Below are 57,671 nucleotides of genomic sequence, written 5' to 3' on the forward strand. Positions count from 1 at the left end.
GCTCAGGAGTACGGTGAGTTGGTTCTGGCGACATACACGGGCAATAGTCTTCAGTTCACCAATCGCGCGAAGCCTACGCCTGTCGATGGAGGGACCTTCGACCGTTTCAATCTGTACGGCCATGGCGACGTCGAGGTGATGGGCCCGCTCACGACGCCTGTGCTTGAAATTGAACGAGGTGTTCGTGTCACTTTCCATGGCGAGGTGACGGGATCCATGGAATCGATTCGCGTGCTCGGAGGGAGCCAGGTCACCCTGCGCCAGCCCTGGGCATTCTTGCCCGGTGTCTCAGTGGAACTCGCGGGAGTGCTTTCGGTTGCGGGGGGTGCACCTCTCCACCTGTCGAGCTTGAGCTTGACTCAGAACGCAAGTGCCCTGAAGCAGGTCCGAAGCACGGATGGCCTGCCACAGCCGCTGGAGGTGTTCGTCAACGGCCATGTGGATCTGGTTACGGGCTCAAGTATTGACGTGACCGGATTGGGTTATTTGGGCGGCTGGCAAGAAGGGAATGAATCGCGTACGGGACTTACGTACGGGAACCAGTCGACCGGCGTGGAGTCGGCTGGTGGTAGTCACGGCGGATACGGCAGGACGGAGCAGCACCTGACTGAAGTCGCTCCTGTAGCGACTTATGGGGATTACAAACTGCCGTCGACCTTTGGCACTGGAGGTTCGGGCGGCCCAGCGAACCCCAGTGGCACTCCGCCTCTCGGTGGCAACGGTGGAGGTGCTTTGCATTTGAAGGCCAACTCCATTCGCGTAAATGGCCTGCTCCTCGCCAATGCGAGTCCGGGGACCGGTGCACTCGCCTCGGGGGGCGCGGGAGGAAGCATTCTCCTGGAGACCGGGGCACTCACCGGGACAGGCCGGATTGAGGCGCGCGCGGCGAGCAATTATGGAGGAGGAGGCCGCGTGGCCATCTATTACGACATGTCGACATCGACATTCTCCTTGAACAACGTTCACGCGCCAGGCTCGAATAACGGGGGGGCAGGGACAATCTATCTCAAGGCCCTTCAGGCGGCACATGGCGATATCGTCTTCGACAATGGAGGCACGTCATTCGACCCGCTGCGTTCGAAGCCGACAGAACTGTTCGCAACGCCTGCAGGAGAACAGACGTTCCGAAACTTCACCGTCAAGGGCAGGGCTGTGGTCTTTACGCCTGATGCGTTGGAAGTCACCGGAACGCTGACGGTTGAATCAACCTCTCGACTTCAGTCCCAGAACATCATCAGGCCATGATTCAATCTTTCACCAAGCGGGGCGCTTCGGCGCCCAATCGGTCCCGGTGTTCCCGGTGGATATCTGTGCTTTTTCTGACACTCGTGCCCGTTCACGGGTGCCGAGACGCAGATGTGGTCGCCCAGGTTGGAAGGACTGAACTTCGGCGCGCGGATGTTCAAGAGTTCGCGTCGAGGAGGGCCGGTGAAATTACCGCCGATGCGCAGCTCGACGAGCTGATTGACCAGGCTCGCCTCTCGGAGCGAGCTGTCGCCCTGGGACTGGATGCGCGCGAAGAGACGCGCGCTCGGCTCGCCGCGGCTCGTCGTGAAGTCCTGATGCAAGCGCTCCTTCAAGAGGAACTCAAGAGCGTTACAAGCGAAGCGGACTTGCTCGAGCGTTATGAGTCCTCAAAGTCATCGCTTGCGCGCAGGCAGATTCATGTGCGGCAGGTCGTCATCCGGTTGCCACCTGGGGACGGGCAGCCCGAACGTCGCCAGGCGGGTGACCGTGCGAACATGATCTATGCCCGCCTCATGGGAGGAGAACCTTTCGAAGTGGTTGCTCGTGAGGCAAGCCAGGATGACGTCTCCGCGGCGCAAGGCGGAGACCTGGGCATCGTGAGGGAAGGCCAGGTTCACCCCGCCTTCTTCGAGGCGGCAGCGGCCTTGAAAAAGGGCGAGCTGAGCAAGCCATTCGAAACGCCTTACGGCATTCATGTGGTCCAGGCGCTGGAGCACATGCAAAGCGTGTTGCCGACCTTCAACGAAGTCAGGGGCCGTCTGGCGGCAGAGGCTCGGCGTGAGGCGGAAAGCCGTTTGATGAAGGAGCTGGAAGCCAGCATTCCCGTCAAGCGCTTCCCCGACGCATTGTCGGCACCTGCGACGAACGCTCCGAAGACGGGAGATGTGACGCGATGATTTCCTCGCGATACCTCGTTGGGACTCCGGCTTCGCCCTATGGGCATCGAGCAACAGTGTTGCGAAGCCTGTTCCTGGGTCTGTGTCTGTCTTGGGGCTCCGGATGTAGTGAGAAACCAGCCCCCGTCGAGGAAACGCTGACAGAAGCGCCGACTCAGGCTCCTGCCGTTCAGCCGGACCACCAGTTCGTTCCGGCCAAGCAGCGAACCAAGGAGCTCGGGGAGCGGTGTGCCTCGGGTGGAGAATCCGAATGTCTCTCCCGGCTGTGTCTGCGGGCGGGGCCTCGGCTCGATGCGGACTATTTCTGCAGCCAGCAATGCAGCAGTGAGAACGACTGCCCGAAGACCTGGGGTTGTATCCAGATTCATCCTTCCGCCGGAGGGCAGGTGTGCGTCCCGCCCAAGGGCTGGACGGGCGCCGTCGCGGAGCCTCGATGAAGCCGTACATGCGTCCTTCTGTTTCGTTCCTGGGCATGGTGTTCCTCCTGTTGCCCGCGGGCGCCGTCGCCCAGAGCCTGTGCCTGCCCGGCAGTGACTGCTGCGGCTCCGAACCCCGGTCACAGACGGTGACGGAGCCCTCGGCGGGCCGCGGAAACGGGCAGGAGTCGCCTGCGGCGTTTTCGCGGGTCTACACCTCGCTTCCCGGACCTGAGGCCGGGGGCGTGCCCCGCGTCTATCAGGCGGTGGACTCGTGCGCGGTGGCCGGCGCATGCAGCCCGGGGAGCGTGCGCCATGAATGGGCGTGCGCGACCGAGACGTCGCCGGCCTACGAGCGCGCCGCCAAGAACAAGCGGGATGCCTGGGAGGTCTACGTCCATACCCCGCCTGCGACAGGCACTGGCGCCTCCGCCATGACGCTGGAGAAGACGTCGGTCCTTCGCGGCGCCCAGGACATGACGGGCACCGGCGCCCTGAGTGAGGACTTCTTCACCTACAGCTACGGGCCTGGTGGACAGCAGCAACTGGCGTCCATCGAGAAGGCGAGCCTCTTGGGGGGCGCCGGTGAGCGAGCCCGGACGTTTCACCGCTACAACGCCTCGGGCCGCCGGGTGGCCACCATTCAGTCGGGGTGGACCTGGGACATGGATCGCAGCACCATGGCCTGGACTTCGCCCAAGCGATTCATCGGGACGTTCTACTTCGTCCAGCGCACGGGAGATGCCACTCCGGACCCGCTGGGCCGCGTCCTCGAGGTCCATGGTCCTTGCTGGGTGGAGAGCGAGGCCGCCACGGATTGCCCCGCGGCCAGCGCCGCTCCGCTCACGCAGTACTTCTACTGGGCCGACTCCGAGACGACCAGCTTCCGCAAGAACCGGCTGATGCGTGAATCGCGGTTCCCCGCGGGTGCCGCCAGCACGCCGCTCGTCACGCAGTTCAATGCCTACGACGTTGCCGGGAACGTCACGGAGCGTGTTGACGCGAGCGGCGTGACGACCGTGATGGCATGGGAGGGCCCCCGCCTGACGTCTCAGGCCGTGCGGACTCCAGGGCAGGTCGACGTAGTGACCCGCTTCGGGCACGACGCCGGGCGTCTTTCATGGGTTCAGCATCCCGAAGGCAACTACGAGGTGTTCTGCTACCGGACGGGGACGCCCTCCGGTGCGTGCAGTGGCGGTACCTCCACGGAATTGCTCCAATGGAAGGCCCGTGCGGCGGACATGGCCGGTGCCTCGTGGTCGGAGAAGGTCACGTTCACCTACTGGCCCGACGGCTCCCTCAAGGAAGAGCGGTTCCTGGAGGCCCCCGGTGTCGCCCGGCGTGTCCGTTCGTTCGCCGCGGACGCCCATCTCCGGCCGACCCATGAAAGGTGGGGCGTCGGCCCTGGCAGCTATACCCGTGCACGCTCCTTTGATGGCGCGGACAACCTGACCGGTGTTGGCCACGCCTTCAATGCCCCCCCAGCCTGGTGTGCCGTGGCGCCCAACGGGCACCCTGCATCGCCGGCGTGTGCCGCGCTGACCTACGACCGGGCCAATCGACTCGAGCGCATGGACGAGTTTCCCTCGGAGGGGCAAGGGCAACGGACGCTGCTGCGCTACGACACCCATGGCAACATCCAGTCACTCAAGGCCGGGTGCCTTGGCGGAGACACTTTCGAGACGTGCACGCAGCCCGCGAGCGCATTTACGTACGACGACTTCGGGAACCTGGTGGGGGCGACGGCATCACACCTGAAGGGCCCCGTGCGCTATGCCTTCGATGCGTTCGGCAACAAGGCCGTGGAGTTGGGTCCGCTCGCGGAGCGGCCACTCCTCTATACATACGATCATCTCTCTCGGCTCGTGATGACCCAAGCCCAGTATGTCGGCTTGGATTCGCCATTCACGCACTACCAATTGGGTTACGACAACGAAGGAACACCTCCACCCGGCTGTGAGACACAACTCAATAGCCTGGGACGACTGCGCTACAGCGAAGACTCGTTCGGCCGCACGTGGTATCAATACGACACACTGGGTCGGGTGATTCGTGAAATGCGAGTCCGGGCCAACGCGACCGGTTGCGGGCAGGGGATCGACCTCAACCCAGACACGCACTACCGCTACACGCCGAACGGCAACCTCGCGTCCATCACGTACCCGCACGGTCGAGTGGTAACGTACGTGTATGGGGGCGGCGCAAGAACCGACCGCATCTCGGCCGTGGATGTCACAAGCCACGACGGCACGGAGTGGCACACCCAGCGAATCATCAGTAGCGTCCTGTGGGAGCCCTACGGTGGGCTGCGCGGATACCAACAGCACCATCTCCGGTCCGACGTGCTCCGCTCCGTGGAGTACATGCTGGGGGATGATGCGTCCGTGGCCCCGGCATCATCGGTGGCTGCCTGCGCGGAGACGCCCCCGTCGATGGCCACCGCGGATCTGACCGGGCGCATCCGCGCGCTGCGCGTCTCAACTGGGTCGATGAGCCCTGGCCTGGGGGCCGGTGACGTGTACAGCAGGACGTACACCTGGAATGCGGACCTCGTTCGCCGGATGGATACGTGCTTGCTGCGCTCCGAGACGGCGCAAACGGAGGAGTTCACCTACGACAGGGCGTTGCGCCTCAAGAGCGCGATGCGTCCCACGGGGAACACGGCGGCGTCGGGCGGAGCGTATTCCTCACTGGCCTACACCTACGACCGCCGCGGCAACCGCTCTGGCACCACGGAGGCGGGCCACCTTGGTACGACCATCTACTACGAGGGCGTGGCCCCGGATCATCTGCTCGTCACGTACTCAGGACCTGGGCCTGCGTTCGCGGAGAACTTTGGCTACCACGCCAACGGGTCCGTGGACCGCAAGAGCACCAATCGGCTCACACAAGGCGATGGGTTCAGCCATCTCAACCTTTATCCTTCGAACGAGATTCGGCATGCGCACATGCGCTCCATGAGCTTGGGCTGGGAGGCGCTGAATTACGCATACTACGTCTACTTCCACGATGCGTTCGACCGGAGGCGGCTCAAGGACTATCCCACCGGCGTCCGTGATGAATACTTTCACGACGTTCGTGGCCAGTTGCTGTCGGATCGCGGTAACGATCGCATCCTCGCACCGGTCAACTACTACATTGAAGATGACTATGTGTGGCTCGGGGGGCGCCCCGTCGCCGTGGCGCGCGGCAAGTTCACGCCGCAATGGACGCGCCTTTCGGATGCGTCTTCGGAGTGCTCTCGCAATGCCGACCCGGCCGCTTGCGGCCTCTATTTCATCGTCACGGACCCTACGGGAAGGCCCGTGGTCATGTTGGATGCGGATGGCCGTGTGACGGGAACGGGGGAGTACAGCCCACTGGGACATGTGAATCGGGTGAATCACTACGCGATGTCGGCGAATCCCTACGCGGACGGGCTCGACGAAGAGCTGACCCGTTTTCAGCAACCCGCGCGGAGCTCCACGCTGAAGCTTCAGCAGCGCGTTCTGTTCAGCCTCATCGACACCGAACCGACGCACGACTACGTTTACGTCAAGGACGGAAGCACGGGGGCCCAACTCGCGGGGCCCTACAGTGGCGTCAACCGGGGCATGCTCTGGAGTGACTGGGTCGAGGCCACGAACGGCGAAGTGGCCATCCAGTTCGTCTCCAACACGACCTGTGATGAAGCCACCTGTGGAGCGGACGCGGGTGTGCCACCGACCTGCACCTGTCCCGGCAGCGCGCGAAAGCGCGGAGTCGCCATTCCCGCCTACGAGTACCGTCGTTTCGAGAGTGGAGCCTCCCCGTTCTGGACGCTGCTTCGAAGGGTGGGGCAGTACTACGATACCGAGACCGACCTGTTCGACGACGGGCTCCGCTCCTACGATCCGAATGTCGGGCGCTACTTCGAGCCCGATCCGAGGGTCCTCGACCCGGAGTTCATTGTCTGGAACGCGCTCCAGGGCCGAAGCGTAGGACCCTACCTCTTCGCCCAGAACAACCCGCTGCGGAGCCTGCCGACTGAGGACGCACCGCAACCGCGGGTGGGCTTCCCCAGGGGAACGCCGAGGAGCAGCCAGCCGGTGCCTGGGGCATCGCTGGGGGCGCAGCCAGGACATGATGTGGAGTTGATCCCAGCCCTGGCGCGTGACGGCGCGAGTTGGCAGACGCCTGGGACGACACGGTAGGGGAATGGGCGAGGGTGCCACGATGAGTCACGGTTCACACATGCATCGAAGTACCTCCATCGGGGCGCGGGATGCGCTTCCCCAGGCCATGTGCCGCCACACGGTGGGCGGCACGCCCCCTTCGGACAGGGGCGGCGGGTGCGGAACGGCGTTGGGGCACGTGTCACCTCGCGGTGAGCGATTTCGGAATGGCAGTACGAAGAGGGGTCGTCGGATGAGTCGGTTGCTGCAGGTTTTGGTGCTGGGGCTCTGGGTTGCAGCGTGCACGCAGGAGGCGCGTCCCACCGAGGCGGCCGCCACGAAGGCCGTGAGCGCGGCGATTCAAAGCGCCGACACCGCGCCGACGGACGTCTGCGCGGACGTGGTTCCCGTAGACCACGCGCCCGCGTGGCTGGCGGCGCCCGTTGAGTCCACCGGCGCTCCGGCGACTGCGTCGTTCACCGCGAACGCCGGTGAGTGGGGCCTGTTGGCCCTCCAGCACGGTGATGGGCTGGGGCAGGGCGCCGCGGGGACCGCCGAGGTGTTCCTCGACGGACAACGTGTCGCCACCGCCAGCAGCGGCACCGCGCTCAAGGCCGTCCCTGTATGGCTGAGCGCGAGCAATGCACTGGAGGTGCGAACCACCGGGGGCAGCATGGCCCGTGCCTCCGTGGCGCATATCAACCAGCTTGCCTGCACGTTGCTCGATGTGACGGTCGGGCACGGACGAGGCGCACCTGCTCGCGTGACGCGCAGCTTCCATTCCGCCGGGGCGGGGGCGCAAGGCGTCCTGGTGGTGGAGGCTCCATCGAGCGGCGGACTCCTGGGCCAGGTGGTGTTGAACGAGCGCGTCGTCATGCGCCTCACGCCCCAGACGGGCCCCGTGCAGCCACGGATCCTGGAAGTCCCCCTGCAGGCGGCGAACACGCTGAAGGTCGAGCTCTCCGGCGCTCCGGGTCCGTCGGTTCGCGTCCGGGTCGTGGACGTTGACACGCTCGCGCCCCAGTTCGAGGTGACGTCGCCAGAAGCCGGGACCCTGGCAACCGCCAGTCCGTGGGACGTGAGTGGCTCCGCCGCGCACGATGTCACGCGCGTGGAGGTGAATGGCGTTTCCGCGACGTTGACCGAGGGAACTTGGACCGCTTCCGTCCCCCTGACGCCTGGGCAGAATGCCCTGGTCACGACGGCCCGGGATGCGTGCGGCAACGTTCGGCGCTCGTGCCGCGCCGTGGTGCTCGACAATCAGAAGCCCGTCATCACGGTTTCGGGGGGCACGGAAGGCCAGTACGTCCGAGGCCCCGTGGTGCTGACCTTCACGGTGGAGGATGCACACCTCGACACGGTGACCGCCACGCTGGACGGCGTGCCCTTTGAGAGCGGTGGGACGGTTACCAGCGAGGGGCCGCACGTCTTGACGGTGTCCGCGGTGGATCGCGCGGGCAACTCCGAAGAGGTGCAGCGGAACTTCACCATCGACTCCGTTCCGCCCGAGCTGGTCGTGCAGTCGCCCGTCTCGGGACACGTCACGCAGGAGGCCCAGGTGGAGCTGGTCGCCGCCGTGACGGAGCTCAACGTCGTCGCCAGCGTGAGTGTGGGTGGGCAGGGGCTGGTGCACGGCGGCGATGGCCTGTGGCGGCGGACGGTCGCGCTGGCGGAAGGGGCCAACCGCCTCGTCGTCACGGCGATGGACGCGGCAGGCAACGCGAGTTCCTCCACGGTGACGGTGCTGCGGGACTCGACGCCGCCGCGGCTGGTGGTGACCAGTCCCTCCGAGGGGGCTCGCATCGGAGGCACCTCCGTGAAGGTGCGCGGCACCGCGACGGATACGACGCCCGTGGTGCTCACGCTGAATGGGGCGCCAGTCCAGGTGGCTCCGGACGGCTCGTTCGAGGTCGACCACGCCCTCGCGCAGGGTAACAACACGCTGAACCTGGTGGTCACGGACGCGATCAACCTCTCGGACTCGCGGACGCTTCACGTGCGCGCGAACAGTGTGGCTCCGACCCTCTCCGTCACTGAACCGTCGTCGGGAACCCAGACGGAAGAGCGGACGGTGACCGTGCGCGGTACCGCATCCGTGGCGGACTCCGAGGACTCGGTCACGGTGCTGGTGTCGGGCTCGCTGGCGGCCCTCTCGGGTGACGGCTCTTTCGTCCGGACCGTGCAGCTTTCCCCCGGCCACCAGACGCTTCGTATCGTGGCCATGGACGGCTACGGGCTCCAGGCGGAGCAGACCCTCTCTGTGACGCGAGTGGTCACGCAGCCCGATGGTGGGCTCGCGGACGCGGGGACGGATCCGGATGCCGGGAGCAGTCCGGATGCGGGCGGGGAGCCCCAGGTCGATTCCGGGACCCCCGGGGGTGATGCCGGTACGGGCTCGGCGGCGCCGGTGCTGCGGGTGGATGCGCCCGCGCCGGATGCCGTGTTGGGCGGATCGAGTCTGGCGGTCATCGGGCAGGTAGAGGGGGGGACGCTTCCCCTCGACGTCAAGATCAACGGCGTCAGCGCGACGATGATGGTGCGCAACTTCAGCCAGTCACTCTCGCTGCCGGAGGGTGAGCACACACTGAACCTCGTGGTGACGGACGCGGAGGGCCGGAGCGCGAGTACGTCGCGGACGGTGACGGTGGATCGGACGGCGCCCTCCCTGGTGGTGACGCGCCCGGCGGCGAGCCCCATCACGGTGAGCGAGTCGCCGTACTTGATTCAGGGCACCGTGGGAGACACGCACCTGGCGGGAGTCACGGTCCAGGATGTGCCCGTCTCGGTGGTGGGCGGCAGCTTCAGCGCGTCCGTGTCGCTGGCCAGGGGACAGACGGTGGTGTCCGTGGTGGCGAGCGACCGCGCCGGCAACCAGACGCGTCGAGAACTCGTGCTGAACGTGGAGAACGCGCCTCCGCTCATCACCGTGCTCGAACCCGCCAGCGGAAGCGAAGCTGCGTCCGCGACCGTGCGCGTTCGTGCTCGGGTGGTCGCGTTCGCGGCGCTGAGCGAGGTCCGGATTGGAACGGGGCTGGCCTCCGAGGCGTCCCCCGGCATCTACACAGCGGAGCTCCCCCTCGCGCTGGGTGAAAACACGCTCACGGTGACCGCCACGGATGTGCGTGGTTTCACCGGGACGAACAGTGTCACGGTGTTCTACCGGGACCCGGCGACAGAGCCCTTGGTCGTGACGGGCGTCCAGCCGGAACGCGGCGCGACGAGCGTGAAGACGGACTCGCTCATCAGCGTGTCGTTCAACAAGGCGGCGACGCTCGAGTCGGTTCTCGAAGGTTTCCGCGTGCTGCATCGGGGTGTGCCACTTCCGGGTGGCCACTCGCTCGCTCCGGGTGGGCAGACGGCGACGTTCATCGCGCGTGCTCCGTTGCCCGAAAGCGAGCTTCTCGAAGTGCGAGTGGCGGGCGTGGTGGCCGCGGTCGGGCCTGGTCAGTCAGGCGAGTTCCGCAGTGAGCTGACGGTGCGCCGGCCGCTGACGCGGCTCCGTGGCTTCGTCATGGACGACAGCTTCCAGCCGCTCCCGGGGGCCCGCGTGGTCCTGGAGGCGTCGGGAGAGACTGTTCGGACGGGGACCGACGGCAACTGGGCCCTCAGCACTCACCTGTCGGGTCCGCAGGTGGTTCGTTACGAAGGCGGAACAACGCCCGAAGGAAGGCCGCTCCCGACGGTGCGGAGGTTGCTGACGATCCCCTCCGAAGAGGAGACGATTGACTCGCCTATCGCGCTGACCGCCGTGGATACCGACAGCGCTGTTCGGGTGGACACGACCGCGGCGCTGCATGCGGACTTCTCGTCGCGCCACGAGGGCCTGGTCCTGGATGGCTTCCCCAGCGGCGCGGTGGAGACCCTGCTGTTCGAGGATGGGCAGACGCAGGGGGCTGTGACGGCGACCCGGCTCGAGACGGTGACCCTGCCCATCAAGCTGGAGAGCTACTCGACGCCCACGGCCGTCTGGCAGATCGGTCCGGCGGGACTCCGGGTCCAGAAGCCGCTGCTGCTCCAGTTCCCGAACGTCACGGCGAAGAGCGCCGGGCACTACGCCGTCGTGCTGGCGCATGAGCCGCGCAACCACACGCTGGCGCGCATGGGCCTGGCGCGAGTTTCCGAGGATGGCAGGTTCGTGCGGACGGAGACTCCGCTGGATGTCCGCTCGGTGGAAGTCATCGGCTACATGATGCTCACCGACGAGCAGGACACGATCGTCGAACGAGCCCTGGCGAGCATGGGCGGGCAGGGGACGTCCCCGGATGACGGTGGCGTTCAGGGCAGCCTGTTTCCGGGGAGGCTGCCTTCACGTCCCATGGGGCCGCTCTGGAAGCAGACGCTCGATGCGCTCATCGGAGAGGCCCACGCGCAGTTCTTCCTGGGGCCCCAGGTCTACGCCCCCCTGGACTCGTCGATTCAAAACCAGGTCCCCGCGACGATTGTTGGAGCGCTCCGTGCTCCCGAGGACCGGCAAATCCACGTGAACCTGTCGGAAGCCACACGCGCGTTCATCGCGGTTCCCCGACACGTGACGTTGCCTTACCGCCTCCCCGTGTCGATGCAGGTGACCCGCGTCTCAGCAGGTATTTCAGCCGGCCGGATCGACGCATTCCTGTTCGCGAAGAAGGAGGGTGGTGCCGATATTGCCCCGCCCGCAGGCGAGGTGTGGGCGACGAGCAGCAATCATGACACGCAGACGGAAGTCTCGCTCACAGGCAACATCGAGTTGTCCCAAGGCACCACCTACGTCTCGCTCGTCGGCCGCATGGGAAGCGAGCGCCGCACCTATGTTCTTCGGGTTCAGACCGTCCCGGTGGAAACGGATGGTGGAACCTCCGTCGACGCAGGGCCTGAGACGGATGCGGGTTCAGGTGCTGGCTCACACCGGCTGGTGTTCACGCTGGATGAGGAAATCACCGCAGGCGCTGCGGAGATGCATTCTGTTGTTCGCTTCCCGGGGATGAAAGTCACCGTCACCGGGCCCGGTCCGATGATGAGCAGCGTGACGGGGCCGACAGGCGAATATGGCATCCCCGTGTCCGTTGCTCCTGGCGACGGTATGGGCATCGCCTGTGCGGACGTCCCACTGGGCTCACGACCGTTGCTCGGGAGGGACACGGCAACAGGTGCTCCCGTTGTCCAATCCATCGTCACGGCGAGTTACCCGACGTGCTCTCCCATGTTCGAGGCCTCCGCGGGCCGCCAGACCCGTGCGGACATCTTGGTGGATGCACGCCTGCTTCATGGCGCATTGCACTTCGTGGACCGCGAAGGCCGTCCGTTACGGCACGACTGCGAAGCCAATGCGTCCAGCGAGTACAGCCCGGATGCCGGAGCCTTCATTTCCGTTGCCAACGCGGAGATTGCTCAGACAGAGGTCCACTTCTTCCGTGAAGAAGATCTGACACGCCCTGTTGCTCAATTCACAGTGGGCGTTCCAGACACGGAGTGTTCGCCCGCCCCCCAGGGCCAGATGAATCCCCAGGGCAGTTATGCCCGGGTTCGAATGGGGCCCACGACACCTTTCAGGCGCGTCATTCGCGAACGCTGCAGGGAGCTCAACCCCGTGCTCATCCAGGACCCGAGCGCCCCCGCGCCAGGTTCCTTGAGTGAGTCGGACCGTGCTTTCTACGAGACGGAGTGCCGGGACAATCACACCAACTTCCTCCGTCTGACCGCAGGCGAGCGACTCGTTGTCGTCGCGGTCAACCATGCGACGGGGCACACCGGCATGACGCGATTGGCCGTTCCGCCGCTCTCCAAGAAGCAGTTGGATGCGGAGGGCCGCTGCGCGGCTGATGAAGAATTGGGGCCGCTGACGGTCACGGAGTTTGGCCAGACGGTCAAGCTCTCCCGTTGCTCCGTGGCGCAGCTTGGCATCGAGGCCCCCGTCTTCCTCTTCCCGCCAGAAATCGACGTGCGCATCTGGCGCAGCGCGATGGCAGCGGGCCTGAATCAGGCGTCACCGCCGTCGCTCGTTCGTCATGGCGGTGCGGCAACCACGCGAGACACCTACGTCCACCTGGATACGCACTGGCGTGTTCGGACGATGGCGCCAGTCGAGTGGCGAGACGACGACGGCGGTGTGCGCTCGTCGCCCCTCGACGCGGGGCTCCCTCCGGACCGAGTGGATGGTGGCGTGTCACCATGCAGCACCGATGGCGGCACGGATGGTGGGTCGAATCCGGACTGCATCCCGAACGTCTTGAGGGACGTGGGTGTTTCGGGCGTGCTGCTCGAAACTTGCTCGGAGTACGGAGCCGGAGCGGCAGCCTCCGCGACGAAACAGGCTGCGTGCCTGCGGAGCCAGGACCTTCAGGACGTTCCCGCAGGTGTTCCTCCCCTGGCGGGCCGGGTGGTGCGCGTCACGAACTCCGCCATGGAGCAGCCCGAGGTGACTCAGTTCGGCGTGGTCCCGGGCCGCGGCTCCGCCGCGCTTCAGGCCGCGATGCAGGTCGAAGGGCCTGGTGGCGAGCGGATCACCGTTGGCAGCTTGCCGCGTGCCAACTACTACCTCCACGTCGTGGGACATCAGGTCTTCCCACGTGACCTGGACGGGGATGGCCATCTGACGCCATCCGAGCGCAACTCACGACCGCCCGACTTCACAGAGCAGGTGGGCGCGAACCTGGCAGGCATGCCGGCCCGCGCGGTCGGCCTGAAGAACGTCTACACCAACCTGGATCCGGATGGTTTCCGAGTCCTGCGCTATGACCGGGATCGCGAGCACGAATTCCGAGTCCTGCAACTCGTCAATCCGCAAGTTTACGCGCAGGGCAGCGTCGGCCAGCGAGAGGTCCTTGCCGGGTCGCCGATAGCGGACATTGACGACCTTTCGTACCATTTCCTTTCGACGCTTCTGGAGCCCCTCGATGAGGGGCGCGCCGGGACTCTTTCGGGCGACTATGTGGTTCGCTTCGGCAGCGATCACTATGGCGTGGAGTGTGACATCTCCTTTGCCCAAGGAGCGTTGGTCGGGACGTGTGACAACGAGTTCATCGAAGACGTTCTCGCGGCAAACGACATCCTTTACATGGAGTTGTACGCCAGCGGTAACGCGGAGAACGTCCTCTATCGGTTCAACTTGATGGGAATTGCCCCTCGAGTTGACCTACTGAAAGCAGGGAGCTCGTTCACCGCGCAGCGCTCAGTTGAAGTGGATTCGGAAGGCCGCGCCGTTACGGACCGGCCCATATCGGCTCCAGCCGTGGCTCGGTTCGCGCTGGAGCCAAGCGTTATCCAACGAGGACGGGTCAAGGTCTGCACGTCGGAGGCCTGTGCTGGTGACACGCTGGTCAAGCAGGCGGATGTCGAGCTGCTGGTGGGCATCGGCGTGTACCAGATTCAGGGCGAATCAGGGCCGGCCGCGCAGTCGTTCGAGCAACTCGACGAAACGGGTCTCAACGCCGCACGTTTCTTCCAGTTGCCGCTTCCCTCGAACCTGGTCGCGATGCCGAAGTCCGGTGCCGAAGAGAAGAGCTTTTTCCTGGTTCAGGAGATCGTCACTCCCGAGCCCCGGCGACTGGTCCAACGGCTGGGTCGCCCGCGAGGGAGTTTCGACGGCGGCCATGCCCGAGCGCCTGGGCAGGCGACCATCCAGGGCATCAATGTGGCGGATGGGCACCTGTCCTTCGAACACGAGGACTTCGCCGTTCCCCAGATGGCCGAGGTGGTCCGCTTCGCGCGCACCTACAACAACCAGAGCAGCCGCGTTGGGACGACGGGCGCCGGCTGGACGCATAATTACGAGGGCTACGTCCAAGAGGAGAAACTGGGACGTTACACCGTGGTGATCGCCGGGCAGGCGTATGACGTGCCCTTGTGCGGAGCTATCGATGAGGTCGAGTCCACGGCGGTGGATTGCATCACCGACCGCTCCCACGGCCTCGACGTGAAGCTGGTGAAGCGCAACGGGCTGAATGTCGTCGAAGTGAAGACGCCCGATGGATTCGTCTACGAGTTTGGAACGGTTGCTCGCGGCTCTCCGCGGAAGCTACGGCGGCGGTGGCTGCTCGACCGCTTCCACGACGGACGAGGCCGCGCGAATGACGAAGGCTGGACGAACCTGACCTACCGGCCCGAGGACACGCTCCTCGCGACGGTGGAGCGCAATCCAGGCAAGCTGCGCCTTGATTTTGGCTATGCACCGATTGATGTCGCGGATACCGCCACGGCTTATCGGTTGCGCACGCTTTCTCGCAATCAAGGCTTCCAACTGCTGAAGTCCGTCGAATTGCTGCGCAAGTCGGACAACGTGGTCCTGCACAGCCTGGACATTGGTCACGACGCACGAGGTAACTTGACCCGCGTCACGCGCGTTTCCGCACCACTGCCCATCGCTGGCGGAGAAGCGACATCGAACGCAACGCAATCGTGGGAGTACACGTATGTGCCTCTCCCCGAAGGGCTGTCCTCAGGCAACGAGTTGTGGCTCGCGTCCAATGAGGTAGCGACCGCGAAGTTCCTCTTGAGCCCCCCTTCGGGTGGGGACCGCAAGATCCAATGGCAGGCGACATATGGTCGCAGCATGCAGACCGCCGCCTACGCGCACCTGCATGCTCGAGAAGTGGTGACATCTGTCCATGGGACTGGAATGCCCGCTCCCGGTTGGCAGATCACGGCGCTCACCACCGATACGCGGAGTATCCGGCGCCCGGATGGCGTCGAAGTGACGCTTCAGCTCAATCCCTACGGGAACACGAGCATGGTGCAGGTCCCCGACCTGGGCCCCAGCACCATGGCCTGGGGAAGTGACACCCGCGGTGGTCCAGTGCAACTGGACCTTTCCGTCACGCCGATGGGCCAGAGTATCAAGCACAACTACAATGAGAGGTTGCAAGCCAACGGTACGGTATTCACGGCAGCACCTCAAAACAGTATCCCGGTTCCTGGCCTGGCTGATCCTACCGACCTCTCCTCGGTCAAGGAACGACAGGTTGAGTCAGGGCGCGCCACGAATACATCCTTGCTCATCGGTGATAACCGGTACGCGACGGTACTCACGCCGCGCTCGGCCTCGGGCGATTCCATGGGCGTCACCGTGGGCGTATTCTCGGTCGATAAGCCTGAGGGGGATATTGCATTCACGACTTCTCAGACGCCGGATCCGGATGGGGTTGTCGTCGAAGGGACTGATCCTGCAGGTAACGCCATCACGGTCTCGGGCCATGAGACGCATCCGTTGGGCTTGCCGACACGAATGACGGTGAGCCACCCGCAGCACGGTTCGTCGTCAACAACTGGTGGGCTGCTTCAGTATACCGTGGTCTACGGGTACGACGCACTGGGCAACCGGATCTCGGAATTCAATGAAGCCACGGGTGCGCGCGTCGACGTTGCCTACGATGCGACTGGTCGGGTTCTTAAAAACACTGTCGCGGGACAGCCTGCGCAAGCCTGGAGTTACGAGTACGAACTGGATGATGACGAGTTGACCGTTACCGAGTCACTTCCTTTGGGACACTGGGGGGAGCGCACCCAGACTCGCAAAACAGTGATCGAAGGAGGGCTCAAGCGCGAAGAAACGGTTCATTTTGGCCGAGACAATGCGCCGGCGACGACACGTTACACCGGTTACGTGGGCACCCAGTTGCGGTCGTTTCAGGACGCGCGCGGAAAAGTCCACGAACTTGACTATGACTCTGCGGGGCGTTTGAAGAGTGAGTTGATCGACCGAGTGGCCCTCTACACCTACGAGCTAGATGCAGATGGGAAGGCCACGGCAGTAACTGACAGCAACGGACTGACGACTCGCATCGAGCATGACGCCTTGGGTCGCGCTGTCCGTTGGGCGTACGAGTCCAAGTTCCCTGAAACTGGATGCACGGGCGACTGCAACTTCTCAGACGTCGAAACGGTTGTCCTGAGTGCCTCAGGTGCCGTCGTTCGAAGAACTTTTGGCTCGCTCAAGGATGGGGCGACCCCGAAGCCGCATATGTTTGAGTCAACGGTGGATGCGCTCGGCCGCGAGCGAACGCGTGCCAGCAGTGTCGACAGTCATGGCGGCATCCGTTCTCAAACGGAATACGATTACGCTGGGCGAGTGACGCTCCAGGAAGATCACGTAACTGGGCTCCGGGACACCTACGAGTATGCGGATGCCCTCGGCCGCCTGACTCGGCATCAACGCACGGTTCAGATCACAGATGGAACTCGAACGCTGACAGAGACGTTCGAATACAGCGACACTCCAGCAGGTATTACGACCGTTATAGCAACTCGAACTCTGAATGGCAGAGACGAGGCCTCAACCCGTCAGGAGGTTCGGACGTACACGACCGATACTCTCGGGCGCGTTCGAACCCTACTGGAGCACGTCGACGATCAGGTTGCCCTCCACTCATGGGTCTATGACTCTCTGGGCCGGCAGGTTGAATACACGGACCCTTCGACGTTCAGCCGCAAATCAACGTGGGAGTACGACGCAGCAGGCAATCTTTTGATGGCAAGCGTCCCTTCCACGGGCACGACTGAATTCTACCACGACGAAGAGGGGCGCATTCGCACGCAGGTCGGCCCCCAGAGCAGTGCTGAAACGAAAGTAGAATATGATGATTGGGGGCGACTGAGGCGCCGCACCCAATCGCTTGATCCAACCAACGCGGATGGCACGCAAGCCGAGTGGAGCTACGAATACCGTGGCGGCGGAGTTGAGAAGGAGTTCGCCCCACATGGAACAACCATTACTCGAACTCGAAATGCACGCGGACTGGTTGAGGAGGAGGTTTGGGAACAGTCTCCTGATAACGCACATTCTTATGAGGCACGTACTGTTCGCACTCGCTACGACGGGACTTGGGTAAAGCGGCAGGAGTTGACCGAGGGTGAATCCCTGTCCGTCGTGTCTCGAGAGGCTGCGAACGGAATTGACGATCGCGGGCGCACGCGAAAGGAAACTGAAACGTGGTCATCCCAAGGACGTGCGTACCAGTATGAGACAAGCACGGCATGGGTCGCCCGGCAGTCTGAGGTCATTGATACTTGGACCTGGGACGGAAGGGGGATAGGTGGCCGGACTGTAACGACACAGTTCGACAGCCTGGGCAACGCGATCCAGCGGGAGCAAGGCACTGCCATCGACAAGTGGGATTTCTATGCCGACGGGAAACCGATTTGGCAACTTCCCTTTGGTTTTGATGCCGCTGTCGCCGCTCGTACATGGACGTATGAAGCAAGCGGCCGCGTCAAGGGCATGCGTTTTGGCCAGGAACTGACGTCGTACACCTATTATCAGGATGGCCTACCAAAGGCGGTCACGACACCTGACCAGCGCGTTCGCACGCTGACGTACAATGCCCGAGGCCTGCTAGAAACCGAGAAGTATGGACGTGGCACCGACGTTCGAAGTACTCGCTACGCTGGGTACGACAATGCGGGTAACCTCACTGAGCTAAGGCATGCTGCGGACACCCCGAGTGAAACCAGCGCGTGGACATATGGTTACGGCCCCAACAGTGAATTGCTCCAAGTTTCAAATGTAGCCACAGGCACATTCACCTATGTCTATGATGTCTTCGGGCGAGTCACGGAAATCACGCCTCCCGCTGGGTCAGTGATGCCAGCATCGCGGTTCAAGTATGACTCACTTGGGCGGGAGAGCTCGCGCAGCCGCGGAGCCACAGCGACCTGGAGCACCGAGTGGCGAAATGGAAACGCAGAAGTCGTCAATCCGCTGGGAGAACGAGTGGAGCGGGTCTTCGACGGGCGCGGGCGCATTGTCCGAGAAGTTTTTAAGGCCGGTCCTCCCGAGAATACAGCATCAGGCCCCCCGCGAACGTTCAAAGATCTTGAATCTGCAGACTACGTCTTTAATGGCCTTGATCAACTACGCAAAGCGACAGAGCGTCGCGGAAATGAATCAATCGTCCACGACATTGATTACGACTTGCGTGATCGCATCTGGCGAAACACTGACGGTTCGAGCTCGATCACTTACGAATATCACAACAGTGGCGCCTTGCAGACGCTGCAGTCTCCCTCTGGACTTATTCAGTACGGCGTCGATGAACTCCAACGCCTTGAGACTTTAGTCCTGGCTGACGGCCGAACGCTTGATGTCGATTGGGAGGTTGGCGGCGAGCGACTTTTGTCACTGGGAGATTCAACACTCAAGCAATCCTACTGCCATGATGCGCGCGGAAGAATTGCTTCAGTGACGCACGCCGCAACGCAGGAGAACTGCACAAATCCAATTACATCGCCGCTACTTAGATTTCAGTACAACTACAGCAGTCGGGACAACAGGCTATCTGAAGCAATTGACAGGCAAGGTGCAGAATCCGTTGCGACGACTCAGTATGGCTATGACAATGCAGACAGACTAACTGGCGTTCGTTACCCTGGAGGCAACTCCGTACTCTACCAACTCAGTCGTGACGGATCTCGGTTTGCCGAGAAGACTGCAACAGAGTACACGGGGGGATTGGGTCCTGACGGCTTCGCAGCTTTGACTGCCCCACAACAACACCTTGTCTATGAATACGATCCTCAGATTGGCGGGCTAGTCACAGTTAAAAAGAAGGTCGTAGCACCAGAGACGGGAGAGCCGCTCCCAGACATTGCGGTAGCCCACTACCAAACGAACAAGGCAGGGCGCCTCGTCAGCGAAAGGCGTGGCGACTTCACACGACTAACGCACTTCGACGCGGTCGGCCGAATAGTGGAGGTGGAGCAGACGCAGGGCAACGAACTGCATCAAGTGAGGTACAAATACGACTATGCGGGCCTGCGGCGCTCCCGGACAGCAAGGGGCGTCACCACGAAGTATCTGTGGAGTGGGAATACGCTAATCGAAGAGCACCTGCCAGAAATTGGGGCTGTGCTGCACCAGCGCGCGGCTGGGCTGATGGTGGCGACCGGAGACGAGCGCATCCTCCATGACGGACTGGGCAGCGCAGTGGGCCGTCTTGCGTCCAATGGCACGCTGACGACTCATCAGTATGACGCGTGGGGCAACTACCGCGATGGAGGTGGGCCAACTTCCACCCAACCGAGCATCGGATACACGGGACATGCCTGGGACGCGGATGTGGGGCTGACGTATGCCCAGCAGCGGTGGCTTGACTCGCGCACGGGACGGTTCCTGTCCGAAGACCCGGTAGGGGCGGGCGCGTACCTGAGGACGCCACAGGGCCTCAATCCGTGGCTGTATGCCAATGGAAATCCGTTGAGGTACACGGATCCGGATGGACGCTGTAGCATCGCTTCCAACGGGACTGTGGCCTGCGACCCGGTAGACGAACTTGCGAAGTTCTGGGCAGGGCTATTCGAATATGCGAATGGCGGAAGTGCATCCTGCGCCGGGTTCCAATGCAGCAACTTCCAATATGTTGGCCCGAAGGGGGGCGTCGGTGGGGTGGCGGGCGGCGTTGCGCGAGTAGCCACTTTCCGCCTGCTTCCCATTGAACAGAACGCTTCCGCCGCAAGCCTTTACGGGATGGAGACGGGAGCGGGGTTGGTTCCGTACCTTGACCCGGCTCAGCGGATGGCTACAGGAACGACGGTCTCTGGACTCGAAACGAGTCGAGGTCTGGCTGCCATTGAGCTTCTGCTTGATGTCGGCCCCCCGGCGGTGGACGTCGGGATGACACTCCGGGCCCGTCTAGCTGCGGCGCCAATGGTGCGCGCAATTCGTGTGGAGGAAGTTGCTGGGCACATGCGCGCGATGGGGCGTGCGCCGACAACTGAGCAGGTGGAATTCCTCAAGCACCTCGCTGCCCGCAACCAGGCTGATCGGCGCGCGGGAGTCGTTTTGAACATGGCGGAGGAGATCGGGACAGGCGATCCAGCGTTTCTTGCACTCCGTGATAAGTTGCAGGCCGGGAAGCAGCGGACAGTTGCTGCAGCCGACGTGCAGGTGGATGGCTTTTCTGGAAGGGTCGTCGGAGTCAGCGGACAAAGAGGTTCGGGATCGACTCTCGCGGACGCTACAATTGCACAAGCAACTGCTCGGACTGGACCCGGGCGCCAAGACGCCGAAGTGAAGATTCTAGACTTTCTCCGGTCGCGCATCAGTCGGGATTCAACTGGAACCATCAACCTTGCGATCGACAATGCGATGGGCGCATGCTTTAATTGTAGTTCTGCGATCCTGGAGTTCCGTGAGAGCTTCCCAGGGATAAAACTGAATGTGACCGTTCCTGGGGGAGGGTGATGCTCCTTGAGCTTGTTAGGTCCGCAAACAAGGCTGGTGTGGAAGCTGCACTAAGGGTTCGTGCCGCCAGTGCTGAGGAATTGGCGTCCGCACTGTGTGCGGCTGTTCTTGTCGGCAATGCAGAAATACTCGATTTGCTGCTTCAGGCAGGTGCAAACCCGAACGTGTCGCCGGCTGGAGCGTATTGGGGAGCGCTGCATGTCGCAGTGGAGCAAGAGCAGCTAGAACTGATTCCGATGCTGATTGCTAGTGGGGCAGACGTGAATCTTCCCGATGCCAACGGGATGACGCCGCTACATCACGCGATAGACATTGAAGCTGATGGAGCATATCAGCGTGGAGAGCGCCCGTCCGCTTATGTGACGCGGCTTCTTCTTGCGCATGGCGCTCAGCCTAATACATGCGATCGCAATGGGCGAACTCCGCTCGATCTTGCCCGGGACTACCAGCATGAGGACGCGATTGCGGCCCTTGAGGAAGCTCAGAAGTACTGAGACCAAGAGTGTACCAATTGAGGGCTCGGTGTCGCGCCGGATGTGGCCCGTGGCCTTCACCCGGCCAAGCCGGAGCGCCCCCGGTCGCGGATGAGTTCCCGATCAAGCTGCGCCGTGCTCGCGATGAGGTGGGCCACGAGCCGGCCCGTGGGCATGGTCAACTCAATGCCCTCTGTAAATGGGCCGTGGTCGCGGAGAACGTAAGCGTCCGGCAATTGGTAAAGGTCCGGCCAACGACGTGTGAAGGGGCTTTGAGAGTAGTTCACCGAGCCATCCTCCTTCTGTCCTGGCCCGTACCAGCGCTCCTGATAGGCCCGAACAGCGGGACCACAGTCGGCGACCGGGCTGGGGACCTACAGGGTGCGATGGGCGTACAGCCCCGTTAAACGACGTTGACAGCCCCCCCTGGGCTGGCAGATTCCGCGCCCGCTGGCGGCTTACAACCGCCCGTTTTCCAAAAGGTTTCAGGTGTCCCGATGAGCGTTACCCAGGCCGACATCATCGCTGCGATGTCGAAGGTGATGGATCCCGAGCTTCACGTCGACCTCGTGAAGGCGGGAATGGTGAAGGACGTCCGCGTCTCCGGGGACACCGCGAAACTCAAGATCGAGCTCACCACGCCTGCTTGCCCCATGAAGGGGAAGATCCAGGCGGACTCCGAGGCCGCCCTCAAGGCCGTCCCCGGTCTCAAGTCCTTCGACATCGAGTGGGGCGCCCAGGTCCGCCCGGCCGGCGGTGGCATGCCCGCCGGCGCGCTCCTCCCCAAGGTGAAGAACATCATCCTCGTCGGCGCGGGGAAGGGCGGGGTGGGCAAGTCCACCGTCGCCGTCAACCTCGCCACCGCCCTGGCCCAGCACGGCGCCAAGGTGGGCCTGCTCGACGCCGACTTCTACGGCCCCTCCGTCCCCCTGATGACCGGCCTGGGCGACAAGCGCCCCGTCAGCCCGGACGGGAAGTCGCTCAACCCGCTGGAGGCCCATGGCCTCAAGGTCATGTCCATCGGCTTCCTCGTCGAGGCCGACCAGGCCCTCATCTGGCGCGGCCCCATGCTCCACGGCGCCCTGATGCAGCTCGTCCGGGACGTGAGCTGGGGCGAGCTCGACTACCTGGTCCTCGACCTGCCGCCGGGCACCGGTGACGTGGCGCTCACGCTGTCCCAGTCCGTCCGGGCCGCTGGCGCGGTGCTCGTCACCACGCCGCAGGACGTCGCGCTGGCGGACGTGGTCCGCGCCAAGCAGATGTTCGACAAGGTCCACATCCCCGTGCTGGGCATCGTGGAGAACATGAGCCAGTTCGTCTGCCCGAACTGCTCGCACGTCACGGCCATCTTCAACCACGGCGGGGGCCGCAAGGCCGCGCAGATGTTCGGGATTCCATTCCTCGGCGAAATCCCGCTGGACCTGAAGGTGCGTGAGTCTGGAGACTCCGGCGTTCCGGTGGTCGTGGGTGCGAAGGACAGCCCGGAGGCGAAGGCCTTCCAGGAGGTCGCGCGGAACATCGCGGGGCGCGTGTCCGCCCAGAGCATCAAGAGCGTTCCGCTGCCGGTGATGCAGGCCCGCTAACTATCGAGGAGACATCATGGCCCCGGCCGGCAACGACGACTTCCCGCCCGACCCGCTGCTCGACGATGACGAGCGGCAGGGCCGCGGCAGTGGCTCCAACGGGCCCGCGGGCTTCGTTCCCGAGTTCGTCCGCCGCATGGCCGTGGCCGGCCTGGGCGCCCTCTTCATGACCGAAGAGGGCATCCGCAACCTCGCGGGCCAGCTCAAGCTCCCCAAGGAAGCCCTCGGCTTCATCCTCGGCCAGGCCGAGAAGACCAAGGACGAGGTGACGCGCGCCGTCACCGAGGAGCTCCGCCGCTTCCTCCAGTCCGAGAAGCTCCGCGACGAGTTCCTCAAGCTCATGTCCGGCATGACCGTGGAGATCAAGGCGCAGATCCGCCTCGTTCCCCCCGAGAAGGAGGAGACCCCCTCCGAGCCGGAAGCCCCCGCCGCCGAGCCCACCAAGCCCCGCCGGTCCGCCACGCCCAGCGTGGTCATCTCCGAACTCAACGCGAAGCGCCCCGGCGCCAAGCGCACCAAGAAGGAGTAACGGTGGCGGATACGCCTCCTCCCTCCGAAGCCACGCCGCCCTCGCCGCGCCCCCAGGAACGCAAGAGCGCGCTGGCGAAGCGGCTTCCGCTGCTGCTGCTCGTGGGCGTCGGCCTCTACCTGTGGCAGGTGACCGGCACGCCCGAGCGCGATGTCGCATTCCAGCTCGCGGGCCCCGGCTGGGCCTCCGTGCGCGCCGTGGACCTGCAGATCTCCGACACCGAGGGGAAGCTGCTCAAGCGCGAGGAGCGGTTCTTCCCGTCCGGGCCGCCGCCGGAGCTCTCGTTCAAGGTGGACCTGCCCGAGGGCACCTGGGACGCGGAGCTCTTCGTGAAACGTGAGGGCAGCGACGCCCGTGTGCGACTGGAGACGCCGCTCGTCGTGGGCGAGGACCGTTACATCGTCCGTGAGCTCCAGTTGCCCGCCGCAGTTCGTTGACCGACCTGGAGGCGTGGGCTAAGGCCGCTCGCACGCCGTTCTTCACATCATTTTTTCCGACCCAAGAGGTGCGTACACGCCATGGCAACGGAACACATTGTCGTCGTCGGTGCAGGGCAGATGGGCGCGGGCATCGCGCAGGTGGCACTGGTCGCCGGTCTCCGCGTCACCCTGGCGGATGTCTCCAAGGAAGGGCTCGCCAAGGGCGCTGACCGCATCCGCGCCGGCCTGAAGAAGCTGGTGGAGAAGGGCAAGCTCGACGCCGCCAAGCAGCAGGCCGCCGAGGCCAACCTCGCCACGCTGACGAACGTCACCGAGGCCAAGGACGTGGACTTCGCCGTCGAGGCCGTGACGGAGAACGAGGACCTCAAGCGCCGCATCTTCCAGGACCTGGACGCCGTCGTCCGGCCGGGCGGCATCCTCGCCACCAACACCTCGTCCATCCCCATCACCCGCATCGCCGCGACCACGAAGCGCCCCGAAGCCGTCATCGGCATGCACTTCATGAACCCGGTGCCGGTGATGCAGCTCGTGGAGCTCATCCGCGGCGCCGCCACGTCCGACGAGACGTACAACACCACGCGCGCCCTCGCCGAGAAGATGGGCAAGACGACCGTGGTCTCCAAGGACTACCCGGGCTTCATCGTCAACCGCATCCTCATCCCGATGCTCAACGAGGCCTGCTTCGCCGTCATGGAGGGCCTGGGCTCCGTCGAGGACATCGACACCGCGATGAAGCTGGGCACCAACCAGCCCATGGGCCCGCTGCAGCTCGCGGACTTCATCGGCCTGGACACCGTGCTCTACATCGCCGAGGTGCTCCACAAGGGCCTGGGTGACTCCAAGTACCGCCCCAGCCCGCTGCTGCGGCAGTACGTGGACGCCGGCTGGTACGGCAAGAAGAGCGGCCGCGGCTTCTACAAGTACTAGCCCGCAGCGCGGTTACTCACTTCCACCCCAGGAGCCTCGAACATGGCCTACGAGAACATCCGGCTGGAGCAGGAGGGCGCCATCGCGACCCTCTTCGTCGACCGCCCCAAGGCGCTCAACGCCCTCAACACCAAGACGCTGCAGGAGCTCGAGTCCGCACTGAAGTCCCTGCCCGCGGACGTGCGCGTCCTCATCCTCACCGGCGGCGGCGAGAAGGCCTTCGTCGCCGGCGCCGACATCGCGGAGATGGCCGCGCTCACCGACGCCCAGGCCCAGGAGTTCGGCGCCCTGGGTCACCGGGTCATGGCCTCGCTGGAGGCGCTGCCCATCCCCACCATCGCGGCGGTGAATGGCTTCGCGCTCGGCGGCGGCTCCGAGCTGGCCCTGGCCTGCGACTTCATCTACGCATCCGAGAAGGCCAAGCTCGGCCTGCCGGAAGTTGGTCTGGGTGTCATTCCGGGCTTCGGGGGAACGCAGCGCCTCACCCGCCTGGTGGGCCGCGCCCGCGCCAAGGAGCTCATCTTCACGGGTGAGCGCATCGACGCGGCCAAGGCCAAGGAGTACGGCATCGTGCTGGAGGTCCTCCCCGCGGACGGCCTGCTCGCGCACTGCCGCGCCGTGGCGGAGAAGATGCTCAAGAACAGCCCGCTGGCCATCTCCAAGGCCAAGCAGGTCATCGAGGCCGGCGCGGATCAGGACCTGCGCAAGGCGAACGAAATCGAGCGCCAGGCCTTCGGCGACCTCTTCGGCTCCGCGGATCAGCGCGAGGGCATGAAGGCCTTCCTCGAGAAGCGCCCCGCGACCTTCACCGGGAAGTAACGCGGTGAAGGGGCTGGCGGCTGGGGGACTGTTGACGTGTCTCCTGGCCGCGGCGCCCACGGAGGCCTCGGATGACACCGGGGCTTCGGAGGGACGGGCGCCCCTGCTGGTGTCCTGGAAGCGCTCGCTGTGCCTCTACACGGCCTGCTTCCTGGAGCCGCTCATCCCGGACGTCCGCTACGAGTGGGGACCGGGCGCCAGTGAACACTGGGTGCTGTCTTGGCCCATCCACCCATGGGCGCTGCCTCCCTTGGACATCCCGGGGCCGACGCTGGTGGTCTCGCCGTTCCTGGAGCCGCAGCTCCGGCTTCGGGGCTCGGCCTTCCGGATGCTCGCCGGGGCACGGGTGTATGCGTTTCCCGACGCAGCGCGTTTCGGAGTGTTGGCCGAAGGCGCCGGGTTGTGGGGACAGGACGGCTCGGGCGGCGTGGCGGGGCTCGGAGTGTCCTATGACTTGATCGAGCGGCACCGCGACACCGTGCCGTGGACCGTGTCCGTGGTGGTGCGGCGGGCCTGGACGGGGGAGGGGAACCGGCTGGACGTGAGTCTCGACGTCACGGTGCCCCTGAATATGTTCGTGGGTTCTCCCGGGGAATCCCGGGTCTCAGACGGCCGGACCGTGTCACACCGGTAAACCCTGGCGCGCCTTCCGTGCCCGCGCCGCGTCTTCGCTGTTCCCGAGGGGTGCCCCTCATATTATGGAGGTTCCATGAACTTTGAGTTGACCGACATCCAGCGTGAAATCCAGCGGATGACCCGCGAGTTCGCGGCCAAGGAGCTGATCCCCAACGCCCGCAAGTGGGACGAGCACCACGCCTGGCCGACCGACGCGGTGAAGAAGCTCGCCGAGCTGTCCCTGCTGGGCGTGGCCGTTCCCGAGCAGCACGGCGGCGCCGGGCTCGACAACGTCTGCTACGCCATCGCCATGGAGGAGATCAGCCGCGGCTGCGCCTCCACCGGCGTCATCATGAGCGTGAACAACTCGCTCTACTGCGATCCGATCATGAAGTACGGCACGGACGCGCAGAAGGAGCAGTTCCTGGCGCCGTTCGCCCGGGGCGACAAGCTCGGCTGCTTCGGCCTGACGGAGCCCGAGGCCGGCAGCGACGCCGCCGCGCAGAAGACGGTCGCCGTGCGCAAGGGTGACGAGTACGTCATCAACGGCTCGAAGAACTGGATCACCAACGGCCCCAAGGCCGACGCCATCGTCCTGATGACGATGACCAACCGAGAAGCGGGCCACAAGGGCATCACCGCGTTCATGGTCCCCACGGACACCCCGGGGTTCATCCGCGCCGAGCCCGACAAGAAGATGGGCATCAGCGCCGCCTGGTCCTGCTCCATGTTCTTCGAGGACATGCGCGTGCCGGCCAAGTACATGCTCGGCAAGGAAGGCGAGGGCTTCAAGATCGCCATGAGCACGCTGGACGGTGGCCGCATCGGCATCGCGTCGCAGGCGCTGGGCATCGCGCGCGCGGCGTACGAGGAGGCGGTGCGCTACTCCGGTGAGCGCAAGTCCTTCGGCAAGCCCATCCGCGAGCACCAGGCCATCCAGTTCATGATCGCCGACATGGCCACGGAGATCGACGCGGCCCGGCTGCTCGTGTGGCGCGCGGCGCTCCAGAAGGACAAGGGCGTGCGCCACAGCGCGGAGAGCGCCATGGCCAAGCTGTACGCCAGCGAGATGGCCAGCCGCGTGGCGAACAAGGCCCTCCAGGTGCACGGCGGCATGGGCTACAGCAAGGAGATGGACGTGGAGCGCCACGTGCGCGACGCGCGCATCACCGAAATCTACGAAGGCACGAGCGAGATTCAGCGCATCGTCATCGCCGCCAACCTGCTGAGGGAGTAACCGTCATGACGCGAGCGCTTCTGTCCGCAGTCGTCCTGGCCTCGGCGGTGGCGCTCGCGCAGGGCGCTCCGTCCAAGGCGCCCTCGGGCGGCAAGTCCGCCCCGACGAAGCCGGCCCCCGCCAAGCGCGACGGGCCGGACGTCGAGCGGCTGCCCTTCACCCCGGACTCCATCCGGCAGGTCGTCCAGCACCACCAGGGCCGCATCCAGGAGTGCTACGAAGACCACATGGCGGAGAAGGACCGCACGGTGCAGGGCAAGCTGATGACGACCTTCACCATCGACCCCAACGGGCTGGTGAAGGACGCCCGCGTGGTGAAGAAATCCAGCACGCTCAAGGACCCCAGCCTCCACGACTGCGTGCAGGCCGTCCTGTCGTCCATGACCTTCCCCAAGCCTCCGGATGGCGCGGACCACCCCATCGAGTATCCGTTCAACCTGAAGGCCATCGAGTAGGACAGCCGCCGTGAACTTCGAGCTCACCGAGACGCAGACCCTCATCCGTGACACCGCCCGCAAGTTCGCTCGAGAGCGCGTGGCCCCCCTGGCGCGCACGCTGGACCGCGAGGAGCGCTTCCCCACGGACCTCTTCAAGGAGCTGGGCGAGCTGGGCCTGCTCGGCGTGAATCTGCCGGCCCGCTACGGCGGCTCGGAGGCCGGCGCGGTCTCCTACGCCCTGGCGATGATGGAGATGGCGGCCGCGGACGCCTCCACCTCCGTGGCCATGGCCGTCACCAACATGTGCGGCGAGCTCATCAACGCGTTCGGCACCGACGCGCAGCGCGAGAAGTACGTCACGCGCCTGGCGTCCGGTGAGGCCATCGCGGGCTCCTTCGCGCTGTCCGAGCCCCACGCCGGCTCCGACCCGGGCGCGCTGCGCACCACCGCGGTGCGGCGCGGGGACTCGTGGGTCCTCAACGGCAGCAAGCAGTGGATCACCTCCGGCGCGTACGCTGGGGTGCTGGTCGTCTGGGCCCGCACGTCCGGGTCGGGCAACAAGGGCCTGTCGTGCTTCATCGTCGAGGGTGGGACGAAGGGGCTCATCATCGGCAAGCACGAGGACAAGATGGGCCTGCGCTCCTCGAACACGGTGGGGCTCACCTTCGAGGACTGCGAAATCCCCGCGGAGAACCTGCTGGGCGCGGAAGGGCAGGGCTTCCGGCTGGCCATGGTCGCGCTGGACGGCGGGCGCATTGGCATCGCGGCGCAGGCCTGCGGCGTGGGCCGGGCGGCACTCGAGGCGTCGGTGGCCTACGTGAAGGACCGCAAGGCGTTTGGCCAGGCCATTGGCGAGTTCCAGGGCCCTCGCTTCATGCTCGCGGACATGAAGACGCAGTTGGACGCGGCGGAGCTGCTGACGCTGCGCGCGGCGGTGATGAAGGAGCAGGGACAGCCGTTCTCTCGCGAGGCCTCCATGGCGAAGCTGTTCGCCAGCGAGATGAGCAACCGCGTGGCGGACAAAGGCGTACAGCTCCACGGCGGCTACGGGTACATCGACGAGTTCCCGGTGGAGCGGTACTTCCGCGACGCCCGCGTGCAGACCATCTATGAGGGCACCAGCGAGGTGCAGCGGATGGTGATCGCCCGGGAGAGCTTCAAGCTGCTGGGTTGAGCTTGGAATAACAGGGGCTTGGCCGCCTGTTCGTGCTGCTGGCAGGGGCGCGGCGCTTCATTTCGGGAGGGCTGCGCGCCAGGGCAGGCGTTCTTAACTACGTGCCAGGAACCGGAGTAGGACATCCACCCAACAGCACAGGGGGCACGAGCTCGCTTGACTACCGGAATCACCGGTGTCTAGGGTGCGCGGCTTCCATCAAATCAGGTCCTCAATGAGGAGGACGCACGTCACGGCCCGCTGCTCCCCGCAGGTCGCGACGGTAAAACCACCATCAGGGGGCAGTTGTACCGGTTTCAAAGGACTTCCATTTCATGCAGCAGAACGTGAACCAGCAGGTCGGGATGGACGGCGGCGACGAAGACTTTGCCGCAATGTTCGAGGCCTCGCTCAAGGAGCGCGGTGGTGACGGGATCCTGAAGGAAGGGGAGATCGTCAAGGGCACCGTGGTCCAGGTGACGAAGGACTTCGCGATTGTCGACATCGGATACAAGTCCGAGGGACAGGTCCCGATCTCCGAGTTCACCAATCCTCGCGGTGAGGTCTCGGTTCAGGCCGGTGACCCCGTCGAGGTCCTCCTGGAGAGCCGCGAGAACGACACCGGCATGGTCGTCCTCTCCAAGGAGAAGGCCGACAAGATGCGCATCTGGGACGAGATCAGCGCCGCCTGCGAGCGCGACGAGATCGTCAAGGGCACCATCGTCGGTCGCGTGAAGGGCGGCCTGTCCGTCGACATCGGCGTGAAGGCGTTCCTGCCCGGCTCGCAGGTTGATATCCGCCCCGTGCGGAACCTTGACCAGTACATCTCGAAGGAATTCGAGTTCAAGGTCATCAAGTTCAACAAGAAGCGCGGCAACATCGTCCTCTCCCGCCGCGTGCTCCTCGAGAAGCAGCGCGAGGAGATGAAGAAGGAGACCCTCAAGAACCTCAAGGAGGGTGCCGTCCTCAAGGGCGTGGTCAAGAACCTCACCGACTACGGTGCGTTCATCGACCTGGGCGGTATCGACGGTCTCCTCCACATCACGGACATGTCGTGGGGCCGCATCGGTCACCCGAGCGAGATGTTCAACGTGGGTGACGAGGTTCGCGTCGTCGTCCTCAAGTTCGACCCGACGCAGGAGCGCGTCAGCCTGGGCCTGAAGCAGATCCAGGAGGACCCGTGGCACCGCGCCGACGAGAAGTACCCGGTCGGCACGCGCGTGCGCGGCAAGGTCGTGTCCATCACGGACTACGGCGCGTTCATCGAGATCGAGCAGGGCGTCGAGGGTCTGGTGCACGTGTCCGAGATGTCCTGGACCAAGCGCCTCAAGCACCCGTCCAAGATCCTGGAGGTCGGCCAGGAGGTGGAGGCCGTCGTCCTGGACATCGATCCGAAGGCCAAGCGCATCGCGCTGGGCATGAAGCAGATCGAGCAGAACCCCTGGACGCTGCTCGAGGACAAGTACCCGATCGGCTCCGTCATCAAGGGTCAGATCCGCAACGTCACCGACTTCGGCGTGTTCGTCGGCGTCGAGGAGGGCGTGGACGGCCTGGTGCACGTCTCCGACATCTCCTGGACGGTGCGCATCAAGCACCCGGGCGAGATGTTCAAGAAGGGCGACGAAGTCGAGGCGGTGGTGCTCAACATCGACGTCGAGAACGAGCGCTTCAGCCTGGGCATCAAGCAGCTCCAGCCGGACCCCTGGGAGACGCTGTCCGAGCGCCTGCCTGTTGGCAGCCGCGTGAAGGGCAAGGTCACCAAGGTCACCGACTTCGGCGCGTTCGTGGAGATCGAGCCGGGCATCGAGGGCCTCGTCCACGTCTCCGAGCTGAAGGAGGAGCGTGTCGAGAACCCGCGTGACGTGGTGCAGGAGGCGCAGGATGTCGAGGTGAAGATCATCGACATCAACACCCCGGACCGGAAGGTCGCGCTGTCGATGAAGGCGCTGATCGGCGAGGGCGAGGACTACCGCGAGTACCTCCGCAAGCAGGCGGAAGGCTCGAAGGCGCGCCTCGGCGACGTGATGGCGAGCAAGCTGAAGAAGTAGTCTTCAGTCGCACGCGCCAACACGGCGAGACGGCCGGGTTCCCGAAGGGGGGCCCGGCCGTTGCCGTTTCCAGGTGGAGCCGCTCTGTGCGGGCTCGCGAACGCGGGGTCCGGTTTTGACGGGAATCCCCTGCGAACGCTAAGCAGGACCCTGCGTGCTTCGGGGCCGAGCGCGTGGGGGAGACATTCCATGTGGGTACGTTCTTGGACCTGGGGCCACGGCGCCAGGGTGGCCGGTGCGCTCGCACTGAGCGCGATGCTGGGTTGTTCGAGTGATGACGGCGCGTCATCGAAGCCGCCGGGCACGGCGCGCATCGAGCTGCCCGTCTCGGCGCTGACGGTGGGAGAGGCGGGGACCTTCCGCTGCGTCGCCGAGGATCCGGACGGCGACGCGCTGACCTACGTGTTCGACTGGGGGCGCGCGAAGGCCGATACGGGCATGTCCCAGCGCGTGCCCAGCGGCACGGCCGCGGACGTGACAGCCACCTTCCAAACCGCGGGTGAGTTCTTCGCGGCCCGCTGCCGCGCGGTCGACACGCACGGCCAGGTGGGCGCGTGGTCCCAGTATGTGGGTTTCGCCGTGCAGGCCCCGCCGTCTCCGAACGACGGGAAGCGAGAACTCACACTGGACGTCATGGGGCTGGGGAAGGTGAGGAGCACCCCCTCCGGGATTGATGGCTGCACGGGCACGTGCAGCGCGCGCTTCGACCTGGGGACCCAGGTCTCCCTGGAGGTGGAGCCCGCGGAGGGTTGGCGATTCCTGGGGTGGTTGGGCTGTGGCGCCGATCCGGTCCCCAACGTCCTCCCGCTCGAATTCGATCGGCGCTGCACCGCGAGGTTCGCGCCGAAGGTGGAGGTCGCCTCCGAGTGGCGGCAATCCGGCGCGGTGCTCCCCAGTGACGCGGAATGGGGACCGGGGGGCACGCTGCTCGCCGTGATGGACCGCTCCGACATCCAGGGCGTGGTGCGCGTCTGGAATGTGAGCCAGGGACACCTGGCCCAGGAGATTCGCATGAGAAGCGCGGCCCTCCGCTCGGTGGCCTGGGGCTCGCAGGTTCGCGACCTGGCCGTGGGGCTCGCGGATGGACGCGTGGCCCTGTTCGACCCAGGAATGGAGGCGCCTTACCGGACGTGGAGCGCCCATGACGGCGAGGTGGTGAAGCTGGACTGGTCGCCGGGTGGGAGCGAGCTCGCGACCGTGCACAACATCCCCACGGGCGGCGCGGAGGTGCGGTTCTGGGACGCCGCCACGGGGACGGAGAGCCGGCCGCTGCTGCGCACCACGCGCACCGTCCAACAGCTCCACTGGAGCCCGGACGGCCAGTGGCTCGCGCTGGAGGTGCAGAGCGGCCAGGTGGAGCTCCACACGCTGGACCTCTCGGCGATGCCCCACGTCGAGGAGTACGCGGAGAGCTTCGCCTGGAGCCCGGATGGCGCCCGTTACGCCGTGGGCAGGTACCAGAACGTCCAGGTGTACGCGACGGCGAACCATGCGCTGGAGGCCTCGTGGCCGGGCGCGTGGAGCGTGTCCTCGCGCCTGGACTGGAGCCCGACGAAGGACTGGCTCGTGGTGTCGGACCTGCTCCGCAACCTGGTCGTCCTCGATGTCACGACGGGCGCTGTCGTCACGGATGCCTCCGAGCGCCCGGCGGATCCACTGGATGGGACGGGCTACAGCGCCTTGCGCTTCCACCCCCACGGAGAATCGTTCGTCGCGGTGGAGGGCATTCCGGCCGCGGTCTCCCTCTTCACCGTGGAGGAGCAGGCCCCGCGGGCCCACCGGCGCGAACTGCTGACCCACACGAAGGCCGTGAACGCCGTCGCCTGGTCGCCAGGAGGGCACACCGTGGCGTCAGCGGGAGGCGACGGCAAGGTCCGGCTCTGGAACGCTTCCGGCCAGGCCCAGGCGACGCTGGACGGGCACGACGGCAAGGAAGTGCATTCCCTCGGATGGAACGCTGAAGGCACCTGGCTCGCGACGGGCGGTGCGGACGGACGGGCCATCCTCTGGGATGTCGCGTCCGGCGTCATCGGCAGCGGGCCCTTCTATCTGACGCCGCAGGCTCAGGGGCGGACGCCTCGCATCGACTTCGTCGCCCTCCAAGCGTCTGGCGGCGTGGGCTACCTGGCCGTCGCGGGGCACCATCCCATTCTCACCGGCAGGCTGAGCGGTGTGCAGGTCTGGAACACCCGGACGGGCGCGTCGCTGCTCCACATTCCCGTGACAGACAGCCCGGTCGTGGCGCTCGGATGGAGTGCCTTGGGGCTGGTCATCGTCCATGACGACGCGACCTGGGACGTCTGGAACCCGGAGACGGGGACGCGCCAACGCGTGGAAGGCCCGTGGGAAAGGCTGTCCGCCGCGGCCCTCAGCCCGGATGGGACGCAGGTGGCGTGCAGTGACCGACTGGGCGTGTCCGTCCTGGACCTGGCGACGGGCAACCTCGTCGCGGAGGCGGCGAGCCCCCTCGAGCAGCGGACCCTGGCGTGGAGCCCGGACGGGAAGCGCTTCGCCGGCGGCGGCTGGACGAAGCTCGTCTTCCAGTGGGCGCTGGGTGAGGACCGCGACCTCCCGCGCTCCGTGGTCGGCGCGCATGAAGGCGCCGTCACGGGCGTCTCGTGGCGCCCGGATGGCCAGGCGCTCACCTCGGGTGGAACGGACAGCGCGCTGGTCACCTGGCGCGCTCCATAGAAACCGTCCGACCGGTCGGGCGGGCAGGGGCGTGGCGTCCGAGGCGGCAGGCCTCGTGACTCCGCGCCCTTGCTCGTGCTGGCGCACCGCGTCGTGCGCAGTGGACGCTCACAGTCGTGTGACGAGCAAGGATGCTTGAACTCAGGGAAGTGGCCGGTGATAAGGGCCAGCGTCGCTGTTATCGAAACCCATCCGCACATCCTCATTAGGAGGCAGTTTTCATGGCTCGTGACGTCGTCATCGTGGGCGCGGCCCGTACTCCCATTGGTGCCTTCCAGGGCGCGTTGTCCAAGCTGACGGCGCCGCAGCTCGGCGCGGTGGCCATCAAGGCGGCGCTGGAGCGCGCGGGCGTGAAGCCCGACGCCGTGCAGGAAATCATCATGGGCTGTGTGCTCACCGCCGGCGTGGGCCAGGCGCCCGCCCGCCAGGCCGCCATCTTCGCAGGCCTCCCCGAGACGGTTCCGGCCACCACGCTGAACAAGGTCTGTGGCTCCGGCCTCAAGGCCGTCATCGCGGGCGCCCAGGCCATTGCCCTGGGTGACGCGGACGTCGTCGTCGTGGGCGGCATGGAGTCCATGAGCAACGCGCCCTACATCAGCCACAGCATGCGTGGCGGTGCGCGCATGGGCAACGTGGAGTTCAAGGACGCGATGATCCACGACGGCCTCTGGGACGTGTACGGCAACGTCCACATGGGCCTGTGCGCCGAGGAGTGCGCCACGACGCAGGACATCACCCGCGCGCAGCAGGACGAGTACGCGCTGGAGTCCACGCGCCGCGCCATCCAGTCCCAGAAGGAAGGCCTGTTCCAGGCGGAGATCGTCCCGGTGCAGATCCCCGGCAAGAAGCCGGAGGACGTCGTCACCGTCTCCGACGACGAGGGTCCCCGCAACGCGAAGCCGGACAAGATTCCGGGCCTGAAGCCGGTGTTCAAGAAGGACGGCACGGTGACGGCCGCCAACGCGTCCTCCATCAACGACGGCGCCGCGGCGCTGGTGCTGATGAGCGAGGAGCGGGCGAAGGCCGAGGGCCGCACCATCCTGGGCCGCATCACGGGCCACGCGCAGGCGGCGCGCAAGCCGGTGGAGTTCACCATCGCCCCCACGGACGCCATCAACAAGATGCTGACCAAGAAGGGCGTCAGCGCGGGTGACGTGGACCTCTGGGAGATCAACGAGGCCTTCGCGGTGGTGTCCATCGCGAACAACCGGCTGCTCAAGCTGGACCCGGCCAAGGTGAACGTGCGCGGCGGCGCGGTGGCGCTGGGCCACCCGATTGGCGCGTCCGGCGCGCGCGTGCTGGTGACGCTGCTGCAGACGATGAAGGACCAGGACAAGAAGCGTGGCGTCGCGTCGCTCTGCATTGGCGGCGGCGAGGGCATCGCGCTGATGGTGGAGCGCTGATTCTCCTCTCCCGATAAGGGAGGGGGCGCGGGGTGGGGGCCTTTCACGGGCCTTCACCCCGTTCGCACATGCGGGAGGGCGGATGAACAAGGTCTACGCGAACGCGGACGAGGCGGTCGCCGACATCCCAGACGGCTGCACGCTCATGAGCGGCGGCTTCGGGCTGTGCGGCAACCCGGAGAATCTCATCGAGGCACTTCACCGGAAGAACGTGAAGGACCTCACCATCATCTCCAACAACTGCGGCACCACCGAGCTGGGGCTCGGAATCCTTCTTCAGAACAAGCAGGTGAAGAAGATGGTGTCCAGCTACGTGGGAGAGAACAAGGAGTTCGAACGGCAGTTCCTCTCCGGTGAGCTGGAGGTGGAGCTGACGCCGCAGGGCACGCTGGCCGAGCGCATCCGCGCGGGTGGCTGCGGCATTGGCGGCTTCTTCACCCCCACGGGCGCCGGCACGCAGGTGGCCGAGGGCAAGGAGTCGCGCATCATCGACGGGCGGCTGCACGTGCTGGAGACGCCGCTGAAGGCGGACTTCGCCATTGTCCGCGCGTGGAAGGCGGACCGCTGGGGCAACCTGGTGTTCCGGAAGACGGCGCGGAACTTCTCCCCGATGATGTGCATGGCGGCCAAGGTCACCATCGTCGAGGCGGAGCACATCGTGGAGCCCGGCGAGCTGGACCCCGACCTGGTCCACATCCCGAGCATCTTCGTGAAGCGCATCGTCCAGGCGAAGAACCTCCAGAAGTGGATCGAGCGGCGCACCGTCCGCAAGTCGGCCTGAGGAGCCCATCCATGCCACTCACTCGTGAACAGATCGCGCAGCGCATCGCCCAGGAGCTGAAGGACGGCTTCTACGTCAACCTGGGCATCGGCATGCCCACCCTGGTGGCCAACTACATCCCGAAGGGCATGGACATCGTGCTCCAGTCGGAGAACGGCCTGCTGGGCATCGGCCCCTGGCCGGTGGAGGGCCAGGAGGATCCGGACCTCATCAACGCGGGCAAGGAGACGGTGACGGCGGTGCCCGGCGCCGCGTACTTCGACTCGGCGCTGTCGTTCGGGATGATCCGCGGCGGCCACATCGACATGGCCGTGCTGGGCGCCATGGAGGTCAGCGAAGAGGGCGACCTGGCCAACTGGATGATCCCCGGGAAGATGATCAAGGGCATGGGCGGCGCCATGGACCTGGCCGTCGGCGCCCAGCGTATCTTCGTGGCCATGGAGCACGCCAACAAGGACGGGCAGCCGAAGATCCTCAAGAAGTGCTCGCTGCCGCTGACGGGCCTCAAGTGCATCCACCACATCGTCACGGACCACGCGTACATCGACGTGACGCCGGAGGGGCTCGTCCTGCGCGAGCTGGCCCCGGGCGTGACGGTGGAGCGGGTGCAGCAGCTCACCGAGCCGAAGCTGAAGATCGCCCCCGACGTGCGCGAGATGAAAGTCTGAGCGTGTGCGGTTAAGGTGCACCGCCGCGGGTGACATATTCCTCCCGCGGCGGAGCGCATCCCATGGCAGACACGTCCGACACCTCGACCCCACAGCCCCGCGCGCCGCGACTCGAACACGAGCTGCCGGTGGCGTACCGCAGCGTCTCTGGCTTCGTGACGGACTTCGCCGTGAACCTGTCGAAGGGCGGCCTCTACATCAACACGGACAAGCCGCTGCCCGTGGGCACGGAGGTGCGGCTGCTGGTGACGCTGCCCGGCGTGCACTTCCCGGTGGACCTGACGGGGAGGGTGACGCGCACCAACGCCGTGGGGGCCTCGACGTCCCAGTCCCCGGGGATGGCCGTGGCATTCGTGGACGTTGATGACGAGAAGCGAACGCGTATCGAGGAGTTCGTGGAGCGCCTGCGCTCCGAGCTCCCACCCGAGTAGTGTCTGATGCAGCCGCTCCCTGAACTTCCCGTCCAACTGACGATCGAACGCCTGGGCCAACTGGGCGAAGGCGTGGCCTCCTGGCAGGGGCGCACCGTCTTCGTCCCGGGGACCTTCCCGGGCGACACCGTGCGCGTGCACCTGGAGCTGCAGGGCCGCGTGCTGCGCGGAATCCTGCGGCAGATGGTCTCCCCGGGGCCGGACCGCCGCGAGGAGCCCTGCGTCCATTCGCGCGACTGCGGCGGCTGTGACTGGCTGGGGCTGGCCGAGCCCGCCCAGCGCGCCGCGAAGCAGGAGATTGTCCTCTCCACGCTGGAGCACCTGGGCCGCCTGTCCCGGGACTCGTTCACCGTGCGCCCGCTGCTGGTGGCCCCGCGCGACTGGGGCTATCGCCGACGCGCGGTGCTGCACCCCACGGGCAAGGCCACGCTGGGGTACTTCGGCCGGCGCAGCCATGAGCGCGTGCCCGTGGAGGTCTGCGGCGCGCTCACGCCCGTCCTCACGGCGCTGCCCGGAAAGCTGGCGCCGCTGCTCAAGCCCCTGGCGAAGGACGCCGAGGAAGTGATGCTGCTGGCGGAGGGCGACCAGGCGGCCTTCGCCGTGAATCTCCAGGGGCCGGTGACGCCGCGCCACCTCGAGGCCGCGGAAGCCGCCGTGCGTGCGCTGCGGCTCCAGGGCGCCGTGCTGACGCCGAAGGAGGGTTCGGCCCGGCTCATCGGGAAGCCCGCGCTGCGCTCGTACTCACCGCTGCGGCCGGAAGTCCCCCTGTATCTCCGGCCGGATGCGTTCGCCCAGGCCCACGCCGAGGCCAACGTGGGGCTGGTGACCTCGGCCATCTATGAACTCGGGGCTCACGATTCGGACTCGGTGCTGGAGCTGTACTCGGGCAATGGGAACTTCACGTTCCCGCTGGCCGGGGGCGCCGCCTCCGTGCTCGGCGTGGAGTCGTCTCCTGTGGGCGTGGAGCTGGCCCAGCGGAGCGCCCGCGAGGGTGGGGTGACGAACGTGCGCTTCATCCAGGGAGACGCCCGGAAGGTCTGCGACGGACTGGTGGCCGAACAGCGCCGCTTCGACGTGTGCCTCGCCGACCCGCCCCGCGCCGGTGCTCCGGGACTGGCGAAGTGGATGACGGCGCTCGGCATCCGGCGTGTGGTGTACGTGGCGTGTGACCCGGCCTCCTTGGCTCGGGACGCCGCCGGGCTGGTCGAGGCGGGATACAAGCCCCTGGCCCTCCAGGTGGTCGATATGTTCCCCCAGACGCACCACGTCGAAGCCGTGATGTCCTTCGAACGAGCGGCCTGACGTCCCCGAACCCAGACTGAAAGTGCGTCTTCGCCACTTTGCATGGAGGCCCGTGAGGATGGGTCTTCATGCGTGACTGCATGCGTTCCGCTCGGAGAAGGGCCTTCACGCGCGACGAGCGATTCGAGATTAGTCAGTAAATCGGTATTTTATATAGATTACACGGAGTGTGCCAGGGATACGGGCGACCGCTCGCTGCCCGCCGATGCATTCCCGATTGCACCGGCGCCGTCCCCGGACATGATGGTTGCGTGGACGCCCGTATCGTCGAGTTCGCCGAAGTCCTTCGCCAGAACGGTGTGCGAGTGAGTACGTCCGAGGTCCAGGACGCGCTGCGCGCCACGTCCGAGGTGGGGCTCCAGGACCGGAACCTGTTTCGTTCGGTGCTCCGGACGACTCTGGTCAAACGCGAGCTGGACGTGGACACCTTCAACCGCGCCTTCGAGTTCTACTTCTCGGGCGCGGCCAGGACCTTCGAGGCCCTGGACCAGTCGCTGGCGAAGCAGCTCGAGGAGGAGGGGTACCTGGAGGGCGACCTGCTGAAGATGGTCATCATCCAGATGCACCAGCTCCTGCCGGAGATGTCGCCCCTGGCCCAGGCCGTGTTGATGGGCGACCGGGCCCGGCTGGCGCAGATCTTCCGGCTGGCGTCGTTGCAGCTCGACCTGTCCCGGATGGAGAGCCCGCTCCAGGCCGGCTTCTTCGCGCGGCGCATGCTGGCCGCGGCGGGCGCGGACAAGGCCCGCTCCGACATGAAGTCGCTGGAGGACGAGCTGCGCGCCCGCGGGCTCACCCCCGAAGGCGTGGAGATCGTCTCGCGCCACGTGGCCGCCGCGATGCGGCAGATCGAGGACGCCGCGCGCCAGGAGGTGAAGCGACAGGCCGAGGCCCGCATCCGCCGCCGGGGAGACAGCGCCACGGAGAAGCCGCTGCACCTGCTCACCCAGGCGGAGGTGGACCAGATGGAGTCCGCCGTCCGCACCCTGGCGGACAAGCTGCGCAGCCGGCTCATCCGCAAGCAGCGCTCGCACCGCAAGGGCGCGCTCAACGTGCGCCGCACCCTGCGCCGGAACCTGCCGTGGGGTGGGGTGCCCATGGTGCCCCAGTTCCGCACCCGCCGCCCCGAGCGCCCCGAGCTGGTCGTGCTGTGCGACGTGTCGGATTCCGTGCGGCAGGCCTCGCGCATGATGCTGCTGTTCATGCACACGATGCAGTCGCTCTTCGTCCGGGTGCGCTCCTTCGTCTTCGTCTCCGACGTGGGCGAGGTGACGCAGTACTTCAAGGACCTGGAGGTGGACGCCGCCATCGACATGGCCACGGCCGGCAAGACGGTGTCCCTGAGCGCCAACTCCAACTACGGCCGCGCGTTGGCCGACTTCACCCGGGACCACCTGGGCAGCATCACCCGCCGCACCACCGTCATGGTGATTGGCGACGGCCGCAACAACTACAACGCGAACAACGCCTGGGCGCTCAAGGACCTGCGCCGCAAGGCGAAGCGTCTGCTGTGGATCTGCCCCGAGGAGCGCGGCAACTGGGGCATTGGCGACAGCGAGATGCTCACCTACGAAAAGCACTGCCATCAGGCGGTCGTCGTCACGTCCGTGTCGGACCTGGCGCGCATCGCCGACCAGCTCGTGCCCGCATAGAGGCCAACCCCATGTCTTCCTTCCTCTTCGACGACAACGGCTTCCAGGACGTCCCCAACCGCGAGGTCTCCACGGACCTCACCGCCGCGGATGACCGGACCCTCCGATGGGCGGCGCCTCCGTTGGATGCGGCGATGCTCGACTCCCTGGTCCGGTACCAGCAGACCTACCTGTCCCAGGCCGAGGCCGGGCAAGGCACGGATGGACTGGGCCGCGCCCACACCGAGGCCCTGGCCGACTCCGGGCTGACGCCCAAGGCGGCGGAGCAGGGCAGTGCCTTGCTGCGCGCCTTTGGAGGCCGGCGCTGGGCCGCTCGGAAGCTCCAGGAGAAGCTGGGCCAGCTCCAGGGCGACGGCGAGAAGGAGACGGAGCTCCGAGCCCGCATCCAGAAGGAGCTCGTGAAGCAGGAGCGCGAAACGGACGCCCTGGCGCGGCGCTACGGGGAGGACGCCCTGGCGCTGCTTCGGGCCCGCGAGCCGGAGCTGTTGGACCTGCACACCCGGCTGACGCGGCTGCTCACCGGGGGATGAAGCCGGGCGGACGGCCGGTTGCATTCCGCGTCCGGCCATCGGATAAGGGCACGTACTTGCTCAGGGTTCTTCCATGAAGCGCTATTTCATCCACACCTTCGGCTGCCAGATGAACGTCAACGACTCGCTCCGCATGAGCGAGGTGTTGAGCCAGATGTCCTACGCGCCGACGCCGGTGCCGGACAACGCCGACCTCATCATCCTCAACACCTGCTCCATCCGTGAGAAGGCCGAGGACAAGATGCTGTCCGCCCTGGGCCGCTACAAACCGGTGAAGGCCAGCCGTGGCGCGCTGATTGGCGTGGGCGGGTGCGTGGCGCAGCAGGAGAAGGACAAGCTCCTCAAGAAGGTGCCGTACCTGGACTTCGTCTTCGGTCCCGACAACATCGCCCGCCTGCCGGACATCATCGGCCGCGTGTCGGCGGAGCGGGAGCGGGTGGTGGAGACGGCCTTCGTGCACTCGGAGGAGTACGTCTTCCCGCGCGCCGACCCGGAGACGTCCCGCGGCAAGGTGACCGAGTTCGTCACCGTGATGAAGGGCTGCGACAACGTCTGCTCGTTCTGCATCGTGCCGCACACGCGGGGCCGCGAGGTGAGCCGGGCGTTCCCGGACGTGCTCGTCGAGGTGGCGGACTTGGCGAAGGTGGGCGTGCGCGAGGTGACGCTCATTGGCCAGAACGTGAACTCGTACGCGGGCGGCATCTCCTTCGCCCAACTGCTGCTGCGCACCGCGGAGGTGCCGGGCATCGAGCGCGTGCGCTTCACCACCAGCCACCCGCATGACCTGTCCGACGAGCTGATCGAAGCCTTCCGCGTCCAGCCGAAGATCACCCCGCACTTCCACCTGCCGGTGCAGTGCGGCAGCGACCGCATCCTGAAGATGATGCGCCGCGACTACACCGTGGTGCAGTACCTGGAGCGACTGGCCAAGCTGCGCGAGGCGCGGCCCGGCATCGCCGTCACCACGGACATCATCGTCGGCTTCCCCGGGGAGACGGAGGAAGAGTTCGAGATGACGATGAAGCTGACCGAGGAGGTCCGCTACGACAACCAGTTCTCCTTCGTCTACAGCCCCCGGCCGAAGACGGGCGCGGCGCTGCGCGAGAAGGACTGGGGCCCGGTGCCGCACGAGGTGAAGATCGCCCGCCTGGAGCGCCTGCAGAAGCTGCAGCGGCGCATCAGCGGTGAAATCACCGCGGCGCTGGTGGGCTCGGAGGTGGAGGTGATGGTGGAGGGGCACTCGCGTTACGACCCCACCAAGCGCTTCGGCCGCACGCCGGAGAACCGCACCGTCAACTTCGAGGGTGACGCCCCGGCGGGTGCCTTCGTGACGGTGAAGGTGGAGCGCGCCACGCCCAATCAGCTCGCGGGCAAGCAGGTGGCCCTGCTCAAGCCGCCCACGGTGGAGCCGTTGCCCATGCCCGTGGCGGAGAGCCCCTTCCACGTCGTCGCGGAGGCGTAGACAGCATGCCGCTGAGGCCGTTCCGAGGAATGTCCCCCCGCGTCCACCCGGGTTGCTTCGTGGACGACTCCGCGCAGTTGGTGGGCGACATCGAGGTGGGGGAGGACTCCTCCATCTGGTTCAACTGCGTGCTGCGCGGGGACGTGAATCCCATCCGCATCGGGAAGCGCACCAACGTGCAGGACCTCTCCCTGGTTCACGTCACCGGGGGCCGGTCCTCGACCGTCGTCGGCGACGACGTGACGGTGGGACACCACGTCATCCTCCACGGTTGCACCATTGGGAACCGGGTGCTGGTGGGCATGGGCTCCACCATCATGGATGACGCGGAAGTCGGGGACGACTGCATCATCGGCGCCGGCGCGCTGCTGACGCCGGGCACGAAGATTCCCCCGGGTTCACTGGTGGTGGGCTCCCCGGGCCGGGTGAAGCGCCCCATCACCGAGGCGGAGCGGGACTTCCTCTTGATGTCCGCGCACCACTACGTGGAGCTCGCGAAGGAGTACCAGACGGAGCGCTGACTCGCTCGCGAGCCTACGCTGGGCGTGTTAGGAGCACATCCATGGCTCTCGTGCCTGCCACAACGCTCAAGGCGTGCCCGCTGTTCAAGGGCTTCACGGATACCGGCATCCAGATTTTCGCGGGGCTCGCCGTCCCGCGAGCGTTCCCCAAGGGGACCGCGCTCTTCGTCGAAGGCAAGGCGGGTGAGTCGCTCCTCATCGTCGGGGAAGGCACCGTCCGCCTGAGCGCGAAGAGCGCCTCCGGCGAGGACGTCCCCCTGGGCGAGGTGGGCGCCGGTGAGCCCCTGGGCGAGCTGGCCCTGGTGCAGAAGGGTGAGCGGTTGTGCTCCGCCACCGCTGTCACCGACGTGTCCGCCCTGGAGATTCGCGCCGCGGACTTCCAGAAGCTCCTGGCGACCAAACCCCAGGCCTGCGTGAAGCTGCTGATGGGAATCGTCTCCCACTTCGGCCAGAAGGCCCGCGACAACCGGGACATGCTTCGCACGCTGGTGGGGAAGGCGCCGGCTGCTTAAGACAGGCGGAGGGCCTGCCTCACGAGCGCAGGGATGTGCCGCCGTGAAGTCTCGGGTGGGACATGTCGGGGCACCTGGATGGATGGCATCCAGGTGGGCGGGCGGCCCTTGAGGCGTTCGCGACGTCAGGACACTGGGGCAGCGGGAGGTGTCGGTCGGAGAATAAGAAGGGAGAGCGGGCGCCATCGCGGGCCCGGGAGCAGGCCGGGTACCGAAGGATTTGTTGTCGAGTCCCCATTACCCGGAGTTTTGACGACCCGCGCCCGGTTGATGTCTGGGCGCTAGAGGGGCGGTCCGAGCGGATTCGGAAGCGCAGCCCCTCGGAAGTGAACGGACGGGACGACGCGTGCAAGAACTTCTCACCAACCTCCTCGGCGATTCGCAGGGCTTCTTCGCCTATGCCACCGTGTTCGGCATCCTGGTGGCCTGCGGTCTGGGTGTGCCGCTGCCGGAGGACATCTCCCTCATCCTCGGGGGCTTCCTGGCCCACAAGGGTGCCGCCAACCTGTCGATCATGATGGTGGTCGGCTTCGCGGGCATCCTCGTGGGTGACAGCCTCATCTACCTGGCCGGCCGCCGGCTGGGTGGGAAGCTGGGTCGCGAGGGCAGCGGTGGCTTCTTCGCCCGAATCGTCACGCCGGAGAAGCGCGCGAAGGTGGAAGGCCTGTTCGGCAAGCACGGGCACAAGGTCGTCTGCATCGCCCGCTTCATGCCGGGCGTGCGCGCGGTGACGTACTTCACCGCGGGCTCGGTGGGCATGCCCTACTGGCGCTTCATCTTCTGGGACGGCCTGGCCGCGCTGCTGTCCGCGCCCGTGTTCATCTGGCTCGGCTATCACTTCGGTGGGGAGCTCGACTCGATGATCGCCAAGTTCAAGGAGGGGCAGTTCGCGGTGATGGGTGTGCTGGTGGTCGCCGCCGTGGGCTACTTCGTGTGGCGCAAGCGCCGTCAGGCGGCGGAGCGGGCGCAGGCCGCCACCGTGGACCCCGTGGCCGTCCCCGCGCTGGTGACCGAGACGGTCGCCGCGCCGCTGCGGCCCCCCGTGGCCGGTTCGGGCGAGGCCCTGTTCGTCGCCGCGCCGGAGCAGGCCGCCGCCGACAGCACGCGCGAGCTGCAGAAGTCCTGAGCCCTCGCCATGGGCGACGAAGACGCCAGCCGCAAGGACGCGATTCGAAAGCGGCTGCGCCTCGCTCGGTATCCCCGGCGGAGCGCCGCCGTGTTCACCGACGAGAACGACCACAATCCATGGGTTCTTGAGGACTGTCCGCAATGCCGGGGCTTGGGCAAGGTCTGCCACGAGGGTGAAGGGCTGGCCTGGCAGGAGTCGTGCTCCGCCTGCGAGGAGCGCGGCACCACCGGTGAGGTCGTGCGGTACTTCCTGGCGCCAGGGCCCGCCGTCACGGTCGCCGTGGATTCTCACGGATGGGTCACATGCCCCCGGTGTGAACGTCGCTTCTCGACGCAGTCCCTTGACCATTGGACCGGTCGACGTCATCGGACGTGTGGCCAGGCGCTGATGCTCGACGGCATGGCCCGCTGAAGCAGACTTCGCGCAGGTGCGGCGCCACCTGATTCTTCCGTGGTTGCCGGGCTTCCAGGATCAGGGTCAGGATTGAGGGATAGCTTCACCTCGTCCTTCTTCTGAGCCCCGAGATGCCCAAAACCCTTCGTCGCGCCTGTGCCGTGCTCCTGCTCGCAGCCACGGGCTCGGCCCAGGCGCAAGCCTTGCCCCCGGTGCCCCCCGCGGCGCCCACCCCCGCGGTTCCGGAGGCTCCGCCGGAGACCACTGCCCCGGAGCCCAAGCCCTCGGAGCCTTCCGAGGCGCCCCCGTGGACGGCGTGGTGTCTCCACCGCTCACGGACAGCTCCGTCACCGACGTGCCCGCCGATACGAAAGGCGGCGCCTTCGCCAAAGACACCTCGTTGGTGCCCGAGGGCACGCAGTTCGCCCCCGAGCACATTGAAGATCCCGTGCAGGCCCGCGCCCTGGCGGAGGAGACCGAGCGCAGCGCGCCGGCCCTGGTCGTCAGCGGCGGCATCAGCCTGGGCGCCTATCAGGCCGGGTTCATCTCCACGCTGGTTCGGTTCTGGAGCGTCGCGCAGCGGGAAGGCGCCGACTCGGGGCTGGGCAATCCGGCGCCCCGCGTCTGGACGGGCGCCTCCGCGGGCGCGGTGAACGCGCTGCTCGGAGGACTGGCCTCCTGCGACACGGCCTTCGCCCAGCCCCAGTGGTCTCCCGAGCAGAGCCTGTTCTGGACGGTGTGGATCGACCAGCTCGACCTGGACCGGCTCCTTCCGGCGGAGCGGGATGACGCGCCCCAAGGCACGCACCTGTTCAGCGAGCCGCACATGCGGGACACGCTGCAGCTCATCCTGGAGAAGTCGAAGCAGGCGCGCTTCAAGGAAGACTGCACCTTCGCCTACGGCCTCACCGTGACGAACCTGCGCGGCCGAGACGTCCCGTTCGGCGCGGGCGGACCGGAGTCGCAGTTCAAGCTGAAGCGCGTGACGGAGAAGCTGGTCGTCCAGGTGATGACGGAGGGGGAGGGGAAGATCACCGCGCGGCTGCCCTTCCTCGAAGGCGCCACCAGCGCGAAGTTCCCGTACATCGGCGTGAAGCCAGAGGAGCTCGTCTATTACCCGGCCCTGGGCGCCAAGCCGACGGGTGACGGCGGGCACGAGGTGTCGCTGTCCAATCTGCTGCTGACGCCGCAGGCCTCTGGTGCCTTCCCCCTCGCGTTCCCACCCGTGCCTGTCTCGATGTCCTTCTTCAAGGAGACGCAGTGGGGCGACCTGGAGGACTTGACGCTCGTCGACGGCGGCGTGCTCAACAACAACCCGGTGGACCTGGCGGTGCGGCTCGGCTCGCGCTGGGTGGAGCGCAGTGCATCCCGCGAGACGGTCCTCAACCGCGCGCGCTTTCCCATCGTGTACCTGGACCAGGACGTCGTCGGCTGGGACTGGGCTTCGCCGTCGGCCCGGCCCGAGGGCTCCCGCAGCCCGCTGGACGAGGCCTATTTCCAGTACCTGGGCAACGTGATGAACGCGGCGCGCGACAGCGCCGTGCTCAACACGCTGGAGCACGACATCAATCTGTCCGGCCGCATCAAGATTCCGCGCCGCACCTCCGTCCTGCCCTCGGAGTTTCAGTTCGCGATGATGGGCTTCTTCGACCGGCGCTTCCGCGAACACGACTTCTACCGAGGCATGCAGGACGCCATCCGGTTCCTGTCGACCCAGCTCACCTCGACGCGCGCCGTGGACCTGATGGTGCCGCGCACCGAGAAGGAGCGCCTGAGAGATCGCGAGCTGCGCGTCCTGAACGTCCTGGGCATCACGTCCCCCGGCTTCCGCTGCGTCGTGGAGAACGTGTGTGACACGCAGCCCGAGCTGGGGAAGCTGCGTCAGGCCGCGGATGCGCTGACGCGGCAGGCGGAGGCCGGCCAGCTCCAGAAGGCCAAGGTGGACGTGTTGCTCACCGCGCTGGGCGACGCCGGCTACCGCTACAGCGAAGGCGTCATGGAGGGCGCCGAGGCGACGGGGACACGCGAGGACCTCGTGCCCGTCCGCAAGCGGGTGGGTCGCGCCTTCCACAGCCTGGTGTCACAGCAGAAGGGGAACTTGAAGATTCCACTTCGCCCCGCGGGCGCCGTGTTCCTGGACGAGTGGCTCACGTATTCGAAGCCGCACCACGTCTGGACCCTCAGCGCCATGCGACAGCGCGGCGTGGGCGTGGGCGTGGAGCTGCCATTCCTCGCGTCCGAGCAGGGCCGGGAAGACTTCGCGTACAACCGCAACGAGTTCCGCTTCGGCGCCGTGCTCTCTGGCCTGGGAGTGCGCGACATGGACCAGCTCGTCCCCAACGAGACGCGCGTCCGGTGGGCCTCGCTGGGGCTCTATGTGGACTGCGTCTCCGACATGGACGGCTTCAACGGCGCCATTTCGTTCCTCGACCTGGGGCCCTATGTCCGGTGGCGCGCGGGCCTTGGCGTGTCGGCGGGCTACATGAGCAGACCCAACGAGCTGGCCCTGACGATTCCCGAGGCCCGGCTCGGCGTGGACCTGGCGGAGATGGTGGGCCTGCGTCTGACGATGCCGCTCTACCTCCTCAAGAAGACGGAGGGAGAGCGACAGCTTCACCACGGGCGGCCCAAGTACTTCAAGGAGCTGGGCCTGGGCGTCGAGGTCCTACTCACCCGGTGGTGAGCTTGACGGCCTCGCGGAGTCGCTCCGCCAGTTCGCGGACGCCCGGGGCCTTCAACACGCTGTAGTGGTCGCCGGGCACGAGCTGCCTTTCGAGCCCGGCGCCCACGAGCGCGCCCCAGCCGCCGTCCTCCGGAGTCCCCGCCGCGCCCTCGGTCGCCTTGAGCAACAACACGCGACCGGGGTTCATCGCAGGGGGCTGGTAACGGTGGGCGGCGAGGAGGTTGGCCTCGAAGACCTGGAGCAGGGCCTGCAGGTGCTCCCGTTCCATCCCGGGCGGCAGTGCTCCCGCGCGGCGACCGGCATCCCAGAGTGCGTCCAGCACGGCATCAGGTGAATCGCCCTGGAGCCGCGCGTCGTCTGGGGCCAGGTCTGTGAAGCCCGTGCCGAGCAGGTCGCTCGCGAACGCGGCGACGACCTGGGCGCGATGGGGTCCGGGCTCGACGGCGTTGAGTACGGCGGGTGTGTAGGCATCGATGAGCGCGAGCAGCGCCACCGTGTCGCCTTGCGCTCGAAGCTGACGCGCCATCTCGTAGGCGATGACGCCTCCCACGGACCAACCGCCCAGCAGGTAGGGCCCGGCGGGTTGGACGGTGCGAATGGCGGTGACATACGCCGCGGCCATCTCCTCCACCGTGGCTCGGGGCGGCGTGCCGCCATCCAGGCCCTGCGCTTGGATGCCGTAGAACGGCCGGTCCGGGCTCAGCCACCGTGCCAGCTCCGCATAGGCCAGGACGTTGCCTCCGACGGGGTGCACGCAGAAGAACGGAACCTCCGTTCCACCACGGGCCGCGGCGAACGGCACCAACGTCGCGGAGGGCATCGCGTCCTCCCGGCGCAGCAGCCCGGCGAGCTGCTCGACCGTCGGGGCCTGGAAGAGGGCGGCGAGCGGGAGGGGCTGGCCGAGCGACTCGCGCAGCTCCGCGACGAGCCGCACGGCCAGCAGGGAGTGCCCACCCAGCTCGAAGAAGCTGGAGCGCACGCTGATGGGGGCCGTCCCGAGCACCTGCTCCCAGACTCGGACCAACTGAAGCTCCAGCGCATCCCGAGGCGGGACGTGGGCCTCCGTCGAGCCCATGTCCCCGGGCCTGGGGGGTGGCAGTGCCTTGCGATCCACCTTGCCGCTGGGCGTCAGGGGAAGGGCGGTGAGTGACACGAAGACCGACGGCACCATGTACTCGGGCAGCCGCTGCTGGAGGTGTTGGCGCAGTGTCTCCGTCGACAGCGCGGTGTCGGAGGTGCTGTCCGGAACCACGTAGGCCACGAGCCGCTTGTCCCCGGGCACGTCCTCGCGCGCCAGGACGACCGCATCGCGGAGGTGGGCGAGGCTTCGCAGCGTCGCTTCGATTTCGCCCAGCTCGATGCGGAAGCCACGCAGCTTCACCTGGAAGTCCAACCGGCCCAGGTACTCCAACGTGCCGTCCTCTTGCCAACGGGCCTTGTCGCCCGTGCGGTACATCCTGGCCCCCGGCGTCGCCGCGAAGGGGTTGGGAACGAAGCGCTCCGCCGTCAGGGAGGGACGGTCCAGGTAGCCGCGAGCCAGGCCTTCGCCCGCGAGGTACAGCTCGCCCGCGGCGCCCAGGGGTGACAGCTCCAGGTGCTCATCGAGCACGTACGCCTGTGTCCCGGTCAGCGGCTGGCCGATGACAGGGATGGTTTCTCGCGAGACTCGGGACTGCTGCACCTGCGCGAAGGTGGCGTACACCGTGCTCTCGGTGGGGCCGTAGGCGTTGAACGCTTTCGTCCGTCCCGATTCCGCCAGTCGCCGCCAGAGCGAGGCGTCCATGGCCTCGCCCGCGCACACAATCCTCGTGGGGACGTGGGCTCGCTCCAGGAGGCCCGACTGGAGCAAGAGCGTCAGTTGCGCGGGCGTGCAGTCCAGCAGGTCCACGCGCTGCGTCTCCAGCCACGCCACCATGGCCTCCGGGTCCTTGCGCGTCTCCTCCGGGACCAGGCACAGGCAGTGGCCTCCCTGCGTCAGGTGGATGAGCTGGCCCATGCTGACGTCGAAGTAGAGCGGCGCGTTGAGGCTCAGCCGCTGCCCGGCGGGCAGACCGTCGAAGAAGGCCTGGGCCGTGGCGTGGTGCAGGGCCTCCAGCGCGCGATGCTGCACCACGACGCCCTTGGGCATGCCCGTGGAGCCCGAGGTGTAGAGGACATAGGCGGCGTTGTCGCCGTGGACAGTCTCCGGGACGTCGTGCACTGGCAGCGCCTCGAGGCGTGCGGCCTCCGTGTCGAGGCAGACGCGGTGCTTCACCTTCGGCTGCCAGTCATCGCCGCAGCGCTGGTGCGTCACCAGGACAGCGGCCTGGCTGTCTTCCAGCACGAACGACTTCCGCTGCGCGGGGGCCGCCGGGTCGATGGGCACGTAGGCTCCCCCGGCCTTCATCACCGCCAACACCGCGACGATGGCCTCCGGCGTGCGCTCCAGGCACAGCGCTACTCGCGTCTCCGCTGCGATGCCCAGGGTTCGCAGGTGCGCGGCGAGCTGATTCGCCCGAGCATTGAGCTGGGCATACGTCAGCACCTCGGCGCCCAGCGTCACGGCGGGTGACCCTGGCGTCCTCAGGGCCTGTTGCTCGAAGCGCTTGTGGAACGCCTCGCCCTGTCGTGGGCTCGTCGCGCTTCCGTTCGTTGACGTCGACGCCCAATCAGCCCCCGTTGGCTCACGGCGCTTTCCATCAGCGCCGTGCGCGTCCAGCAACAGCCGCCGACGCTCCGCCTCCGTGAGCAGGGGCAGGGTGGTCGCGAGATGGTCTGGCGAGGCCACCGCCGCCTCCAACGCCCGCGTCAGGTGTGCAGCCAGTCGCTCCACGCGCGCAGGCTCGAACAACTCAGTGCTGTAGACGAGGCCTCCGCGGAAACCGTCCGACGTACGGGCCAGCGACAGCTCCAGCTCGAACTTGGTGACAGCGAGCGAAGCCTCGACGGGACTCAGTGTCAGTCCGGGCAGGGACAGCTCGGTCTCCGGAGCGTTCTGCAAGGCAAACAGCACTTGGAAGAGTGGGCTCCGGCCCAGGTCACGCGCGGGCTGGAGTTCCTCCACCAGTCGCTCGAAGGGCAGGTCCTGGTGCTCGTACGCGCCCAGGGTGGTGTCGCGCACTTGCGCCAACACCTGGCGGAAGGTCAGCCCCGGCGTCAGTCGCGCACGCAGCGCCAGCGTGTTGATGAAGAAGCCAATCAACCCCTCCGTCTGCGCATGGCGACGACCCGCGATGGGCGAGCCCACCAGCACGTCCTCCTGCCCGGCATGACGGGCCAGCACGCACTGGAAGGCGGCCAGCAACACCATGAACGGCGTGGCGCCTTCGCGCTGCGACAGCGCCTCCACCGCCTCGCTGAGCGCCAGCGGCAGGTGCACCGGGACGACGGCTCCCTGGTGACTCGGCACGGCGGGACGCGGCTTGTCGGTGGGCAACTCCAGCGCATGCGGCGCTCCGGCCAACTGCTGCTTCCACCAGTCCAACTGCCGGCTCAGCGCCTCGCCCCGCATCCACTCTCGCTGCCACACCGCGAAGTCCGCGTATTGCACCGGCAGCTCGGGCAGCCGGGCCGGACGGCCCGCGTGGAAGTCCTCGTAGAGCGCGGCCACTTCCCGAACCAGCACGCCCATGGACCAGCCGTCCGAAACGATGTGGTGCATGCACACCAGCAGCACGTGCTCGGACGCAGCCAGCTTCAACACCGTCACACGCAGCAACGGACCGGCGGCGAGGTCGAAGGGCCGCTGGACGTCGTCGGTCGCGTGCTTCGCCGCCTCCGCTTCCCGCTGCGCTTCGTCCTGGATGTCGGACAGGTCCACCACCGTCAGCGGCAGCGGGCGTGGCGCATGGATGACCTGGCGGGACTCCCCACGCTCGGCATGGAACGTCGTGCGGAGCGACGCATGCCGCCGCACGAGTTCATCCACGGCGTGCTGCAAAGCCTGGAGCCGCAAGGTCCCCGACAGTCGCAACGCCGAGGGGATGTTGTACGCAACCCCACCGGGCTGGAGCTGGTCCAGGAACCAGAGCCGCTGCTGCGCGAAGGAGAGCGGCACGGGCCCTTCCGCCGAGGACCGGGTCAACGGAGGAAGGCGGGCAGTCGCGCCCGCCGCGCCCAACCGCTCGGCGAGTCCCGCGACCGTGGGGGCCTCGAAGAACGCCTGAAGCCCCAGCTCCACGCCAAAGGTCTCGCGGAGGCGGGCCACCACCTGCGTGGCCAGCAGCGAGTGCCCTCCCAGTTCGAAGAAGTTGTCCCGCCGGCTCACCTCGGGTACGCGCAACAGCGTCTTCCACAGCGCCACCAGCGTGGCTTCCGTGGGCGTCACGGGGGGCTCGATGACCCGTTCGCGCGCCACCTGCGCGACTTCCGGGTGGGGCAGCGCCTTGCGGTCCACCTTGCCACTGGCCGTCAGCGGCAGGGAGTCCAGCGGCACATACGCCGACGGCAGCATGTACTCGGGCAGTCGCTGCTGAAGGAACCCGCGCAGGTCCTCGACGGACAGCGCGGACTCCGCGTCGGCCACCACGTAGGCCACGAGCCGCTTGCCGCCGGGCGCGTCCTCGCGCGCCAGCACCACGGCCTCCTTCACGAACGGATGGCTCCGGAGGGCCATCTCGATTTCGCCCAGCTCGACGCGGAAGCCGCGCAGCTTCACCTGGAAGTCCAGCCGGCCCAGGTACTCCAGCGTCCCAGGTTCGCACCACCGGACCTTGTCGCCCGTGCGGTACATCCTCGCCCCTGGCTCCGAAGCGAAGGGGTCGGGCACGAAGCGCTCCGCCGTCAGGTGGGGTTTGCCCAGGTAGCCGCGCGCCAGTCCCGCTCCCGCGATGTACAGCTCACCCGCGGCGCCCATGGGTACCAGCCGTTGGTGTTCGTCCAACACGTACAGCCGGGTCCCCGCCAGGGGCCTGCCGATGCGAGGCACCTGGCTGTCGCTTCGCCAGATGCGCTCCGTGGTGGCGCAGACGGTGCTCTCCGTGGGGCCATAGGCGTTGAACGCTTCCGTCCGTTCCGTGCGGGCCAACCGGTTCCACAGGGCAGGTGAGATGGCCTCGCCCCCGCTGATGATTCGCGCGGGGACGTGCGGCGCGTCCAGCAACCCGGCCTCGACCATCAACGCCAACTGGGCGGGCGCGCAGTCGAGCACGTCCACGCGCTGCGCCTGAACCCACGCCACCAGGGCCTCGGGGTTCTTCCGAGTGTCTTCTGGCACCAGGCACAGGCAGTCCCCGTCAGCCAGGCGCACAATCGACACGAGGGAGCCGTCGAAGTGCAGCGGCGCGTTGAGACTGACGCGCCGAGGGGCTCCCCGCTCCGACGGGAACACCTGGGCCATGCCGGATTGCATCGCCAGGAAGCTGCGGTGCTGCACCATGACGCCCTTCGGCGTGCCCGTGGAACCCGACGTGTAGATGACGTACGCGAGGTCGTCTTCACGGGCTTGCGAGGGGACATCCGTCACGGGCAGCGATGCGAACTGGGCCGCGTCCGAGTCGAGACACAGCACATACCCGAACGCCGGCTCCCACGCGTCGGCCAGGTGCTGGACCGTGAGCAGGATGGACGCCGTGCTGTCCTGGAAGACGAACGACTTGCGCTGCGCGGGTGCGGCGGGGTCGATGGGCACGAAGGCCCCACCGGCCTTGAGCACCGCCAACAACGCGATGAGGGCCTCGGGCGTGCGCTCCAGGCACAGCGCCACCCGTGTCTCCGCGGCGACCCCCAGCGTGCGCAGGTGCGCGGCGAGCTGGTTCGCCCGTGCATTGAGCTGGGCGTACGTCAGCACCTGCTCGCCCAGCACCACGGCGGGGGCTTCCGGCGTCGTCGCGGCGTGTTGCTCGATGCGCGCAGGGAACAGCGCACCGTGCGGCGCCGTGGCGACGGCGGCGCCGCTCCATTCCGCCAGGAGCCGGTGCTCCTCGGCGCCCGTCATCACCGGCAAGGACTCGACGCTCGCGTCCGGACCGTCGAGGAAACCCTCCAGCAACCGCCGGTAGTGCTCGAAGAGCCGTTCGGCCGTGCCGGCCTCGAACAGGTCGGTGCTGTACTTCAGCGTTCCCGCGTATCCCTCCGAGGTGCGAGCCAGCTCCAGGCTGACCTCGGCCAGGGCGACGCCTGCTTCTCCCAGGTCCGCCGGGCGGACGATCAGCTCGGGCAGGGCCAGTTCGGGAACCGGCGCGTTCTGGACCGCGAACAGGGACTGGACCAACGCGGGACGGCTCGGATCCCTCGAAGGGTTGAGCTCCTCCACCAGTCGCTCGAAGGGCAGGTCCTGGTGTTCGTACGCGCCCAGGGTGGTGTCGCGCACTTGCGCCAGCAACTGACGCGGCGTGAGTCCGGGCGTGAAGCGTGCCCGCAGCACCAGCGTGTTCACGAAGAACCCGATGAGTCCCTCGGTGGCGCCCTGCGTGCGGTTGGCGATGGGCGAGCCCACCAGCACGTCGTCCTGGCCCGTGTGCCGCTGGAGCAACAGTTGGTACACCGCCAGCAGCAACATGAACGGCGTGACGCCCTCACTCTGGGCTCGGGCTTCCACCCGCTGGGTCAACTCCCGCCCCAGGCCCACGTGCAGCGTCGCGCCACGGTACGAGTAGACCGCCGGGCGCGCCTTGTCCGTGGGCAACTCCAGCGCGTGCGGCGCACCCGCCAACCGCGCCTTCCACCAATCGAGCTGGGCCTCCAGGCGCTTCGTGGACGCGTCGGAGCGCTGCCACACCGCGTAGTCCGCGTACTGCACCGGGAGCGCCGGCAGTGGAGAGGGCCGCCCCTGGCGGAACGCGCCGTACAGCGCCGTGAGTTCGCGCACGAGCACGCCCAGGGACCAGCCATCCGAGACGATGTGGTGAACGTGCAGGAGCAGCAGGGACTCGCGGGCCCCCAGCCGGAGCAGCAGCGTGCGCAACATCGGCCCTTGGCTCAGGTCGAAGGGACGCCGGGCTTCCTCGGTGGCGCGGCGCACGGCGTCGGCGCGCCGGAGCGCTTCGTCCGGGATGCCCGACAGGTCCACGTGCTCGAAGGGCACGGACACGGAGGGGTGGATGACCTGGACGGGCTGGCCCGCCACGGCGCGGAAGGTGGTCCGCAGGATTTCGTGCCGGCGAACCAGCTCCTCCAGGCTCCGTTGCAGCGCCGACGCGTCCAGCACTCCGTCCAACTGAAGGGGCAGGGGGACGTTGTAGTGGGTGTTGCCCGGCTCCATCTGGTCGATGAACCACAGGCGCTGCTGCGCGAAGGACAGGGGCAGGTCCCCGGTGCGCGGCGCCTTGGCGATGGTCGGCGTCCGGGGCCCGGCCGCACCGGCCACGGGGCCCAGGTGTTCAGCCAGGCCCGCCACGGTGGGCCTGGCGAACAGGTCGCCCAAAGACAGGTCCACGCCCAGGGCCTCACGCACGCGAGTGACGACCTGCGTGGCCAGGAGCGAGTGCCCACCCAGCTCGAAGAAGTCGTCATGGATGCCGACCCGCGCGGCCCCCAGGACTTCCGACCAGATGAAGACGAGCTGTGCCTCCAGCGGACTCCGCGGGGCACCTTCCGCGGCCTGGGACACCATGGGCTTCGGAGCCCCCGGCTTGGGCAGGGCCTTTCGGTCCACCTTGCCGTTGGCGTTCAGCGGCAACGCGGACAGCGCCACGAAGGCCGAGGGGACCATGTAGTCCGGCAACTGCTTCTGGACGAAGGAGCGGAGCGCGGCCACGTCCATCTGGGCCGGCGCTTCCGTGCTCACGTAGGCCACCAGCCGCCTGTCGCCAGGGGCGTCCTCACGCGCCACGACCACCGTGTCCTCGACCCCCGCGAACTGACGGAGCACGGCCTCGACCTCCGCCGGTTCGATGCGGAAGCCGCGCACCTTCACCTGGAAGTCGACGCGGCCCAGGAACTCCAAGGTCCCGTCCGGACGCCAGCGCGCCCGATCTCCCGTGCGGTACAGCCGAGCCCCCGGAGTGGGGGCGAAGGGATGCGGGATGAAGCGCTCGGCGGTGAGCGCGGGCTGTTCGAGGTAGCCCCAAGCCAGACCGTCTCCGCCGACATACAGCTCGCCGGGGACATCAGGCGGAGCGGGGTTCAGGTCCACATCCAACACATAGGTGGTGGAGTTGGCGATCGGCCTGCCCAGGGGCACGGAGCGTCCCAGCCGGTCACCCGCGCGAAGAGCCTGCGTCGCGGAGAAGGTCGTGTTCTCCGTGGGGCCGTAGCCGTTGACGAGCACTGCCTCCGGCGCAAGCCGCGCCAGGTGTTCTCGCACGCGAGGCACGGACAGGACATCACCTCCCGCGAGCACCTGCCGCACCTGGGACAGCGCGTCTCCCTGGCTCGCGGCCACCTGCTCGAAGAGGGCGGCCGTCAACCACAGCGTGGTGATGCCTTCACGGACCAGGAGCGCTCCCAGGTCCTCGACTGCCAGCGCCTTGGGCGGCGCGAGCACCAGGCGCGCCCCATGGAGAAGGGCACCCCAGATTTCGAACGTCGAGGCATCGAACGCCGCGGGCGCCAACTGGAGGAAGACCTCCCGAGGACCGAACCGGACGAAGTGGCTGCCCTTGACCAGGCGCACCACACCTCTGTGCGGAACACCGACGCCCTTGGGGCGGCCCGTGCTGCCGGAGGTGAACATCACGTAGGCCAGGTCGTCACCACCGACCGAGAGTTCGGGCGGAGTCACGGGCTGGGTGCCAATGGCCTGTGCCTCCGCGTCGAGGAGCACGAGCGGGCAACCCGTATCCGGCAACTCCTCCGCGATCGCGTCCTGACTCAGGAGGACGCTGACGCGCGCATCGTGCATTAGCGCGGTGATGCGCTCCGCGGGCTGCCGGGGCTCCACGGGCACGTAGGCCGCTCCGGCCTTGAGGATGCCCAACATGCCAACGATGAGCTCCGGCGAGCGCTCGACGCACAAGCCCACCCGGGCACCGGGACGCACGCCCACCGTGCGCAGGTGGTGGGCGAGCTGGTTCGCGCGCTGGTCGAGCTGCCGGTACGTCAGGGGCCTCGTCGCCGAGGACACCGCCACGGCGCCCGGGCTCCGCGCCGCCTGGGCGGCGAACAGTGCATGAATGGCCGTGTCGCGCGGGTAGTCCACCGCGGTGGCATTCACCTCCGTCAACACCTGCTGCCGCTCGTCCGCGGTCAGCAACGAGATGCGGGACAGCGGGACGTCGGGCGACGCCACGGCCGCTTCGAGCAGCGTGGCCAGACGGCGACTCATCCTCACCGCCGTGTCCTCGGTGAACAGCGCGGTGTTGTAGGTGATGCCGCCCTCGAACCCCTGCGCCGTGCGCTGGAGCTGAAGCTCCAGGTCGAAGCGGCTGACGCTGGACGGCGGCTCTTCGAGCGACAGCGTCAGGCCCGCCAGGGACAGCGCGGGGAGTGGCGCGTTGTGCAGGGTGAAGGAGACCTGGAACAGCGGCGAGCGGCTCGGGTCGCGCTCGGGATGGAGGACCTCGACCAGCTTGTCGAACGGGACGTCCTGGTGCTCGTACGCGCCCAGCGTCGACTCCCGGACCTGCGCCAGCAACGCACGGAACGTGTCGCGGCCCTGGACGCGGGTGCGCAGGACCAGGTTGTTGACGAAGAACCCGATGAGCGCTTCGGACTCCGCCTGACGCCGACCGGCGATGGGCGAGCCCACCAGGATGTCCTCCTGTCCCGAGTACCGGCTCAGCACCACCTGGAACGCCGCGAGCAACACCATGAACGGCGTGGCGGCCTCGCGCTTCGCGAGCAGCTCCACGGCCTCGCTCAGCCGGTTCGACAGGCTGAGCGCCGTGCCGGCGCCACGGAAGGACTGCTGGGCCGGACGCGGCTTGTCGGTGGGTAGCTCCATTTGGGACGGAGCCCCGGCGAGCTTGCCGCGCCAGTAGTCGAGCTGCGCGTCCAGGACCTCACCCTGGAGCCATTGCCGCTGCCACATCGCGAAGTCCGCGTACTGGACGGGGAGGGCGGGCAGGGGCGACGGCTGGCCCTGGCTGAAGGCCGCATAGAGCGCGGCCAGCTCGCGAACCATGACGCCGTTGGACCAGCCATCCGTGACGATGTGGTGCAGGTTGAGCACCAGCACGTGCTCCGTGACCGACTGCTTCATCAGCAGGGCTCGCATCAGCGGGCCCTGTTCCAGGTCGAAGGGATACCGGGCTTCTTCCTGGACGAGTCGCAGCGACTCTTCGTCACGGACCTCGGCGTCCGTCAGGTCCGACAGGTCGAGGACCTCCAGCGGAACCCCCGCCGGCGGGTGGATGACCTGGACCGGGGCGTTGCCTTCCAAGCGGAAGGTCGTGCGGAGGGATTCGTGACGCCGCACCAGCTCGTCGAAGCTTTGCTGGAGCGCTGGCAGGTTCAACGCGCCCCGGAGCTTCAACGGGAAGGCGAGGTTGTACGCGCTGTTGCCCGACTCACTGAGCTGGCTGACGAACCACAGCCGCTGCTGCGCGAAGG

30 protein-coding genes (2 of these 30 only partly in view) are annotated in these 57,671 nt (G+C 66.8%); 29 read left to right on the forward strand and 1 reads right to left on the reverse strand.

All coding sequences use genetic code 11. From position 1 onward, the window contains the following. The 29 genes from A176_RS15045 to A176_RS15190 all read left to right on the forward strand — a co-directional run. On the forward strand, positions 1 to 1,245 hold the 3' end of the coding sequence (locus tag A176_RS15045) for an Ig-like domain-containing protein (protein ID WP_144429548.1). It extends 11,553 nt beyond the left edge of the window; 1,245 of the gene's 12,798 nt are visible here — the last part of the coding sequence; its start codon lies off the left edge, out of view; the stop codon is at positions 1,243 to 1,245. 113 nt (positions 1,246 to 1,358) lie between these two features. Next, complete coding sequence (locus A176_RS15050; protein ID WP_044889194.1) at positions 1,359 to 2,144, forward strand: peptidylprolyl isomerase; 786 nt, start codon at positions 1,359 to 1,361, stop codon at positions 2,142 to 2,144. 445 nt (positions 2,145 to 2,589) lie between these two features. Next, positions 2,590 to 6,732, forward strand: coding sequence for an RHS repeat protein (locus A176_RS15055; RefSeq protein WP_144429549.1), 4,143 nt, complete (start codon positions 2,590 to 2,592; stop codon positions 6,730 to 6,732). Positions 6,733 to 6,946: 214 nt separating this feature from the next. Continuing rightward, on the forward strand, positions 6,947 to 20,845 hold the full coding sequence (locus tag A176_RS15060; RefSeq protein WP_044889195.1) for an RHS repeat-associated core domain-containing protein: 13,899 nt from the start codon (positions 6,947 to 6,949) through the stop codon (positions 20,843 to 20,845). Further along, complete coding sequence (locus tag A176_RS38000) at positions 20,845 to 21,339, forward strand: ankyrin repeat domain-containing protein (RefSeq protein ID WP_082282748.1); 495 nt, start codon at positions 20,845 to 20,847, stop codon at positions 21,337 to 21,339. The genes A176_RS15060 and A176_RS38000 overlap by 1 nt, the downstream gene beginning before the upstream one ends. 476 nt (positions 21,340 to 21,815) lie before the next feature. Then, positions 21,816 to 22,901: an iron-sulfur cluster carrier protein ApbC gene (gene apbC, locus A176_RS15075; protein ID WP_002639607.1), complete on the forward strand. Its 1,086-nt coding sequence runs from the start codon at positions 21,816 to 21,818 to the stop codon at positions 22,899 to 22,901. A gap of 16 nt (positions 22,902 to 22,917) precedes the next feature. Then, positions 22,918 to 23,430 carry a hypothetical protein gene (locus A176_RS15080; protein WP_002639608.1) on the forward strand — a complete coding sequence of 171 codons (513 nt, stop codon included), beginning with the start codon at positions 22,918 to 22,920 and terminating at the stop codon, positions 23,428 to 23,430. Positions 23,431 to 23,432: 2 nt separating this feature from the next. After that, a complete protein-coding gene (locus A176_RS15085) occupies positions 23,433 to 23,867 on the forward strand; it encodes a hypothetical protein (RefSeq protein ID WP_002639609.1) in 435 nt (144 codons plus the stop codon). 81 nt (positions 23,868 to 23,948) lie between these two features. After that, complete coding sequence (locus tag A176_RS15090; RefSeq protein ID WP_044889198.1) at positions 23,949 to 24,797, forward strand: 3-hydroxyacyl-CoA dehydrogenase family protein; 849 nt, start codon at positions 23,949 to 23,951, stop codon at positions 24,795 to 24,797. A gap of 42 nt (positions 24,798 to 24,839) precedes the next feature. Then, positions 24,840 to 25,616, forward strand: coding sequence for an enoyl-CoA hydratase/isomerase family protein (locus A176_RS15095; protein ID WP_002639611.1), 777 nt, complete (start codon positions 24,840 to 24,842; stop codon positions 25,614 to 25,616). Between the two features lie 31 nt (positions 25,617 to 25,647). After that, positions 25,648 to 26,250 (forward strand): hypothetical protein, encoded by a 603-nt coding sequence (locus A176_RS15100; protein ID WP_226994324.1) that lies wholly within the window; start codon positions 25,648 to 25,650, stop codon positions 26,248 to 26,250. A 75-nt stretch (positions 26,251 to 26,325) separates the two neighbouring features. Further along, positions 26,326 to 27,468 carry an acyl-CoA dehydrogenase gene (locus A176_RS15105; protein WP_002639613.1) on the forward strand — a complete coding sequence of 381 codons (1,143 nt, stop codon included), beginning with the start codon at positions 26,326 to 26,328 and terminating at the stop codon, positions 27,466 to 27,468. A 5-nt stretch (positions 27,469 to 27,473) separates the two neighbouring features. Continuing rightward, positions 27,474 to 27,923, forward strand: coding sequence for an AgmX/PglI C-terminal domain-containing protein (locus A176_RS15110; RefSeq protein ID WP_002639614.1), 450 nt, complete (start codon positions 27,474 to 27,476; stop codon positions 27,921 to 27,923). 10 nt (positions 27,924 to 27,933) lie between these two features. Then, the gene (locus tag A176_RS15115) at positions 27,934 to 29,079 is read left to right on the forward strand and encodes an acyl-CoA dehydrogenase family protein (RefSeq protein WP_002639615.1); all 1,146 of its coding nucleotides are present in this window, start codon (positions 27,934 to 27,936) and stop codon (positions 29,077 to 29,079) included. 314 nt (positions 29,080 to 29,393) lie between these two features. After that, positions 29,394 to 31,106 (forward strand): 30S ribosomal protein S1, encoded by a 1,713-nt coding sequence (locus tag A176_RS15120; RefSeq protein WP_002639616.1) that lies wholly within the window; start codon positions 29,394 to 29,396, stop codon positions 31,104 to 31,106. A 189-nt stretch (positions 31,107 to 31,295) separates the two neighbouring features. Further along, the gene (locus A176_RS15125) at positions 31,296 to 33,797 is read left to right on the forward strand and encodes a WD40 repeat domain-containing protein (RefSeq protein ID WP_002639617.1); all 2,502 of its coding nucleotides are present in this window, start codon (positions 31,296 to 31,298) and stop codon (positions 33,795 to 33,797) included. Positions 33,798 to 34,018: 221 nt separating this feature from the next. Continuing rightward, positions 34,019 to 35,200, forward strand: a complete 1,182-nt coding sequence (locus A176_RS15130; protein ID WP_002639618.1) for a thiolase family protein — start codon at positions 34,019 to 34,021, stop codon at positions 35,198 to 35,200. Positions 35,201 to 35,282: 82 nt separating this feature from the next. Continuing rightward, positions 35,283 to 35,981 (forward strand): CoA transferase subunit A, encoded by a 699-nt coding sequence (locus A176_RS15135; protein ID WP_002639619.1) that lies wholly within the window; start codon positions 35,283 to 35,285, stop codon positions 35,979 to 35,981. 11 nt (positions 35,982 to 35,992) lie between these two features. Next, positions 35,993 to 36,649, forward strand: coding sequence for a CoA transferase subunit B (locus A176_RS15140; RefSeq protein ID WP_002639620.1), 657 nt, complete (start codon positions 35,993 to 35,995; stop codon positions 36,647 to 36,649). 62 nt (positions 36,650 to 36,711) lie between these two features. After that, the gene (locus tag A176_RS15145; RefSeq protein WP_002639621.1) at positions 36,712 to 37,080 is read left to right on the forward strand and encodes a TIGR02266 family protein; all 369 of its coding nucleotides are present in this window, start codon (positions 36,712 to 36,714) and stop codon (positions 37,078 to 37,080) included. Between the two features lie 6 nt (positions 37,081 to 37,086). Further along, positions 37,087 to 38,382 carry a class I SAM-dependent RNA methyltransferase gene (locus A176_RS15150; RefSeq protein ID WP_002639622.1) on the forward strand — a complete coding sequence of 432 codons (1,296 nt, stop codon included), beginning with the start codon at positions 37,087 to 37,089 and terminating at the stop codon, positions 38,380 to 38,382. Positions 38,383 to 38,633: 251 nt separating this feature from the next. Then, complete coding sequence (locus tag A176_RS15155) at positions 38,634 to 40,031, forward strand: VWA domain-containing protein (RefSeq protein WP_002639623.1); 1,398 nt, start codon at positions 38,634 to 38,636, stop codon at positions 40,029 to 40,031. A gap of 11 nt (positions 40,032 to 40,042) precedes the next feature. Beyond that, a complete protein-coding gene (locus A176_RS15160; RefSeq protein ID WP_002639624.1) occupies positions 40,043 to 40,561 on the forward strand; it encodes a hypothetical protein in 519 nt (172 codons plus the stop codon). A 73-nt stretch (positions 40,562 to 40,634) separates the two neighbouring features. After that, a complete protein-coding gene (gene miaB, locus A176_RS15165) occupies positions 40,635 to 42,023 on the forward strand; it encodes a tRNA (N6-isopentenyl adenosine(37)-C2)-methylthiotransferase MiaB (protein ID WP_002639625.1) in 1,389 nt (462 codons plus the stop codon). A gap of 5 nt (positions 42,024 to 42,028) precedes the next feature. Beyond that, entirely contained in the window at positions 42,029 to 42,544 is a 516-nt protein-coding gene (locus A176_RS15170; RefSeq protein WP_002639626.1) for a gamma carbonic anhydrase family protein, read from the forward strand. Between the two features lie 41 nt (positions 42,545 to 42,585). Next, complete coding sequence (locus A176_RS15175; protein ID WP_002639627.1) at positions 42,586 to 43,056, forward strand: Crp/Fnr family transcriptional regulator; 471 nt, start codon at positions 42,586 to 42,588, stop codon at positions 43,054 to 43,056. A 346-nt stretch (positions 43,057 to 43,402) separates the two neighbouring features. Next, positions 43,403 to 44,182: a DedA family protein gene (locus A176_RS15180; RefSeq protein ID WP_002639628.1), complete on the forward strand. Its 780-nt coding sequence runs from the start codon at positions 43,403 to 43,405 to the stop codon at positions 44,180 to 44,182. Positions 44,183 to 44,191: 9 nt separating this feature from the next. Next, the gene (locus tag A176_RS15185; RefSeq protein ID WP_002639629.1) at positions 44,192 to 44,596 is read left to right on the forward strand and encodes a hypothetical protein; all 405 of its coding nucleotides are present in this window, start codon (positions 44,192 to 44,194) and stop codon (positions 44,594 to 44,596) included. Between the two features lie 301 nt (positions 44,597 to 44,897). Continuing rightward, positions 44,898 to 47,261, forward strand: a complete 2,364-nt coding sequence (locus A176_RS15190; RefSeq protein WP_226994326.1) for a patatin-like phospholipase family protein — start codon at positions 44,898 to 44,900, stop codon at positions 47,259 to 47,261. Here the strand turns inward: A176_RS15190 and A176_RS15195 are convergent. Continuing rightward, positions 47,248 to 57,671, reverse strand: partial view of a hybrid non-ribosomal peptide synthetase/type I polyketide synthase gene (locus A176_RS15195; RefSeq protein ID WP_049872310.1) — the 3' portion only. Its footprint extends 22,201 nt past the window's final position; the window shows 10,424 of its 32,625 coding nt (coding positions 22,202-32,625); the start codon falls outside the window, past its right edge; its stop codon occupies positions 47,248 to 47,250. The genes A176_RS15190 and A176_RS15195 overlap by 14 nt on opposite strands.

The sequence above is a fragment of the Myxococcus hansupus genome (assembly GCF_000280925.3).
Taxonomy (GTDB): Bacteria; Myxococcota; Myxococcia; order Myxococcales; family Myxococcaceae; genus Myxococcus; species Myxococcus hansupus.

Coding starts and splice junctions, on each gene's coding strand:
- A176_RS15060 (WP_044889195.1), top strand. CDS start 6,947: ATGAGTCGGTTGCTGCAGGTTTTGGTGCTGGGGCTCTGGGTTGCAGCG.
- A176_RS15170 (WP_002639626.1), top strand. CDS start 42,029: ATGCCGCTGAGGCCGTTCCGAGGAATGTCCCCCCGCGTCCACCCGGGT.
- A176_RS15150 (WP_002639622.1), top strand. CDS start 37,087: ATGCAGCCGCTCCCTGAACTTCCCGTCCAACTGACGATCGAACGCCTG.
- A176_RS15120 (WP_002639616.1), top strand. CDS start 29,394: ATGCAGCAGAACGTGAACCAGCAGGTCGGGATGGACGGCGGCGACGAA.
- A176_RS15125 (WP_002639617.1), top strand. CDS start 31,296: ATGTGGGTACGTTCTTGGACCTGGGGCCACGGCGCCAGGGTGGCCGGT.
- A176_RS15130 (WP_002639618.1), top strand. CDS start 34,019: ATGGCTCGTGACGTCGTCATCGTGGGCGCGGCCCGTACTCCCATTGGT.
- A176_RS15090 (WP_044889198.1), top strand. CDS start 23,949: ATGGCAACGGAACACATTGTCGTCGTCGGTGCAGGGCAGATGGGCGCG.
- A176_RS15080 (WP_002639608.1), top strand. CDS start 22,918: ATGGCCCCGGCCGGCAACGACGACTTCCCGCCCGACCCGCTGCTCGAC.
- A176_RS15135 (WP_002639619.1), top strand. CDS start 35,283: ATGAACAAGGTCTACGCGAACGCGGACGAGGCGGTCGCCGACATCCCA.
- A176_RS15140 (WP_002639620.1), top strand. CDS start 35,993: ATGCCACTCACTCGTGAACAGATCGCGCAGCGCATCGCCCAGGAGCTG.
- A176_RS38000 (WP_082282748.1), top strand. CDS start 20,845: ATGCTCCTTGAGCTTGTTAGGTCCGCAAACAAGGCTGGTGTGGAAGCT.
- A176_RS15095 (WP_002639611.1), top strand. CDS start 24,840: ATGGCCTACGAGAACATCCGGCTGGAGCAGGAGGGCGCCATCGCGACC.
- A176_RS15160 (WP_002639624.1), top strand. CDS start 40,043: ATGTCTTCCTTCCTCTTCGACGACAACGGCTTCCAGGACGTCCCCAAC.
- A176_RS15055 (WP_144429549.1), top strand. CDS start 2,590: ATGCGTCCTTCTGTTTCGTTCCTGGGCATGGTGTTCCTCCTGTTGCCC.
- A176_RS15105 (WP_002639613.1), top strand. CDS start 26,326: ATGAACTTTGAGTTGACCGACATCCAGCGTGAAATCCAGCGGATGACC.
- A176_RS15145 (WP_002639621.1), top strand. CDS start 36,712: ATGGCAGACACGTCCGACACCTCGACCCCACAGCCCCGCGCGCCGCGA.
- apbC (WP_002639607.1), top strand. CDS start 21,816: ATGAGCGTTACCCAGGCCGACATCATCGCTGCGATGTCGAAGGTGATG.
- A176_RS15110 (WP_002639614.1), top strand. CDS start 27,474: ATGACGCGAGCGCTTCTGTCCGCAGTCGTCCTGGCCTCGGCGGTGGCG.
- A176_RS15185 (WP_002639629.1), top strand. CDS start 44,192: ATGGGCGACGAAGACGCCAGCCGCAAGGACGCGATTCGAAAGCGGCTG.
- miaB (WP_002639625.1), top strand. CDS start 40,635: ATGAAGCGCTATTTCATCCACACCTTCGGCTGCCAGATGAACGTCAAC.
- A176_RS15175 (WP_002639627.1), top strand. CDS start 42,586: ATGGCTCTCGTGCCTGCCACAACGCTCAAGGCGTGCCCGCTGTTCAAG.